This window comes from Streptomyces sp. NPDC056580, from assembly GCF_042793175.1.
GTDB lineage: Bacteria > Actinomycetota > Actinomycetes > Streptomycetales > Streptomycetaceae > Streptomyces.
Map to the genome: position 1 here is coordinate 167,470 of NZ_JBHTVE010000014.1, position 54,140 is coordinate 221,609.

Annotated in this window: 54 protein-coding genes (2 of these 54 only partly in view); 18 read left to right on the plus strand and 36 right to left on the minus strand. The window is 72.9% G+C overall.

The window, feature by feature from the left end; all coding sequences use genetic code 11:
• The 3 genes from msiK to ACFQ9Z_RS29230 form a co-directional block, all read left to right on the plus strand.
• Positions 1-263: the 3' end of a diacetylchitobiose ABC transporter ATP-binding protein MsiK gene (msiK, locus tag ACFQ9Z_RS29220; protein ID WP_383025360.1), read on the plus strand. It extends 877 nt beyond the left edge of the window; the window shows 263 of its 1,140 coding nt (coding positions 878-1,140); its start codon lies off the left edge, out of view; its stop codon occupies positions 261-263.
• Positions 264-492: 229 nt separating this feature from the next.
• Positions 493-954, plus strand: coding sequence for a hypothetical protein (locus tag ACFQ9Z_RS29225; RefSeq protein ID WP_383025363.1), 462 nt, complete (start codon positions 493-495; stop codon positions 952-954).
• 150 nt (positions 955-1,104) lie between these two features.
• Positions 1,105-1,836 carry an NDP-sugar synthase gene (locus ACFQ9Z_RS29230; protein ID WP_383025366.1) on the plus strand — a complete coding sequence of 244 codons (732 nt, stop codon included), beginning with the start codon at positions 1,105-1,107 and terminating at the stop codon, positions 1,834-1,836.
• A gap of 86 nt (positions 1,837-1,922) precedes the next feature.
• Here ACFQ9Z_RS29230 and ACFQ9Z_RS29235 read toward each other — a convergent pair whose 3' ends face one another.
• From ACFQ9Z_RS29235 to ACFQ9Z_RS29265, 7 genes are all read right to left on the minus strand, one after another.
• The gene (locus tag ACFQ9Z_RS29235; RefSeq protein WP_383025370.1) at positions 1,923-3,632 is read right to left on the minus strand and encodes a DoxX family protein; all 1,710 of its coding nucleotides are present in this window, start codon (positions 3,630-3,632) and stop codon (positions 1,923-1,925) included.
• 153 nt (positions 3,633-3,785) lie between these two features.
• Positions 3,786-4,727: a 23S rRNA (guanosine(2251)-2'-O)-methyltransferase RlmB gene (gene rlmB, locus ACFQ9Z_RS29240; RefSeq protein WP_383025374.1), complete on the minus strand. Its 942-nt coding sequence runs from the start codon at positions 4,725-4,727 to the stop codon at positions 3,786-3,788.
• Between the two features lie 96 nt (positions 4,728-4,823).
• Positions 4,824-6,224, minus strand: coding sequence for a cysteine--tRNA ligase (gene cysS / locus ACFQ9Z_RS29245; RefSeq protein WP_383025378.1), 1,401 nt, complete (start codon positions 6,222-6,224; stop codon positions 4,824-4,826).
• A gap of 44 nt (positions 6,225-6,268) precedes the next feature.
• Positions 6,269-6,673 (minus strand): PPOX class F420-dependent oxidoreductase, encoded by a 405-nt coding sequence (locus ACFQ9Z_RS29250; RefSeq protein WP_383025382.1) that lies wholly within the window; start codon positions 6,671-6,673, stop codon positions 6,269-6,271.
• A gap of 56 nt (positions 6,674-6,729) precedes the next feature.
• Positions 6,730-7,224 (minus strand): 2-C-methyl-D-erythritol 2,4-cyclodiphosphate synthase, encoded by a 495-nt coding sequence (ispF, locus tag ACFQ9Z_RS29255; protein ID WP_383025385.1) that lies wholly within the window; start codon positions 7,222-7,224, stop codon positions 6,730-6,732.
• Complete coding sequence (ispD, locus tag ACFQ9Z_RS29260; protein WP_383025389.1) at positions 7,214-7,966, minus strand: 2-C-methyl-D-erythritol 4-phosphate cytidylyltransferase; 753 nt, start codon at positions 7,964-7,966, stop codon at positions 7,214-7,216. Before ispD ends, ispF begins: the two co-directional genes overlap by 11 nt.
• 302 nt (positions 7,967-8,268) lie before the next feature.
• Positions 8,269-8,751 carry a CarD family transcriptional regulator gene (locus ACFQ9Z_RS29265; protein WP_003953493.1) on the minus strand — a complete coding sequence of 161 codons (483 nt, stop codon included), beginning with the start codon at positions 8,749-8,751 and terminating at the stop codon, positions 8,269-8,271.
• A 635-nt stretch (positions 8,752-9,386) separates the two neighbouring features.
• Here ACFQ9Z_RS29265 and ACFQ9Z_RS29270 point away from each other — a divergent pair.
• Positions 9,387-10,082, plus strand: a complete 696-nt coding sequence (locus ACFQ9Z_RS29270; RefSeq protein ID WP_383025392.1) for a DUF461 domain-containing protein — start codon at positions 9,387-9,389, stop codon at positions 10,080-10,082.
• 71 nt (positions 10,083-10,153) lie between these two features.
• Here ACFQ9Z_RS29270 and ACFQ9Z_RS29275 read toward each other — a convergent pair whose 3' ends face one another.
• Positions 10,154-10,834, minus strand: a complete 681-nt coding sequence (locus ACFQ9Z_RS29275; protein WP_010358452.1) for a response regulator transcription factor — start codon at positions 10,832-10,834, stop codon at positions 10,154-10,156.
• Entirely contained in the window at positions 10,831-12,084 is a 1,254-nt protein-coding gene (locus tag ACFQ9Z_RS29280; RefSeq protein ID WP_383025396.1) for a sensor histidine kinase, read from the minus strand. The genes ACFQ9Z_RS29275 and ACFQ9Z_RS29280 overlap by 4 nt, the downstream gene beginning before the upstream one ends.
• 234 nt (positions 12,085-12,318) lie before the next feature.
• Here ACFQ9Z_RS29280 and phoU point away from each other — a divergent pair, with 234 nt between their 5' ends.
• Positions 12,319-13,008, plus strand: coding sequence for a phosphate signaling complex protein PhoU (gene phoU, locus ACFQ9Z_RS29285; protein WP_383025400.1), 690 nt, complete (start codon positions 12,319-12,321; stop codon positions 13,006-13,008).
• 402 nt (positions 13,009-13,410) lie between these two features.
• Here phoU and ACFQ9Z_RS29290 read toward each other — a convergent pair whose 3' ends face one another.
• The 6 genes from ACFQ9Z_RS29290 to ACFQ9Z_RS29315 form a co-directional block, all read right to left on the minus strand.
• A complete protein-coding gene (locus tag ACFQ9Z_RS29290; RefSeq protein ID WP_383025405.1) occupies positions 13,411-14,604 on the minus strand; it encodes an ANTAR domain-containing protein in 1,194 nt (397 codons plus the stop codon).
• A gap of 128 nt (positions 14,605-14,732) precedes the next feature.
• Positions 14,733-15,464, minus strand: coding sequence for a GAF and ANTAR domain-containing protein (locus ACFQ9Z_RS29295; protein WP_383025408.1), 732 nt, complete (start codon positions 15,462-15,464; stop codon positions 14,733-14,735).
• Positions 15,461-16,288 carry a GAF and ANTAR domain-containing protein gene (locus tag ACFQ9Z_RS29300; protein WP_383025412.1) on the minus strand — a complete coding sequence of 276 codons (828 nt, stop codon included), beginning with the start codon at positions 16,286-16,288 and terminating at the stop codon, positions 15,461-15,463. Before ACFQ9Z_RS29300 ends, ACFQ9Z_RS29295 begins: the two co-directional genes overlap by 4 nt.
• A gap of 181 nt (positions 16,289-16,469) precedes the next feature.
• The gene (locus ACFQ9Z_RS29305; RefSeq protein WP_383025415.1) at positions 16,470-16,931 is read right to left on the minus strand and encodes a hypothetical protein; all 462 of its coding nucleotides are present in this window, start codon (positions 16,929-16,931) and stop codon (positions 16,470-16,472) included.
• A gap of 200 nt (positions 16,932-17,131) precedes the next feature.
• Positions 17,132-21,694, minus strand: a complete 4,563-nt coding sequence (locus ACFQ9Z_RS29310; protein ID WP_383025418.1) for a HEAT repeat domain-containing protein — start codon at positions 21,692-21,694, stop codon at positions 17,132-17,134.
• A gap of 94 nt (positions 21,695-21,788) precedes the next feature.
• Positions 21,789-22,226, minus strand: coding sequence for a hypothetical protein (locus ACFQ9Z_RS29315; RefSeq protein WP_383025422.1), 438 nt, complete (start codon positions 22,224-22,226; stop codon positions 21,789-21,791).
• Positions 22,227-22,297: 71 nt separating this feature from the next.
• On the opposite strand from ACFQ9Z_RS29315, the gene ACFQ9Z_RS29320 reads away from it, so the two are divergent.
• Complete coding sequence (locus tag ACFQ9Z_RS29320) at positions 22,298-22,894, plus strand: TetR/AcrR family transcriptional regulator (RefSeq protein WP_383025426.1); 597 nt, start codon at positions 22,298-22,300, stop codon at positions 22,892-22,894.
• Between the two features lie 480 nt (positions 22,895-23,374).
• Here ACFQ9Z_RS29320 and ACFQ9Z_RS29325 read toward each other — a convergent pair whose 3' ends face one another.
• A complete protein-coding gene (locus tag ACFQ9Z_RS29325; protein ID WP_383025429.1) occupies positions 23,375-23,596 on the minus strand; it encodes a hypothetical protein in 222 nt (73 codons plus the stop codon).
• A gap of 264 nt (positions 23,597-23,860) precedes the next feature.
• Between ACFQ9Z_RS29325 and ACFQ9Z_RS29330 the strand changes: the two genes are divergently transcribed.
• Complete coding sequence (locus ACFQ9Z_RS29330; protein WP_383025432.1) at positions 23,861-24,760, plus strand: sulfocyanin-like copper-binding protein; 900 nt, start codon at positions 23,861-23,863, stop codon at positions 24,758-24,760.
• A gap of 262 nt (positions 24,761-25,022) precedes the next feature.
• On the opposite strand, the gene ACFQ9Z_RS29335 is transcribed toward ACFQ9Z_RS29330, so the two are convergent.
• Positions 25,023-26,996, minus strand: coding sequence for a heavy metal translocating P-type ATPase (locus ACFQ9Z_RS29335; protein ID WP_383025435.1), 1,974 nt, complete (start codon positions 26,994-26,996; stop codon positions 25,023-25,025).
• A 120-nt stretch (positions 26,997-27,116) separates the two neighbouring features.
• On the opposite strand from ACFQ9Z_RS29335, the gene ACFQ9Z_RS29340 reads away from it, so the two are divergent.
• Together ACFQ9Z_RS29340 and ACFQ9Z_RS29345 are read left to right on the plus strand one after the other, a co-directional pair.
• Entirely contained in the window at positions 27,117-27,521 is a 405-nt protein-coding gene (locus ACFQ9Z_RS29340) for an ArsR/SmtB family transcription factor (protein WP_383025439.1), read from the plus strand.
• 173 nt (positions 27,522-27,694) lie between these two features.
• Positions 27,695-28,435, plus strand: a complete 741-nt coding sequence (locus ACFQ9Z_RS29345; protein ID WP_383025442.1) for a class I SAM-dependent methyltransferase — start codon at positions 27,695-27,697, stop codon at positions 28,433-28,435.
• A 154-nt stretch (positions 28,436-28,589) separates the two neighbouring features.
• On the opposite strand, the gene ACFQ9Z_RS29350 is transcribed toward ACFQ9Z_RS29345, so the two are convergent.
• On the minus strand, positions 28,590-29,351 hold the full coding sequence (locus ACFQ9Z_RS29350; RefSeq protein WP_383025445.1) for a phosphoglyceromutase: 762 nt from the start codon (positions 29,349-29,351) through the stop codon (positions 28,590-28,592).
• Positions 29,352-29,551: 200 nt separating this feature from the next.
• Between ACFQ9Z_RS29350 and ACFQ9Z_RS29355 the strand changes: the two genes are divergently transcribed.
• Complete coding sequence (locus tag ACFQ9Z_RS29355; protein WP_383025449.1) at positions 29,552-30,835, plus strand: MDR family MFS transporter; 1,284 nt, start codon at positions 29,552-29,554, stop codon at positions 30,833-30,835.
• Between the two features lie 94 nt (positions 30,836-30,929).
• Here the strand turns inward: ACFQ9Z_RS29355 and ACFQ9Z_RS29360 are convergent, their stop codons facing one another.
• Both ACFQ9Z_RS29360 and ACFQ9Z_RS29365 read right to left on the minus strand, forming a co-directional pair.
• On the minus strand, positions 30,930-31,160 hold the full coding sequence (locus ACFQ9Z_RS29360) for a hypothetical protein (protein WP_383025452.1): 231 nt from the start codon (positions 31,158-31,160) through the stop codon (positions 30,930-30,932).
• Between the two features lie 370 nt (positions 31,161-31,530).
• Positions 31,531-31,980, minus strand: a complete 450-nt coding sequence (locus ACFQ9Z_RS29365) for a DUF2000 family protein (protein WP_383025455.1) — start codon at positions 31,978-31,980, stop codon at positions 31,531-31,533.
• Positions 31,981-32,029: 49 nt separating this feature from the next.
• Here ACFQ9Z_RS29365 and ACFQ9Z_RS29370 point away from each other — a divergent pair, with 49 nt between their 5' ends.
• Positions 32,030-32,848 (plus strand): AraC family transcriptional regulator, encoded by an 819-nt coding sequence (locus tag ACFQ9Z_RS29370; protein WP_383025458.1) that lies wholly within the window; start codon positions 32,030-32,032, stop codon positions 32,846-32,848.
• On the opposite strand, the gene ACFQ9Z_RS29375 is transcribed toward ACFQ9Z_RS29370, so the two are convergent.
• The 3 genes from ACFQ9Z_RS29375 to mshA all read right to left on the minus strand — a co-directional run bounded on the left by ACFQ9Z_RS29375 (position 32,841) and on the right by mshA (position 35,634).
• Entirely contained in the window at positions 32,841-33,644 is an 804-nt protein-coding gene (locus ACFQ9Z_RS29375; protein ID WP_383025462.1) for a hypothetical protein, read from the minus strand. The genes ACFQ9Z_RS29370 and ACFQ9Z_RS29375 overlap by 8 nt on opposite strands.
• Before the next feature lie 159 nt (positions 33,645-33,803).
• Positions 33,804-34,304 carry a YbjN domain-containing protein gene (locus ACFQ9Z_RS29380; RefSeq protein ID WP_383025465.1) on the minus strand — a complete coding sequence of 167 codons (501 nt, stop codon included), beginning with the start codon at positions 34,302-34,304 and terminating at the stop codon, positions 33,804-33,806.
• Positions 34,297-35,634 carry a D-inositol-3-phosphate glycosyltransferase gene (mshA, locus tag ACFQ9Z_RS29385; RefSeq protein WP_383025469.1) on the minus strand — a complete coding sequence of 446 codons (1,338 nt, stop codon included), beginning with the start codon at positions 35,632-35,634 and terminating at the stop codon, positions 34,297-34,299. The genes ACFQ9Z_RS29380 and mshA overlap by 8 nt, the downstream gene beginning before the upstream one ends.
• Before the next feature lie 372 nt (positions 35,635-36,006).
• On the opposite strand from mshA, the gene ACFQ9Z_RS29390 reads away from it, so the two are divergent.
• The 3 genes from ACFQ9Z_RS29390 to ACFQ9Z_RS29400 all read left to right on the plus strand — a co-directional run bounded on the left by ACFQ9Z_RS29390 (position 36,007) and on the right by ACFQ9Z_RS29400 (position 39,781).
• Positions 36,007-36,747: a class I SAM-dependent methyltransferase gene (locus tag ACFQ9Z_RS29390; RefSeq protein WP_383025687.1), complete on the plus strand. Its 741-nt coding sequence runs from the start codon at positions 36,007-36,009 to the stop codon at positions 36,745-36,747.
• Between the two features lie 308 nt (positions 36,748-37,055).
• A complete protein-coding gene (locus ACFQ9Z_RS29395) occupies positions 37,056-38,159 on the plus strand; it encodes an NlpC/P60 family protein (protein ID WP_383025472.1) in 1,104 nt (367 codons plus the stop codon).
• A 320-nt stretch (positions 38,160-38,479) separates the two neighbouring features.
• On the plus strand, positions 38,480-39,781 hold the full coding sequence (locus ACFQ9Z_RS29400) for a PP2C family protein-serine/threonine phosphatase (protein WP_383025475.1): 1,302 nt from the start codon (positions 38,480-38,482) through the stop codon (positions 39,779-39,781).
• Positions 39,782-39,800: 19 nt separating this feature from the next.
• Here the strand turns inward: ACFQ9Z_RS29400 and ACFQ9Z_RS29405 are convergent, their stop codons facing one another.
• The 3 genes from ACFQ9Z_RS29405 to ACFQ9Z_RS29415 all read right to left on the minus strand — a co-directional run bounded on the left by ACFQ9Z_RS29405 (position 39,801) and on the right by ACFQ9Z_RS29415 (position 41,459).
• Positions 39,801-40,148: a DUF2516 family protein gene (locus ACFQ9Z_RS29405; protein WP_383025478.1), complete on the minus strand. Its 348-nt coding sequence runs from the start codon at positions 40,146-40,148 to the stop codon at positions 39,801-39,803.
• Between the two features lie 106 nt (positions 40,149-40,254).
• Entirely contained in the window at positions 40,255-40,899 is a 645-nt protein-coding gene (locus tag ACFQ9Z_RS29410) for a hypothetical protein (RefSeq protein ID WP_383025481.1), read from the minus strand.
• Positions 40,900-40,973: 74 nt separating this feature from the next.
• Positions 40,974-41,459 carry a helix-turn-helix domain-containing protein gene (locus tag ACFQ9Z_RS29415; protein WP_383025485.1) on the minus strand — a complete coding sequence of 162 codons (486 nt, stop codon included), beginning with the start codon at positions 41,457-41,459 and terminating at the stop codon, positions 40,974-40,976.
• Positions 41,460-41,638: 179 nt separating this feature from the next.
• On the opposite strand from ACFQ9Z_RS29415, the gene ACFQ9Z_RS29420 reads away from it, so the two are divergent.
• On the plus strand, positions 41,639-42,586 hold the full coding sequence (locus ACFQ9Z_RS29420; protein ID WP_383025488.1) for an aminoglycoside phosphotransferase family protein: 948 nt from the start codon (positions 41,639-41,641) through the stop codon (positions 42,584-42,586).
• Here ACFQ9Z_RS29420 and ACFQ9Z_RS29425 read toward each other — a convergent pair.
• The 4 genes from ACFQ9Z_RS29425 to ACFQ9Z_RS29440 form a co-directional block, all read right to left on the minus strand.
• Positions 42,522-43,037, minus strand: a complete 516-nt coding sequence (locus ACFQ9Z_RS29425) for an HAD domain-containing protein (protein WP_383025492.1) — start codon at positions 43,035-43,037, stop codon at positions 42,522-42,524. The two genes, ACFQ9Z_RS29420 and ACFQ9Z_RS29425, sit on opposite strands and share 65 nt — an antisense overlap.
• A gap of 104 nt (positions 43,038-43,141) precedes the next feature.
• Complete coding sequence (locus ACFQ9Z_RS29430; RefSeq protein WP_383025496.1) at positions 43,142-45,319, minus strand: phosphotransferase; 2,178 nt, start codon at positions 45,317-45,319, stop codon at positions 43,142-43,144.
• 364 nt (positions 45,320-45,683) lie between these two features.
• A complete protein-coding gene (locus ACFQ9Z_RS29435) occupies positions 45,684-46,403 on the minus strand; it encodes an HAD family hydrolase (RefSeq protein WP_383025499.1) in 720 nt (239 codons plus the stop codon).
• A 29-nt stretch (positions 46,404-46,432) separates the two neighbouring features.
• Entirely contained in the window at positions 46,433-47,311 is an 879-nt protein-coding gene (locus ACFQ9Z_RS29440; protein ID WP_383025504.1) for a GntR family transcriptional regulator, read from the minus strand.
• Between the two features lie 130 nt (positions 47,312-47,441).
• Between ACFQ9Z_RS29440 and ACFQ9Z_RS29445 the strand changes: the two genes are divergently transcribed.
• Complete coding sequence (locus ACFQ9Z_RS29445; protein ID WP_383025507.1) at positions 47,442-47,630, plus strand: hypothetical protein; 189 nt, start codon at positions 47,442-47,444, stop codon at positions 47,628-47,630.
• Between the two features lie 21 nt (positions 47,631-47,651).
• Here ACFQ9Z_RS29445 and ACFQ9Z_RS29450 read toward each other — a convergent pair whose 3' ends face one another.
• The 3 genes from ACFQ9Z_RS29450 to ACFQ9Z_RS29460 form a co-directional block, all read right to left on the minus strand.
• A complete protein-coding gene (locus ACFQ9Z_RS29450; protein WP_383025691.1) occupies positions 47,652-48,569 on the minus strand; it encodes a winged helix-turn-helix domain-containing protein in 918 nt (305 codons plus the stop codon).
• 346 nt (positions 48,570-48,915) lie between these two features.
• Entirely contained in the window at positions 48,916-50,157 is a 1,242-nt protein-coding gene (locus ACFQ9Z_RS29455) for a GNAT family N-acetyltransferase (RefSeq protein WP_383025511.1), read from the minus strand.
• Between the two features lie 72 nt (positions 50,158-50,229).
• Complete coding sequence (locus tag ACFQ9Z_RS29460) at positions 50,230-50,820, minus strand: aerial mycelium formation protein (protein WP_383025513.1); 591 nt, start codon at positions 50,818-50,820, stop codon at positions 50,230-50,232.
• Positions 50,821-50,980: 160 nt separating this feature from the next.
• On the opposite strand from ACFQ9Z_RS29460, the gene dtd reads away from it, so the two are divergent.
• Positions 50,981-51,406, plus strand: a complete 426-nt coding sequence (gene dtd, locus ACFQ9Z_RS29465; RefSeq protein WP_143630903.1) for a D-aminoacyl-tRNA deacylase — start codon at positions 50,981-50,983, stop codon at positions 51,404-51,406.
• A 105-nt stretch (positions 51,407-51,511) separates the two neighbouring features.
• On the opposite strand, the gene ACFQ9Z_RS29470 is transcribed toward dtd, so the two are convergent.
• From ACFQ9Z_RS29470 to ACFQ9Z_RS29480, 3 genes are all read right to left on the minus strand, one after another.
• Positions 51,512-52,477 carry a YgfZ/GcvT domain-containing protein gene (locus tag ACFQ9Z_RS29470; protein WP_383025517.1) on the minus strand — a complete coding sequence of 322 codons (966 nt, stop codon included), beginning with the start codon at positions 52,475-52,477 and terminating at the stop codon, positions 51,512-51,514.
• A gap of 10 nt (positions 52,478-52,487) precedes the next feature.
• Positions 52,488-52,925 carry a Fur family transcriptional regulator gene (locus ACFQ9Z_RS29475; RefSeq protein ID WP_383025523.1) on the minus strand — a complete coding sequence of 146 codons (438 nt, stop codon included), beginning with the start codon at positions 52,923-52,925 and terminating at the stop codon, positions 52,488-52,490.
• A 78-nt stretch (positions 52,926-53,003) separates the two neighbouring features.
• Positions 53,004-53,579 carry an FABP family protein gene (locus ACFQ9Z_RS29480; protein WP_383025526.1) on the minus strand — a complete coding sequence of 192 codons (576 nt, stop codon included), beginning with the start codon at positions 53,577-53,579 and terminating at the stop codon, positions 53,004-53,006.
• A gap of 286 nt (positions 53,580-53,865) precedes the next feature.
• Between ACFQ9Z_RS29480 and ACFQ9Z_RS29485 the strand changes: the two genes are divergently transcribed.
• On the plus strand, positions 53,866-54,140 hold the 5' portion of the coding sequence (locus tag ACFQ9Z_RS29485; RefSeq protein ID WP_383025529.1) for a DsrE family protein. Its footprint extends 88 nt past the window's final position; 275 of the gene's 363 nt are visible here — the first part of the coding sequence; the start codon lies at positions 53,866-53,868; its stop codon lies off the right edge, out of view.

The window sequence follows — 54,140 nt, forward strand, 5'->3', positions numbered from 1 at the left end:
GCGGCGGCGCTTCGGCCGCCTCCCTGACCAAGGACAGCGCCGACGCCCCGGCCGGCCTCGCCGTCTCGGTGAACGTGGTCGAGGAGACCGGCGCCGACGGCTACATCTACGGCACCGTCGAGGTCGGCGGCGAGCAGAAGGACCTGGTCGTCCGCGTCAGCAGCCGTGCGGTGCCGGAGAAGGGCGCCACCGTGCACGTCGTGCCGCGTCCGGGCGAGACCCACGTGTTCTCGACCTCCACGGGCGAGCGTCTCTCCGACTGAGCCGCACCCCGGTCGCCGAATCCCGGCGAATCCGGGACGAACCGGCCACGTTGACGCCAGAGGCCCCGCGAACCGCCGCGGGGCCTCTTCGTTCGCGCGGACATACCCCGGCGAAGCGACCGTTGGGGACGGCCGGCGTCAACCCCTTACCCAGAAATCAACGTCACTTCATCCCCCATAGGGGTGACTAAATGTCGCCAAATCATTACTGCGCGCTACCCTCACACGCGTGAAGCACTCCACCATCCCTCAGACGCGACGCGGCCACCGGGGCGGCCCTGCCCGCCGGATCGGCCGCACTCTCGCCCTCGTCCTGCCCGTCGTCCTGGTGCTCTCCGGGACCCTCGCGGTCACCCGGGTCAACTGGACGGGGAGCTCATCCAGCTCGGTGCTCATGGCCTCGGACGTCTCCTCGGCGTCCGTCTCCTCCAAGGCCGCCCCCCGCGCCCCGCAGGACGTGCTCCGCGACCGGCTCATGACCGAGCTGCAGGACAAGGACCCGGGCGTGGCCCTGACCCACCTCCAGCAGGCGGTGAACGGGCACCCGGCACTGGCCAGGCACTGCGGTTCGATCGCCCGCGCCCTGGGCCAGGCCGCCGTGCGCATCTACGGCCCCTCGCGCGCGCAGTCGTACGCCCGCCCGGTCTGCGACACGGCCTTCGCCGCCGGAGTACTGAGCGCGCACGGCTGAGCGGCGACCACGAAACGGGCACCGGCTCCCCCGTGAGCCGGTGCCCCTCAGGCGCCCGCGCTCCGCCACGGGGCCTTCCGCGCGGCGGGGCCGCCCCCACGAACCGGTCGCGGTCCGGGCCCCCGCCGGGGCCCACGTACAGTTCGGGGCATGACCCATCCGAACGCGGCGACGCGCCCCACTCAAGCCGTCGTCCTGGCCGGTGGCCAGGGCTCACGGCTGCGTCCCTACACCGACGACCGGCCCAAGCCGATGGTCGAGATCCCCGGGACGGGCACTCCGATCATCGGCCACCAGCTCGCCTGGCTCGCGGAGGAGGGCGTGACGGACGTCGTGGTCTCCTGCGGCCACCTCGCCGACGTCCTGCAGAAGTGGCTGGACTCGGCCGATCTGCCCGTGTCCGTCACCACCGTCGTGGAGACCGAGCCCCTCGGCCGCGGCGGCGGCCTGAAGTACGCGGCCGCGCACCTCCCCCACCCCGACCGGCCCTGGTACGCCACCAACGGCGACATCTGGACCCGCTTCTCCCTGCGGGACATGGCCGACTTCCACACCGAGCGGGACGCCGTCGCCACCCTGGCGCTGGCCCGGCCGCGGATCCCCTGGGGCGCGGTCCGGACCGACGGCTTCGGGCACATCACCGACTTCATCGAGGCCCCGCCGTCGACGTTCGAGATCAACGCGGGCGTCTACGTGTTCTCGCCCGAGTTCGCCGGTCTGCTGCCCGAGCGTGGCGACCACGAGCGGACCACGTTCCCGCGGCTGGCCCGGGAGCGCAGCCTCGCGGGCTTCACGATCCCGCAGGGCGCCTACTGGCGGGCCATCGACACCGCGAAGGACCTCTCTGAGGCGGCCAGGGAACTGGCGGCCCTGGGGCGGTAGGCACGCTGACGCCGCCGCGCCCGCACCGGGCAGGCCGAAGGGCCCGTACCGCGGTGGTACGGGCCCTTCGGCGTGTGTACGGCGGGTCAGCCGAGCAGGCCGCCCACCAGACCGGGCCGGCCGGAGGAGGTGCTGCCGCCCGAGTCGCCGCCCGAGCCGGTGCCGCCGGTCGTGCCGCCGCCGCCCGTCGAGCCGCCACCGGTGCTGGTCGGGCCCGCCGTGGTGCTCGGGGCGCCGCCGCCGGCCGGGGAGGACGGGCGGGGCGGAATCCGGCCCGTGGTGCCCTGGGTCTGGCTCGGCGTCGTCGTGGTGGCGCCGGTGCCGCCGCGGCTCGCGCCGGGTGTCTTCGCCGCGCCGGACGGGCCGGTGGTGGCGCCGCTGGCGCCGCCGGGTGCCCTGGAGGCCGGCGGTGACGTCCGCCGGTCCTGGACCGGCTTCCGCGGGAGCGGGGAGCCGGGCAGGTTGTTGCGGGGGGCCTCGCCGGGTCGGGGGACGACCACCCGGCTGGAGTCGCGCACCGCGCCGCCCAGCAGGGAGCCGACGAGCAGGGTGAGGCCCACGGTGACGGCGGTGACCAGGGCGCCGCGGCGCAGGACGTAGCGGCGCAGCTCCCAGATGTCGGAGCGGGGCCCGAGCCGGCGCCAGGCGCTGCCCGCGAGGCGGCCGTCGACGGAGTACACCGGGGCGCCGGCGATGATCAGCGGGGACCAGGCGGCCAGGCAGATGATGTCGGGCGCGTCGTAGGCCGGGACCGTCTTCCAGCTCACGGTGACGATCAGCGCGGCGGAGAGCAGGGCGCCGACGACGGCGGCGACGCGCTGCCAGCAGCCGGCGATGGTCAGGACACCGACGACCACCTGGAGGAAGGCGATGACCAGACCGGAGCCGATGGGGTGGTGCAGCGCGAACTGGCGCAGCGGCTCGGCGACTTCCCACGGGTGCAGGGTGTTGAGCCAGGTGACCATGGAGCCGCGCTTGCCGCCGTCGAAGTACACGGGGTCGCACAGCTTGCCCATGCCGGCGTAGATGGAGATGAAGCCGAGGAAGACGCGCAGCGGGAGCAGGACCACGCCGAGGTTCATGCGGCGGCCCGGGAAGTAGGCGTGCCGGGCCGGGTCGTCGCCGTGCCGCCTGCCGCGGCGGCGGTGTCCGCCGGCCCCCTCGGCGTACTCCTCGTGGTCGTCGGACTCGTCGTCTCCGTAGGCCGGTTCGTCGTAGCCGTGGCCGCCGTATGCCGACTCGGCGTAGCCCGGTTCGTCGTAGGCGCTGCCGCCGCCGCGCAGGGGCGGCAGCAGCCGGGTGCCGCTGTCCGGGGAGGTGCGCTGGTGGCCGACGACGGGGGTCTCCACGGTTCCGTCGAGGCCGTCGTAGGCGCCCGGGTACCCGCTGCCGACGCGCGGGATGACCTGGGTGGCGCCGGCCTCCAGGCCGGTCTCCTCGGCGTGGCGGACGCTGCTGCCCCGCACGGCCTGGAGCAGCCGGTGGGCGCCGGTGTCGTCGGGGGCGGACCTGCCGCTCCACACGACGGGCCGGCGGCGGCCGGCCGCCCCGGCCCGGGCCGCCGCGCCCATGGACGGCACGTGGGCGGTGTCCTGGGCGGCACTCAGGTGCCGGGCGATCCGCGGGGATTGGCTGCGCCTCGACGACGCGCCCAGCTGCACGCGGAAGCTGGCGTGGGTGACGATGACCTGCGCCGGATCACTCGGCACCTTCACCATGCTCAGCGCGGGAGCGTCGTCGAATCCCGACGAGCGGTCCCCCGTGGGTGTGCGGGGTGTTCTGGTGTCCACACTCATCTAACCGAGTGACGTGGAGTTAGGACACTGCCGTGACGGGGCGGATGTGTCCGGACTCCGTCAAAGGTGTCCCGAACGCCCCGTGGGTACCGGAATCCCCCCGTGCGGGTGAAGTCGCGGACGGGTGTTCAGTCCCGTCCGCGCGACGTCACGTCAGCTCCGGCGGCGTGCGGCCTCGTACAGCACGATGCCCGCCGCCACACCGGCGTTCAGCGACTCGGCGCCGCCCGGCATCGGGATGCGCACCCGGAAGTCGCAGGTCTCGCCGACCAGGCGGGACAGGCCCTTGCCCTCGGAGCCGACCACGATGGCCACCGGGCCCGCCAGCGCCTCCAGGTCACCGAGCGCCACCTCGCCGTCGGCGGCGAGGCCGACGACCGTGATGCCGGCCTTCTTGTAGGCCTCAAGGGCGCGGGTGAGGTTGGTGGCGCGGGCGACCGGGGTGCGGGCGGCCGTGCCGGCGGAGGTCTTCCAGGCGCCGGCGGTCATGCCGGCCGAGCGGCGCTCGGGGACGACCACGCCGTGACCGCCGAAGGCGGAGACGGACCGGACGACGGCGCCGAGGTTGCGCGGGTCGGTGACGCCGTCGAGGGCGACGATCAGCGGGTCCTCGCCCTCGTCGTAGGCCGCCTCGGTGAGGTCCTCGGGGTGCGCGTACTCGTACGGCGGGACCTGCAGGACCAGGCCCTGGTGGTTCAGGCCGTTGGTCATCCGGTCCAGTTCCGGGCGCGGGGCCTCCATGAGGTTGATCCCGCCGCGCTCGCCGGCGAGCTGGAGGGCCTCGCGGACACGCTCGTCGTTGTCGATGAACTGCTGCACGTAGAGCGTGGACGCGGGCACGCCCTCGCGCAGCGCCTCGACGACCGGGTTGCGGCCGACGACCAGCTCGGAGGCGGACTTGCCGCCGCGGCCGCGGGCCACGGGGCGGCGCACGGCCTGCTTCGCCTTGGCGTTGGCGATGCGGTTCTTCTTGTGGCCCTTGCGCATCTCGGCGGGCGGGGTCGGGCCCCTGCCTTCGAGGCCCTTGCGCCGCTGGCCGCCACTGCCGACCTGCGCGCCCTTCTTGCCGGACATGCGGCGGTTGTTCGCGGCCATGACCTACCTGTTCTCTGACGGAAGTGTTCGTACGTCTATGCAGTGTGCCGCCCGGAGGCCCGGACGGCACAATCGATCACCGGATCGCCCGCGGGATCAGCGCGGGCCGAGGCTCCAGCGCGGGCCCTGCGGACTGTCCTCGATGACCAGCCCGGCCTGGCCGAGCTGGTCGCGGATGGCGTCGGCGGTGGCCCAGTCCTTGCGGGCGCGGGCGGACTCGCGCTGCCCGAGGACCAGGCGCACGAGACTGTCGACGACACCGTGCAGGTCCTGGCCCCGGTCGCTCTCGCCGGCCCAGTGCGCATCGAGCGGGTCGAGGCCGAGCACGCCGAGCATGGCCCGCACCTCGGCGAGCCGGGCGACGGCGGCCTCCTTGTCGTCGGCGGCCAGCGCGCTGTTGCCCTGCCGGACGGTGGTGTGCACCACGGCGAGCGCCTGCGGGACGCCCAGGTCGTCGTCCATGGCGTCGGCGAACGCGGGCGGGACCTCGGCGGCGGGCTCGACCACTCCCCCGGCAAGCTCCACAACGCGCTGCACGAAGCCCTCGATGCGCGCGAACGCCGACTCGGCCTCGCGCAGCGCCTCCTCGCTGTACTCGATCATCGACCGGTAGTGCGGGGTGCCGAGGTAGTAGCGCAGGACGACCGGGCGCCACTGCCTGACCATCTCGGAGACCAGGACGCTGTTGCCGAGCGACTTGGACATCTTGTCGCCGGCCATGGTGACCCAGGCGTTGTGCACCCAGTACTGGGCGAAGTCGTCGCCGTAGGCCTTGGCCTGGGCGATCTCGTTCTCGTGGTGCGGGAAGATCAGGTCCAGGCCGCCGCCGTGGATGTCGAAGGCGCTGCCCAGGTACTTGTGGGCCATGGCGGAGCACTCCAGGTGCCAGCCGGGCCGGCCGGGGCCCCACGGGGTGGGCCAGGTGGGCTCGCCCGGCTTGGCCGCCTTCCACATGGCGAAGTCGCGCGGGTCGCGCTTGCCGGTCTCTCCCTCGCCGGACGGCTGGAGCAGGTTGTCCAGCTCCTGCCGGGACAGCTCCAGGTAGCGCGGGAAGGACCGTACGTCGAAGTAGACGTTGCCGTCGGACGCGTAGGCGTGGCCGCGCTCGATGAGGCCCTGCATCATCTCGATCATCTCGGTGACGTGGCCGGTCGCACGGGGCTCGTAGGTGGGCGGCAGGCAGCCGAGGGCGGAGTAGCCGTCGTTGAAGGCGCGCTCGTTCTCGTAGCCGATCGACCACCAGGGCCGGTTCTGCTCCTTGGCCTTGGCGATGATCTTGTCGTCGATGTCGGTGACGTTGCGGATGAACGTCACCTCGTAGCCGCGGTACTCGAACCAGCGGCGCATGATGTCGAAGTTCAGGCCGGAGCGGATGTGCCCGATGTGCGGGGCCGCCTGCACGGTGGCGCCACAGAGGTAGATCGAGACGCAACCCGGCTTGAGCGGGGTGAAGTCACGGATCTGCCGGGCGCTGGTGTCGTACAGGCGAATGGTCACCACTCCAGGGTAGTGGCCCCGGAGTGGTGCCTCGTGCCGGTTGGCTAGAACATGCCCACGACCTTCTCGGGCGTGATCCGCACGACCACCCGATCGGCGTCGTCCACGGAGGCCGGGTTGAACTCGGCGTACTTCTTGCCGGTGTACTTCACCGACAGCTCGTCGATGAGGTCGTCGGCGCCGTCGGCGGTGAGCTCGGCGGTGCCCCGGATCTCCCCGTAGACGTAGGGCATCTCGGGGTCCTGGACGACCACGCTCACCCGGGCGTCGCGGTCCAGGTTCTTCTTCTTGCGGCGGTCGACGGTGGTGGAGAACAGGATCTGGTCGCCGTCCCGCTTCACCCATACCGGGGACAGCTGGGGGCTGCCGTCGGGCTGGATCGTGCCGACCACGATGAAGACGGGGCCGTCGAGCAGGGACTTGAGCCGGTCGGACAGGGCGGCGGGCATGGATACCTCCGGGAACGTCGAGTCAGCGGTGGCCCTGCGGGTACCCTCGCACGCCCTCAGCGCACCCGCACCACGAGCGCGGTCGCGACCGCCATCAGCCCCTCCTCGCGCCCGGGGAAGCCGAGCCCGTCCGTCGTCGCGCCGGACACCGACACCGGCGCACCGGCCGCCTCGGAGAGGATCTTCTGCGCCTCTTCCCGCCGCTTTCCGATCTTGGGGCGGGGCCCGACGACCTGGACGGCGACGTTGCCGATGGTGAACCCGGCCTCCCGGACGATGCGGGCGGCCTCGGTGAGCAGGGTGACGCCGGAGGCGCCGGACCACTCGGGGCGGCCGGTGCCGAAGTGCTGTCCGAGGTCGCCGAGGCCGGCCGCGGAGAACAGCGCGTTGCAGGCGGCGTGGGCGACGACGTCGGCGTCGGAGTGCCCGGCCAGGCCCGGCCCCGCGCCCTCCCACTTCAGGCCGGCGCACCACAGCTCGCGGCCGTCCTCGAAGGCGTGGATGTCGGTGCCGATGCCCACCTGGGGCAGTACCGGGGTGTCAGAAGCCATCGTTGAGCCTCCTGCGGGCCAGGACCGCCTCGGCGAGGACGAGGTCGAGCGGGCGGGTGACCTTGAAGGCCTCCTCGTGACCGGGGACGGTGACGACCCGCAGGCCGAGCTGCTCGACCATGGACGCGTCGTCCGTGACGTCCTCGGTGACCGTCTCGTGGGCGCGGACCAGCGTGCCCCGGTCGAAGCCCTGGGGCGTCTGCACGGCGCGCAGCCGGGACCGCTCGGGCGTGGCCACGACCGGCTCCGGGTCGCCGGGGACGCCGGCCGGCTCGACCTCCTTGACGGTGTCGGCCAGCGGCAGCGCGGGGACGACGGCGGGCGCGCCCTCGCGCACGGCCTCGATGACCGCGTCCACGGTGTCGACGGGGACGAGCGGGCGGGCCGCGTCGTGGACGAGCACCACGCCGTACTCGGGCGGCAGGGCGTCCAGGCCGAGCCGGACCGACTCCTGGCGGCTGTCCCCGCCCGGCACGACGAGGAAGTCGGTGCCCCCGGGCAGGGCGTGCGCGTCGAGCAGGGACTTGGCCTCGGCGGCGCCGTCCGGGGGCGCGACGACGATCACCAGGGAGACGTGGCGGGACGCGGCGAGGGCGCGCACCGCGTGGATCAGCATGGGCGTGCCGTTCAACGTGCGGAGCGCCTTGGGGGCGCCCGGGCCGAGGCGTACGCCGCGGCCGGCGGCGGGAATCACGGCGGCGACGGGGCTCTGCGCGGGCGCGGGGCGCGAATCGTCAGACATCGGTTCCTGTCAGGTTTGTGTGCTCGACCTAGGTGGGTATGGCCTGGAGGAGTGCCGGGCACGACGCTCGACCGGACCCTTCCGTGACCCTGGTCGAGCCTTCTGCCCGGGCCCGGCACACCAAGTATCGGGGGCTTCCCCCGAGTCGAACGGCAGGCCGCTCACGACGGCCCGGCACCGCGGCCGGGACGGCCGGGGACGAACATGCCGCAGCGCCCGGCGACAGGGTGAGTGTCATCGGGCACCGCGGCATTTTCACTGTTCTGAGCGTGCCGAGGGCAGCGGATGCCGCCGGCCGCGCGTCAGGAGGCGAGCACCTCGTCGAGCAGTGCCTCGGCCTTGTCCTCGTTGGTGTTCTCCGCGAGGGCGAGCTCGCTCACCAGGATCTGGCGGGCCTTGGCGAGCATGCGCTTCTCACCGGCGGAGAGTCCGCGCTCGCGCTCGCGACGCCACAGGTCACGCACGACTTCCGCGACCTTGATGACATCGCCGGAGGCGAGCTTCTCCAGGTTTGCCTTGTAGCGACGGGACCAGTTCGTGGGCTCTTCCGCGTACGGCGCGCGCAGTACCTCGAAGACCCGGTCCAGCCCGTCCTGACCGACCACATCACGCACGCCGACGAACTCCGCATTGTCCGCTGGCACACGCACCGTGAGGTCACCCTGGGCGACCTTCAGCACCAAGTAGGTCTTGTCCACGCCTTTGATCTGACGAGTTTCGATGGCCTCGATCAGCGCGGCCCCATGATGGGGATAGACCACGGTGTCGCCAACCTTGAACGTCATGTGACAGGTACCCCTTCCGTGGCTATCCAGGGTAACACGGATACGGCGTGTTCTGAATGGCGTTTTCGCAGGTCAGGGCATATCTCGGGGCTTGACAACAGCAACGCGGACGTGCTGCGAGGGGGCGGGCCGAGCCGGAAGGCGGCGGGAATTCGCAGGTCGGAGGCACTCTCCGGGCGAGGCGAAACACATACGCCACACTCCCGCCGAGCCGCCCCCAGAAGGTGGAACATCCCGATATGTCCACTCCCAAGCGTACGACTTCCGCTACTCCGTTCGGCGACGGAGGCCGGGTCCGGGACGATTCCGGAATTGATCACAAGGGCCGGGAAGGGCGGCGGATGATCAATATCCGGGGTGGTCGCGCATTCCTTCACGTAAATTTCGCGTGCCGTGTCGCCGGCATGCGGACCACGCTGCCGCGGGCGCGTTATGCGAATGCGCGGACCGATCCGGCAATGTGACCGGCGAGTCACTCGTGCCCCCGGGGTACCCCCACCCGGAGGCAAGCCGGGCGCTTGGGGGAGGGTCGGGTGCGGTCCCGCCGGAACGGCTCGGTAACCTAAGGCCGCTGACAGACACTTAGGGTGGCTTTATACGGGAGCCGCCCGCGCGTTCAAGGAGATGCCGCCGCCGTGAGCAGCAGCCTTCGACGCGGCGCCCTCGGCGCCGCCGCCATCGCCTTCTCGGTCGCCTCGCTCGCCGCGTGCGGCTCCGGCAACGACGCCCAGACCCTGCAGATCAAGCCGGACAACGCGGCCACCAGCGTCGGCAGCATCAAGGTCCAGAACGCCACGGTCATCACCCAGCCCGACCTGACGTCGACCGGGCCGGCCGTCGTGTCCGCGACCATCTTCAACACCGGCAAGACCGCCCAGACCCTGCAGTCGATCGCCCTTCCCGGCACCGGCAAGACCGCCACGCTGCACCCCGCCAAGGGCCAGAGCCTGACCATCCCGCCGATGGGCTCGCTGATCCTCGGCGGCAAGGACAACGCCTCCGCGGTGCTGGAGAGCAGCCGCGGGGCGGTCCGGGACGGCAACGCCCAGAAGATCACCTTCACCTTCGACAAGACCGGTGACGTGAGCCTGCGCGCCTTCGTGGTACCGGCCACCAGCTACTTCAGCGGCTGGGGCCCGAGCGAGGTCCCGTCCGCCTCGGCCTCGGCGGCCCCGGGCCCGGAGGCCTCCGGCAAGGGCAAGCCGGGCAAGGGGAGCGCCTCCGCGAGCGCCTCGGACGCCGCGGACGTCTCGGGCGGTGACGCCTCCGGCGCCGACGCCGCCGGCGCCACCCCGAGCGACTCCGCCTCGCAGTCGGCCGCCGGCCACTGAGCGGGCAGGCATGACGGAGGGCGGCACCCCGTGCGGGGCGCCGCCCTCCTTCGTACTGCCGCGCGTAAGGCCTACGGCTCGAACTTGTAGCCCAGGCCCCGCACCGTCACCAGGTACCGCGGCGCGCCCGGGTCGGGCTCGATCTTGGCGCGCAGGCGCTTGACGTGGACGTCGAGGGTCTTGGTGTCGCCCACGTAGTCGGCGCCCCACACGCGGTCGATGAGCTGCATGCGGGTCAGGACCCGGCCCGCGTTGCGCAGCAGCATCTCCAGCAGGTCGAACTCCTTCAGCGGGAGGTCCACCTTGGAGCCGGAGACCGTCACCACGTGCCGGTCGACGTCCATGCGGACCGGTCCCGCCTCCAGGGCGGCCGGGGTGACCTCCTCCGGCTCGCCGCGGCGGCGCAGCACCGCGCGGATGCGGGCGACCAGCTCGCGGGAGGAGAAGGGCTTGGTGACGTAGTCGTCGGCTCCTATCTCGAGCCCCACGACCTTGTCGATCTCGCTGTCCTTGGCGGTCACCATGATCACGGGGACGTTGGAGCGGCCGCGCAGCTGACGGCACACCTCCGTGCCGGGCAGGCCCGGCAGCATCAGGTCGAGGAGCACGAGGTCGGCGCCGTTGCGCTCGAACTCGTCGAGTCCGTCGGGGCCGGTGGCCGCGACGGCGACCTCGAAGCCCTCCTTGCGGAGCATGTACGACAGGGCGTCGGAGAAGGACTCCTCGTCCTCGACGACGAGCACTCGGGTCACGGAAGGACCTCCGGGGCGGGAAGCGGTTCGTAAGGAGATGAGTCGGGGGCGCCGCCGTCCTCGTCGTCGAGGTCGGGGTGCTGCTGTGCGCGGTCGCGGGCCGCGCCCGCCTCCGGCAGTCTGAGGGTGAAAGTGGAGCCCTGGCCTTCGGCGCTCCACACCGTGACCTCCCCGCCGTGCGAGGCGACCACGTGCTTGACGATCGCGAGACCCAGACCGGTGCCTCCGGTGGCCCGGGAGCGGGCCGGGTCGACGCGGTAGAAGCGCTCGAAGATGCGCTCCTTGTCCCGGTCGGAGATGCCGATGCCCTGGTCGGTGACGGCCAGTTCGATCAGGTCGCCGCCCGGGACGGTGATCCGGCGGGCGGCGATGCCGACGCGGGTGCGGGCCGGTGAGTAGTTCACGGCGTTCTCGACCAGGTTGCCGAGGGCGGCGGCGAGCTGGCCCCGGTTGCCCCACACGTGCAGGTCCGCGGTGCCCCCGGCGGCCATCGTGATCTGCTTGGCGCCCGCCTGGTGGCGGCAGCGGTCGACGGCCTCGGCGACCAGCTCGTCCACCCGCACCGGCTCGGCGTCCTCGAGGGGGTCGTCGTTCTGGACCCGGGACAGGTCGATGAGCTCCTGGACCAGGTTGGTCAGCCGGGTCGCCTCGATCTGCATGCGGCCGGCGAAGCGCTCGACGGCCTCGGGGTCGTCGGAGGCGTCCATGACGGCCTCGGAGAGCAGCGAGAGCGCGCCGACAGGGGTCTTCAGCTCATGGCTCACGTTGGCCACGAAGTCACGCCGTACGGCCTCGATCCTGCGGGCCTCGGTCAGGTCCTCGACCAGCAGCAGGACCAGCCGGGAGCCGAGCGGGGCCACGCGCGCGGAGACGGCGAGCGCCTCGCCGCGTCCGGTGCCCCGCCGGGGCAGGTCCAGTTCGACCTGGCGTATCTCGCCGTCGCGTCTGGTGTCCCGGGCCATCTGCAGCATCGGCTCGACCGAGAGCTTGCCGCCGCGGACCAGCCCGAGGGCGTACGCGGCGGAGCTGGCCTTGACGACGGCGTCGCCCTCGTCGAGGACGACGGCCGAGGAGCTGAGCACGGACAGCACGGTGTCCACGCCGGGCGGGAGTACGGCATCGGTGTGCAAGGAAGTCCTGGTGGGTCGCTTCTGGTCGCGTTCGCTCCAGCGGAACGCCAGCATGGCGATGACGCCGGTCAGCACCCCGGCGATCGCTGCCGCTGCGGCGACCGCCGCGTTCACGTCCATGCCACAAGGTTAGGCACGCGCGACGACCTGACCACAGCCGTCGCAGTGCGACCTCGAACACTCGTCGCCCAGAGTTCACCTTGGAGCCAGTGGTGGTTCATTTGGGGTGGCGGAAACGGACGCGTACGGGGCAGAACGTGGGAGCGTGGGGTTCACACCGCCGGTCACGCCACGGGGCGCCTGGTGTCACGGCCCCCGGAACCCCGAAGGAAGCACGTACGAGAGGGAATCCTGATGCGGGACGCGTACCACGAGGAACTTGACTCGATCGGCGACAGCCTGGTGGAGATGGCCCGGCTGGTCGGGTCGGCGATCGGGCGCGCCACGACCGCCATCCTCGACACCGACCTGAAGCTGGCCGAGAACGTGATCGAGGCCGACCAGAAGGTCGACGAACTCCAGCACGACCTGGAGGCCCGGGCCATAGCCCTGCTCGCCCGCCAGCAGCCGGTCGCGACCGACCTGCGGATCGTCGTCACGTCGCTGCGCATGTCGGCCGACCTGGAGCGCTCCGGCGACCTCGCCCAGCACGTGGCGAAGCTGGCCCGGCTGCGCTTCCCCGAGCGCGCGGTCCCGCACGACCTGCACGCCACGATCCTGGAGATGGGCCAGCTCGCCCAGCGCCTGATGGCGAAGGCGGCCGAGGTGCTCGTCACCAAGGACGTCGACCTCGCGCTGCAACTGGAGCAGGACGACGACGACATGGACCTGCTGCACCGCACCCTGTTCCAGCACCTGATCGACGACCGCTGGAAGCACGGCATCGAGACGGCCGTCGACGTCACCCTGCTGGGCCGGTACTACGAGCGGTACGCCGACCACGCGGTGGCCGTCGCCAAGCGGGTCGTCTATCTGGTGACGGGCGAGCACGCCGACCTCCTCCAGCAGGACATCAAGCCGGTGACCGGGATCGAGGGGGCTTAAGGCCCCCGCGGCCCGGCCCCGGGGCGTGCGCGGCCTGCCGTCCGGGTCGTGCCGGGCTCGCGGGGAGGCGGAGCCGAGCGGGCGGACGCCTCGATGCGCCGTTGATGCGCCCGGCGGAACGGGCATGAAATGGGCGAAGGCATCTCGCCGAGCCTCTGAGGAGGGGACCCATGGCCGAATCCCCCGGCACCACGCCCGACCCCACGCAAGCGCGCGAGTCGGACCAGCCCACCGAGAGCAGGCACCTCCCGCTCGTCGCCGCGTGCGGCTGCGGGTCGGGCTGTGGCTGCGGGTGCCAGTCGGGCGCTCCCTGCCAGTGCGGCTGACCCGGAACGAAGTCCGAAGGCCGGTGCGAACCCGTTTCGCACCGGCCTTCGGCGTCCCCGGCCCCGCGCGCAGGGCTCAGGGACCGCGTGCCCTGCGGTGCAGGTCCTCCAGCGCGTCCAGGACGGTGGTCGTCCGGTACCAGTCCAGCCAGGCGCCGGCCTCCCGGGCGACGGTGTCCAGGGCGACGAACTCGGCGCCGGTGAAGGCGTGGCCGGGCTGGGCGTGATGGGTGGAGAGCATGCCCTGGGCGCGGCCGGCGGGGCCGGGGATGGGCGTGCACTGCACCGAGCGGCTGTGCGCGGCGAGCGTCGCGGCACGTGAGGGCTCGTCGAACTCCGGGGCGCTGGCCACGTCGTCCACCACGATCCGCTCGCTCTTGCGGACCGCGTGGCCGCACGGGGTGGCGGTGCCGTCGACCAGCGCGAAGAAGTGCACGAACTCGGCGGGGAAGCCGCAGTGGGACTCCATCCGCAGCGTGTTGTCGCTGGGGTCGAGGAGCTGCACGTTGGCCATGTCGGTACGGGTGATCGCGCAGACGGTGTCCCGGAGCGCGTCGAGGAACGCGGACAGCCGCCGCGCCCGGCCGGCGGACGGCAGCAGGAAACCGACGGCGGGCTCGGCGGGGTGCTCCCGGCCGGGGAACCACGCCTCGCCGAGCCCTGGCGCCGCGGCCCGCGCCAGGACCCCGGCCAGCCAGACCGTCCGCATCCCGTGCCGTCGGGCCACCGTGCGCAGCAGCGCGCCGGCGGTGTCCGCGCCAGGGAGGCCGTAGCGCTCCATGAGCAGGCCCTGCGCGCGGGCGACCAGGGCGTGCGCCAGCAGGCGGTGCCGCAGTTCCACCGCGTCGGTGCGCGCGAACGGCGACCCGGGCAGCGGCGCCGCCGCGGCCGCGGAGATCACCGCGGCGAGCGCATCGGACACCGACGCGTACAGCTCGGGCCCGGCACGGCCGGCCGGCTCGCGGGCCGCCCGGGTCCGGGCGAGCACGGCGGCGGCCTGCGCGGTGCATCCGGTCAGGCGCAGCGGGCGGCCCTGGGCGGCCGCCTCCTCGGCGAACCGGTACAGGATCTCGGCACCGGCGGGCTCCAGCCGGTACAGGCCGGTCAGGTCGACGACGAGCTGGGCGGGGCCCGGCGCGGCGAGAGCGGAGGCGAGAGCGGCACCGGTCGTGGTGTCGGCGACACCGTGCACGGCGATCACCGTCAGCCTGCCGTGGACCAGTCCGGGGACCGCCAGGTCCGCCACGGTCTCGCAGGAGAACTGCTGCATGGCCGCTCCCTCGCTGGGGGGCCACGGGACCTGCGGGTCTCGCTGCCGGGTTCCTCCCGGCACCTATCAGCGTAGTCGTGTGCGGGTGGGACGGCAGGTCCGAGCCGTCCGTCTCTCGCGCCGGGGTGTCAGCTCCGGGTCGCGAGCACGTCGTCCGGGGTGAGGGTGCGCCGGATCAGCGCGTGCGCGGTGTCGACCAGGCGCCGGCGCCGGCCCGCCGAGTAGGCGCGCAGCACGCCGTGGGCCTCCGCCAGGGGGAGGCCGGACACCTCGGCGATCATCCCGGTGGCCATGCTGACCGCCGCGCGGCCGGCCAGCGCGGCCTGGACGCTGCCGGCGACGTCGGCGGAGCGCAGCGGCTCCGGGGACCAGTTGACCAGCGCGACGGCCGACACGTCCGCGAGCGCCTGGGCCAGGTCAAGGTCGACCGGGGCCAGCCCGCCCGGCTCGCGCAGCAGCAGGTTGACTGCGCCGACGGTCTGACCGTGGACGCGCAACGGCAGCGCGTGCGCCGCGCGAAAACCGATCTCCAGGGCGAACGGGACGACCTGGGGCCAGCGGCCGGCGTCGGCGGCCATGTCACGGACGTCGACGCGGTGGCCCTCTCGGTAGCAGTCCAGGCAGGGACCCTGGTCCGTCTGGAGCTGGAACAGCTCGAGGAAGCCGGCCTGGTCGTCGGTGACCGCGAGCGTGCGCAGGTCGCCTCGGGCGGAGACGACCATGATGCCGACCGCGTCGGCGCCGGTGATCTCGACGCAGCGCTGTGCCAGCCGGTCCACGAGCACGACGGGGTCGATGTCGTCGGCGAAGGAGTCGGCCAGCCCGACGAGCGCCTGGGCGAGCTGCTGTTCCCGGCTCATGAGCGGTCACCGTCCCTTCCCTGGTCGTCGTCACGGCCATCCCGCTCCGCTCGGAAGCGGAGCCTGCGGGCCAGGACGTCCCGGGCCACCTGGCTGACCGTACGGCCCTCGGCGAAGGCGCGGGCGCGCATCCGGTCCAGGGCCTGCTCGGGGTCCGCGTCGATCTGCACCATCACCATGCCGACGGCCTGGTAGACCTCGGTGTGGTCGGCTTCCGAGGCCTCCACCCAGGACGCTACCGCTTCCTGCGCCTCGTCCTCGGCGCCGTCGTAGGCGGGCTGCACGCTCATCAGGGCGTACGTGACCGCGTCGCGCACCCACAGCGCGGTCCGCAGGTCGGGTTCGGCGAGGCCGCCCACCCGGTCGCAGTACAGATCGAGGGTGCCGACCGCGGCTCCGCCGACCCCCAGGGGCAGCGAGAACACGGCGAGCACACCCATCTCGGCCGCCTCGTGCGCGAAGACCGGCCAGCGCCGGGCGTCACGCCCCGCGGTCAGATCGGCGGCGATCACCGGGGCGCCCTGCTCGAGGGCGGTCTGGCAGGGCCCGTCGCCCAGGGTGTACTGCAGCTCGGCGAGCCGCGCCGCGACCCGGTCGCTGGCGCACCAGGTCATCTGCACCCCGCGCCCCCCGGAGATCGACACGGAGGCGCCGGTCACCGGCAGCAGCCGTACGCACGCCGCGCACAGCGCCTCCGGCATCCGCTCCGGGTCGTCGCGCACCCCGCGAGCGGCGGCGGCCAGCGCGTCGGTGACCCGCAGCCGGTCCCGGACGTCGGGCGGCACACCACCGCCGTCCGGCTGGTCGGGCTGCTCGGGCGGCATGGTCATCACCCCCGTCGGGCCAGGCGGTCAGCAGACATGATCCCTCAGTATCCCGTCCCCGGGCCGCGGTCCGGGGGCGCTACGGGAGCCGGGTTCCCTTCTGGCGAGAAGTAGCCCGGATGAGGGGAAGCGGTACGGGAAATCGCCCCGCCCGCCTCCGGAGCCGCCCGGCCCGCCGGGTTCACCGGTTCGCGGACGCCGCCACGACCCCGTAGGTGACCAGCCCGTAGGCGAGGTGCGGGACCACGTCCGAGGCCCAGTCCACCGCGGACCACGTCCGGGGGTCGCTCACTCCGAGCGCGGCGATCGGCGCGTCGGCCGCCGCCATCGCCAGGGCCCCGGTGAGCGGCCCGCCCAGCCACACCGGCAGGCGCGCTCCCGCCCGGTGGGCCAGTGCCACGGCCACGCCGGCCGCGACGCCCACGGCGATGCCCGACAGCGCTCCGAGCCCGGTGAGCCGGTTCTCCCGCCCCTCCGACTCCGGGACCGGGTGCCCGAGTCCCGAGCTGACCTTCTCCACCACGGCCTCGGGTGTCCCGCTGGAGGGCCGTCCCCGCAGCGCCATGTCCGCGTACGAAACGGCGTTCAGCGCGGTGGTGCCGGCGGCCCCCGCGGCACACCCCCACAGGATGCTTCGGATCATGCGGCTACGGGTTTCCAGAACCCGCGCGGCCGAACCGCCGCCGGCCGCACGGTCACCGGAGCGGACCAAGGACGGACCGGGCGCAGGACCGGGCGGCGGTGGTGGCGTACGGACCGAGCGGCGGGGGTGGCGTCCCGACCGGGCGGCGGGAGTGGCGTCCCGACCGGGCGGCGGGAATGGCGTCCCGACCGGGCGGCGGGTCAGGTGTCCGCGCGCCGGAACGCCGCCGCCACGTCCAGCGCGACCCGGGCCGCCCGCCGCGCGGCTTCCGTCTGCTTGGCCTTCTTATCGACGGACATCTCCTCGTCACCGAGGTCGCTGACGCACTTGAGCATCGCCCCGCCCACGAAGTCCTTCGCCTTGAACGCCTCCCAGATCGCGTGCAGCACGCCGTGCCCCTCGGTCTCCACCCCGGCGATGTCCGGGGACATGGCGAGCAGTTCGGCGCGGAGCGCGGAGTCGCGCCAGGCGATCACCTTCTCGCCGCTCGCGAAGTCCTTCACGTGCAGCTCGCCGCCGCCCAGCGACGCCTCCAGCCGGCCCAGGTTGTCCAGCCGCGTGACGAGCCGCAGCACCTGAGGGTCCGTCCGGTAGACCTGCGGCCGCAGGCCGCCGCCCTCCGGGCGCACCTTCTCCGGGCCGTAGTCGAAGACCTCCCGCGCCAGGAGCACGTCGTGGATCGACACCCCGCGTTCGCCGAAGCCGCCGCACACCCCGACCAGGAGCACCAGGTCCGGCCGGAACGCGGACAGCAGCTCGCGGGTCACCGCCGCCGCCGACTGGCCGCCCTGGTCGGTGGCCTGCGTGGTGACCACCCGGACGGGGGGCTGCCCTTCGGGCCCCAGCTCGAAGACGTCGTAGTACCGCCCGTCGCGCTGCACGTCGGTCGGGGTGATGCCGCGCTCGCCGAGCACGCGGAAGAGCGCCTTGGTCTCCACGGGCACCGCCGTCAGCAGGGCGACGTGGTACTCGTCGCCGCCGGCGTCACTGGGCACGGTCACTTCGAACCTCGACTTCTGTCGGTCGCGGAACCCGGCGAGCACCGCCGCGGGGTCGCGGTTGAACGACTCGACGCAGGCCTGTACGCGCCTGCGCTCGGCCAGGTGCTCCCGCTCGACGTCCAGTCCCGTCGCCAGGTACGGGTTCTCCGGCGGCTCGTCGCCCACCAGCTCCACGATGCGGGCGAAGACCCGCTCCGCGACGGGCAGCGGAAGCAGGCGGAGCTGGATGAGCGGGGGGATGACCGTCGGCCGGTAGGTGGTCTTGGCCACGAGCAGCCGGACGAGGCTCGGGAGCAGGGCCTCGGTGTATTCGGGGCGGTCGGCGGCGGCCCGTACGACGGCGGCCGCCGCGACGCCCAGCACACCCGCGTCGCTGTCCCGGGGCCGCTTGTCCGGCCGTGGGATCTCGGGCGCGATGGTGAACTTGATCAGGTCCGGATCCGCCTGCCCGGCCCGGGCCAGCCCTTCGAGGGCCGTCGTGCGGTTCAGCGGGTCCTTGTCCCGATGGATCACGCCGGTCAGCCAGCTCTTCGTCTCCGGGGTGATCTCCCGGTGGGCCACCAGGCCGATGATGGCCCCGCGCAGCGCGCGCCGGTCCCGGTCACGGGCCTTGAACCGAAGCCGGTCGGCGACCTTGGTGATCCACGCCTCGTCCCCGGTGTCCAGGTGGCTGAGCGAGCCCACGGCGGCGCGCCGGGTCAGAGGGGTCTCCTCGGGGTTGTCGATGGTGGCCCGCAGGGCGTCCGCCGCCGCCGGGTCGCCCAGGTGCCCCAGCGCGTTCGCGGCCGAGCCGCGCGCCTTGCCGACGGGGTCGCGGACGAGCGTCTCGATGAGCGGGGCCAGGGCGCCGGGGTCCCCGATGTGGCCGAGGGCGTTGGCGGCCGCCCCCCTGGTCTGGCCGTCGGTGTCCTCGGCGAGGGCGGTGACGAGCGCGTCCAGGGCGCCGGGGTCCCCGATACGGCCGAGGGCGGTGGCGGCCGCCCCCCTGGTGTAGCTGTCGGTGTCCTCGGCGAGCGCGGTGGTCAGCGCCTCCAGGGCGGCCGGGTGGCCGATGAGACCGAGGGCGTTGGCGGCCGAACCCCGGACCTTGGCGCCGCTGTCGTTGAGGGCGGCGGTGAGCGCGTCGACGGCGCGGGGGTCCCCGATCCGGCCGAGTGCGGTGGCGGCCGTTCCCCTGGTGTAGCCGTCGGTGTCCTCGGCGAGCGCGGTGGTCAGCGCCTCCACCGCGGCCGGGTGGCCGATGAAGCCCAGGGCGTTGGCGGCCGAACCCCGGATGATGGGGTACGGGTCGTTGAGGGTGGCGGTGAGCGCGTCGATGGCGCCGGGGTCCCCGATCCGGCCGAGCGCGTCGGCGGCCGCACCCCTGGTGTAGCCGTCGGTGTCCTCGGCGAGCGCGGTGGTCAGCGCCTCCACCGCGGCCGGGTGGCCGATGAGACCGAGGGCCTTGGCGGCCGAACCCCGGACGTTGGGGGTCGAGTCGGTGGCGAGGGCGCCGGTCAGCGCGGGCACCGCCCCGGGGTCCCCGATACGGCCGAGGGCGTCGGCGGCCGACCCCCGGACCCCGGCGTCCTCCTCGTCGGCGAGGGCGGTGCTCAGCGCGGGCAGCGCCTGGGGACTGCCGATCTGGCCGAGGGCGTTGGCGGCCGAACCCCGGACACCGACCTCGGCGTCGCCGGCGAGGGCGATGCTCAGCGCGGGCACCGCCTGGAAGTCGCCGATGTGCCCGAGGGCGTTCGCGGCCGAACCCCGGACACTGACCTCCTCGTCGCCGGCGAGGGCGTCGATCAGCACGGGCACCGCCTGCGGGTTACCGATGTGACCCAGGGCGTACGCGGCCGAACCCCGGACACCGCCCACGTCGTCGCCGGCGAGGGCTTCGACCAGCACGGGCACCGCCTGCGGATGCCCGATCTCACCGAGCGCCTTGGCCGCCGAACCGCGGACGGCGCCGTCCGGGTCGGTCCCGGCGGTCCCCAGGAGCGCGGGGACGGCCCGGTGCGAGCCGATGCGTCCGAGCGCGGTGGCGCAGGCGCCGCGGACCCAGGCGTCCGAGTCCATCAGCATGGTCGTGCACAGGTCGTCGACGTCCGGCTCACCGCCGTTGCTGCCCAGCCAGTTGGCGCTGCGGCGGCGCGCGGCCGGATCGGACTCCGCGCGCAGCCAGGCCCGCCGCTTCGCGGCCGCGTCCTTGTCGCGGTCCCGTCCGTCCTGGGCCGGCACCTTCTTGTTGCGCTCGTGCCTGCGGCGCAGCCGCTGCAGCGTCAGGGCGTCCAGCGCGCCGTTGCGCAGGGTGTCCAGGACGCTGTCGGCGAGCTGCGGGGCCCTGGCGTTGAGCGCCCGCAGCAGGCCGCGCTGGAGCCCGTCGCGCAGCACGGTCGGAGGCAGACCGGCCAGCGCACCGGCCAGGCGGTCGCGTATCTGGCGTCCCTGTTCGAAGCAGCTGCCGAGCTGTCGCCACAACGCCCCGCGCACCTCGTCGCCCAGGACACCCCGGTTGGCCACGAGGACGTCCACGAGCAGTTCGGGCGGCAACGGCCTGGCGTCGGGTGCGAGCAGGCCGAGCACGGCGCTGTCCGGATCGGTCTGGAGACCGACCCAGTCGCCCAGGCACTGGTCGAGGAAGGCGGGGTCCAGCACGAAGGGCGGCGGGTCGGTGCGCTGCCAGGCGAGGGCCAGTCCGAAGTCCACGAAGGCCGGGTGGACGAGGCTGTACTGGCCGCCCGGCGCGTCGGCGACCGGCTCCACCATCTGCGTCTGCAGGAAGGCCTGCACCGCCTGGGCCGTCTCACGCTCGTCGTCCCAGACCTGGCCGAGCAGCGCCTTCACGTCCCGGTCGACGAAGTCCGCGTTGCCCTTGCCGGAGGTGATCGCGGCCAGCGCCGCCGCGCACAGCGTCGCCTCCATGCCGGGCCCGCGTTCCGCCTCGCCCTCGTCCGCCGTGCCGGACCCGATGCCGCCGCCGGGCCGGACCATGGTCTCCCGGAGCAGGTCCGCCCGGCTGCGCGGGATCCTGCGGCCCTTGACGGACCGTGTGCCGAGCAGCCAGTCGGTCAGCAGCGACAGCATGAACGGGTTGGACGCCACGCCCAGCATGTCGCCCGACCTGATCTCGTCCAGGGTCTCGGTGGCCGATTCGTCGCGCATCCGCAGGTAGCGCTCGATGTCCTGCTCGTCCAGCGGTTCGATCGACACGGTCTCGACGTCGCGCAGCAGCGTCGAGTCCAGGTCCTCCGAGTCGCTGCGGGAGGTCGCCAGCACCGTGAAGTCGTGCGAACCCGTCAACAGCCGGCGTACGAAGCTCCACTTGGGGGTGCCGGCGAACTCACGCTTCAGCTCGTTCAGGGCGTCGACCAGGAAGACCACGCGGTGCTTCTTGACGTGGGCCTTCCACAGAACCGGGTCGAGGCCCGTCGGGCGGAACTCCCCCGCGAACGCCTCGACGGTGAGGCCGGTCACCTCGAGGTCCCTGAGCATGCGGTTGTCGACGACGGCGCAGGGGGTCTCCCGGTCCAGCAGCGCCATCGCGTACTGCTGGACGGCGGTGCTCTTGCCGCTGCCGGCACCGCCCGTGATCAGCCATGTCTTGGCGATCGGATCGTACTTGGGCCGGTACGAGGGCAGTTGGTCGAGAAGCGCGTCGAACCCCAGGCGCTCGGGGGACTCGTCGGCGGAGTCACGGACCCGGAAAGTGGGGCGGAGATAGTGCCGGACGGTCTTGCTCGCCAGCCTCGCGCGCATCGCGCTGTACGGCGAACCACTCATCCGTCCCTCGCGCCCGCTCCACGCCACCCCGACAAATGTGCTTCAAGTTACCACGCAGAGCGTCTGGTTGAGCCGGGATTCCGGCTGCGCCCGGTCAGCGCGCGGAGTCGTTCGCGCGGGCGCCGGAAGCCTCCGGCACCGACGCGGACCCCAGCAGCAGCGCGGCGAACACGAGGGGCGCGACCGCCTGGTACCCCATCCACACCTCGCCGCCGGCGTCGCCTCCCCGCCACGCCATCAGCAGGCCGGTCAGCGCCGTCAGCGTCCAGCCGCTGTCGTAAGCGATCATGAGCAGCGTGTAGGTGCGCAGCCGGCGCCGGCGCACGTACCTCATCTCGACCCCGCCCGCGGCGAGCAGCACCACACCGGACGTGATCATCAACCAGGCGGGCACGCCGAGCAGATCGCCCAGCCGGGTCGCGCCGATGAGTAAGGCCGCGCCGAGCAGGACCTTCACGGCTCCGTCGGCGACGATCCCCACCACCCGGTAGGTAGCTGCCGGCGTGGTGGCCTGGGTCTGGGCCTGGGTCACGAGCGTTCCCTTCGCTGCCTGTCCTGAGCTCGGTCGCGTAACTCGATTACTAGGATAATGAAATTATGAGAATGACGAGAGCGGAAACGAAGGAACGGAACCGCCGCGCTCTGCTGGAAGCCGCCTTCGAGGTCGTCTCCCGGGACGGGCACCGCGCCCGGCTCGACGAGATCGCCGAACTGGCCGGTCTGACAACGGGCGCCGTCTACTCCCTGTTCGGCAGCAAGAACGGCCTGGTGGTCGCACTGGTCACGGACCACCTGCGGCCGCACTACGAGGAGATCGAACGGGCTGTTCCCGCTGGGCTCGACCTGCTGGAAGCGGTCGACGCCTTCGCCCGCCACTACCGGCGCTCCTGTGACGCCTCCGGCGCGTCGTCCGGCCTGTCGCTGCAGATCACCCTGCTGGACATGGCCCTGCACGACCCGGAGCTGGCGACCCGGCTCGCCGAGTCCGTCCGGACACAGGAGAGCCATCTGGCGGAGCTGTTCGCCGGCAGGCCCCACGGGAACGGCATCGTGACGCCGCATCAGGCGCGCCGTCTGGCCCTCGGCCTCAGGGCGCTGTTCGTCGGCCTCACCCAGGGCGTCACTCTCGGCCTCGCCCCCGGCGCCGACGAACAGTACTTCGCCGACGCCGCCCGCGCGCTGGCATCCGGTATGGCGTGAGCTCCTCCGGCCGGAAGGGAGCCTTCGCGCCGGACGGCCGGCGCCGGGCGCCGTCGTCCCACGGCGCCGTCGCCCTGGGCTGCGTCCCGGCCAGGGCCGTCGTCACCGCGTGACCGGGAACGCCGGCCACCTGTGAGCCGGTGCGCGTGCCGCGGGGCAGGGCGGGCTGCCGCCGCGATCGGCGGGGGCCCGGCCGTGCGGCAGGGCGGGCTGCCGCCGCGTTCCGTGGGGCTAAGCCGCGCGGCCCCGCGTCGCGTGGGCGCCCGGGGCGGGCTCCTGCGCGTCGTCGAACGGCCAGGTTTCGTCTTCCCCGAAGTCGGGGGCCTGGAAGGGGTTGGTCGCCGGAGGCGGCGATGCCGCCGCGGAGCGGCTGGGTTGCCCTTCCGGGGCGGAGAACAGCGACGTCATGTCGATGGGAGGACTCTCTTTCGTTGCAGGTCCCGCGAGGGACCTGGGTGTGCCTGACCGGGCACAGCGGTCCTACAGCTTGGTCATCTTGGCGTACGGGCTCAGGATCCGCATCTGCGACGAGCCGAAATCCACGAGCGCAGCGACCCCGTCCTCGACGCCGACCACGCGGCCGAGGCCGTACATGTCGTGCGTGACCTGGTCCCCCACTGCGAAGTGCTTGGGAGCCGGTGCGACGGGGGCCTTGAACGGGCTGGTGGGGAGATGGCGCTTCGGCGCGGCAGGCTTTGTCATGGCTCAGTATGCGCCTTTGCGTGCCCCGTTCGCTGTGGCCGTCGGCACAGATCCACAAGACCGCAACCGCTTCACGTCGCTGACCAGCGAATCCCTTGATCGGCTGGAGCGAAACCGGAGCAGAATCCGGGCTCTGCCAGACAGCGCCCGCCGACCGGGGTCGGACGACGGGCCGTCCGGTCCCACGGCCGGGAACCAACGGCCCAAGGCCGCGCGGGTCCCACCGGTCCATGCTGGCATTGACGTGGCGATCAGCCGAGGGAAGTGATCGGCGTGATGTGGTACGGCGACGGATGGGGCTGGGCCGGCCGGTTCCTCATGACGGTGTCGACGCTGCTGGTCTGGGCCGTGCTGATCGCGGGGCTCGTCGCCCTGGTGCGTCACCTCACGGCTGCGCGCCACCAGCGGCCGGGGCCGCCTCCACCGTCCGGCGACGGCGGCGGCGGGTGGCAGACGCCAGGAGCCGGGAACTCGCCGGCCGAGCGGTTCGCGCGCGGGGAGATCGAGGAGGACGAGTACGGAACGTCGGCCCGCGCCGCTTCCGGAGCGACGGCGAGTCCACGTCCCCGCCGAGGGGTCTGGCCGGCGATCGCCGTCTCCGCCGCGGCTCTGGTGCTGGGCCTCGCCTCGACGGGCCTGATGGCCGCGTCCGGAGCCTTCCACCGGCCGGCACCGGCGTCCTGGCGGGCACAGAGCGCGCGATGCGGCGCACCGGCCGCGAGAGGCAGTGCGGTCGACGTGACCGTGTGGGACGCGGGGCGCATGATGAGGGGCCCGAACCGGCTCGCCCCCGACGGCACCCGCCCCGGCCCGCGGGGCACGGGCATGATGCGCCTGGTGACCCACCCCACGACCGTGCCGGCCGGGAGGACGACGGTGCGGGTGGTCAACGCGGGCACCGTCACGCACGAGGTGGTCGTGTTGCCGCTGGCGCCGGGCCGGGCGGCGGGGGAACGTGCCGTCGGCTCCGACGGCCAGGTGTCGGAGGCGGGCAGCCGGGGCGAGGCGTCGCGCACCTGCGGCAGCGGCGCCGGAGAAGGCATCGCCCCGGGTGCGGCGGCCTGGACCACGGTGACGCTGCGGCCGGGCCGCTACGAGCTGGTGTGCAACATCCCGGGACACTACGCGGCCGGAATGCACGCGGAACTGGACGTCACCGGGTGAGCGGAGGCCGTTTCGGCCGGGGAGGCAGGCCTCCGGGCCGGTGAGGGCCGGGAGACAGGCTTCCGGGCCGGTGAGGGCTGCCGGGGCCTCCCAGCGGCTTCACGGACCGCCTGCGGCCTCACCGACCATCTGCGGCCTCAGCGACCATCTGCGGCACGACCATCTGCGGCCTCACAGCCACCCGGCCTCACGGACCGCCCGCAGCTCACCGGCCACCCGCGGCCTCACCGACCACCCGCAGCCTCATCGACCACCCGCGGCCTCACCGGCCCAGCCCTGCCCGGGCGCGGCTCCACGCTCCGTCGGCGAGCAGCCGCAGGCCGTTGAGGCCGACGATCACCGTGGAGCCCTCGTGCCCGGCGACGCCCAGCGGCAGCGGCAGCCGGCCTGCCAGGTCCCAGACGACCAGGCCGGTGATGAACACGGCGGCGATCACCAGGTTCTGCACGACCAGGCGGCGGGCACGGCGGGAGAGCCCGATCAGGGTGGGGATGGTGGCGAGCTCGTCGCGCACGACGACCGCGTCGGCGGTCTCCAGGGCGAGGTCCGACCCGGCCCGCCCCATGGCCACGCCGGTGTGGGCGGCCGCCAGCGCGGGGGCGTCGTTGACACCGTCCCCGACCACCAGCACCTTCCGGCCGGCCCGCTCCAGCTCCTTGACCGCAGTGACCTTGTCCTGCGGAAGCAGACCGGCGCGCACGTCCGCGATCCCGACCTCGTCGGCGAGACGCGCCGCAGCGCGCGGGTTGTCCCCGGTCACCAGCACCGGCGCCGTGCCGGTCAGACGCGCCAGCGCGGCGGTGGCGGCCGCCGCCTCCTCGCGGAGCCGGTCGGCGATGCCCAGTACACCCACCGGGGTGCCGTCGGCCACGACCAGGACCGCGGTGCGGCCGTCCTCCTCGAGAGCGGTGGCGACGGCGACCGCCCGGTGCGGGCCGGCCGTCAGCAGCCGGGCGGGGCTGCCGACCGCGACCGTACGGCCGGCCACGGTCGCGCTGACGCCCGTACCGGGGGCGGACGTGAAGTCCTCCGCCAGGGGAATGTCCAGGTCGCGGGCGCGGGCTGCGTCCACGACGGCGCGGGCCAGCGGATGTTCGCTGGGGTGCTCGACGGCCGCCGCCAGTCGCAGGAGTTCCCCCTCGCCGAGGCCGGACCCCGGCAGTGGGCGGACGTCCGTCACCTTCGGGATGCCCTCGGTCAGGGTGCCGGTCTTGTCCAGCGCCACCGCGTCCACCTGGCCGAGCCGTTCCATGACCACGGCCGACTTCACCAGCACGCCGTGGCGTCCGGCGTTGGCGATCGCCGACAGCAGCGGCGGCATGGTGGCGAGCACGACGGCGCACGGGGAGGCGACGATCATGAAGGTCATCGCCCGCAGCAGTGTGGGCTGCAGCGCGGCGCCGAACAGCAGCGGCAGGGTGAAGAGGGCGACCGTGGCCGCGACCATGCCGAGCGAGTAGCGCTGCTCGACCTTCTCGATGAACAGCTGCGTCGGGGCCTTGGTCTCGGAGGCCTCCTCGACCATGCTCACGATCCGGGCGATCACCGAGTCGGACGGGTCACGCTCGACCTTCACCCGCAGGGCGCCGGTGCCGTTCAGGGTGCCGGCGAACACTTCGTCCCCGGCCTCCTTGACCACGGGCAGCGGTTCACCCGTGATGGTGGCCTGGTCGACCTCACCGGCTCCGTCCAGGACCCGGCCGTCGGCGCCGATCCGCTCGCCGGGGCGCACGAGGATCGTGTCGCCGGCGCGCAGCTCCCCGGTGGGCACACTCTCCTCGCCACCGTCGTCGCTCAGCCGGGTGGCGGTGGTGGGGGCCAGGTCGAGCAGGCCGCGCACCGAGTCCGCGGTGCGGGCGGTGGCGATCGCCTCCAGTGCGCCTGAGGTGGCGAAGATGACGATCAGCAGCGCACCGTCCAGCACCTGTCCGATCGCCGCCGCCCCGAGCGCGGCGACGACCATGAGCAGGTCCACGTCGAGGGTCCTGTCCCTCAGCGCCCGCAGGCCCGCCCAGCCGGGCTCCCAGCCTCCGGCGACGTAGACCGCCGCGAACAGCGGCCCCCACGACCACGCGGGCGCACCGCCCAGGTACAGCGGCAGCGCGACCAGGAACAGCACCAGGGCGGACGCCGCCCACCGGGCCTCGGGCAGCGCGAAGATCCGCGTGCGCCGCCGGGGCGCGACCTCCTCGCGGGCGGCGCCGGTCCCGGCCGGGCGGGTGAGGGTGGAAGACATGGGGACGGGGTCCTTCGCACGAGTTCGGACGCGCGGACGCGACGGGTCGGTCCCACCACCGTAACAGGAACGAATGAAGAGTCATTCATGTGTTCATGTGAGGTGCCGTAGCATGGGCGCATGGGTCATGGAGCCGCACCGCCGACCGGAGGCGTCCCGCGCGGACGCCTGGACGCTGCCAGTGCCGCCAAGGTCGCCACCACCCTCCAGGCGCTGGCCACCCCCTCCCGGCTGCTCATCCTCGCGCGGCTGCGCGAAGGCCCCCTGCCGGCGACCGAACTGGCCGCGGAGGTCGAGATGGAGCAGTCCGCCTGCTCCCACCAGCTGCGCCTGCTCCGCAACCTCGGCCTGGTCGTCGGCACCCGCAAAGGCCGGTCGGTGGTGTACTCCCTCTACGACAACCACGTCGCCGAACTCCTCGACCAGGCCCTCTACCACGTCGAACACCTCCGCCTCGGCCTGAGCGACATCCCCGCGGCCACGGGCGAGCGGGAGACGGAACCTCTGACCGGCCCTCGTTCCTGACGGGGACGGCACCAGGCCCGGTGCCGGCGATCACTCCGCGGATCGGACGGTCGTGGCGGCGATGTCACCGTGGCTAACGGATCACGGGCCGAGCCGGGGCTGGGCCGGGGGGAGGGCCGGCCAGTGCCCCAATCGTGTTGACCGCCCCCGGCAGGCAGTGCTGGAGTCGGCACGTGGACAGCATCCCCGCCAACCGGCGGCTCTGGAACCGGATCAGCGGCGCCTACCAGCACGAGCACGACCCGCGAATCGGCGCCGCGCCCCGGCTGTGGGGCATGTACTCCATCCCCGACGCCCACCTGCGCGCCCTGGGCGACGTCACCGGCAAGCGCGTCCTCGAACTCGGCTGCGGCGCGGGCCAGTGGTCCAGGGCGCTCGCCGCCGAGGGCGCCACCGTGGTCGGGCTCGACCTGTCCGAAGCCCAACTCGCCGCGGCGACCCGCGCGATGGGGGCGGCCCGCTACCCGCTGGTGCAAGGCGCCGCCGAACGCCTCCCCTTCGCCGCCGACAGCTTCGACCTGGTGTTCTGCGACTTCGGTGGGCTCAGCTGGGCGCCCCCGCACCTGGCCGTCCCGCAGGCCGCGCGCATCCTGCGCAGCGGTGGGCGCCTGGTGTTCAACGTCGCCAGCCCGTGGTTCGAAGCCTGCTACGACGAAGCCGCCGGCCGCGTGACCACGACGCTGCGGCAGGACTACTTCGGGCTGGACACCATCGCCGAAGGCGACGGCGCGACCAGCTATCAGCTCACCTACGGCGACTGGGTCAAGGTCCTGCGCGGCGCGGGTCTCGTCATCGACGACCTCATCGAGCCGCGGCCCGAACCCGCAACACCCAACGGCTACAACGAAACCGACCCGCCCGACTGGGCACACCGCTGGCCGGCGGAACTGCTCTGGGTAACCCACAAGCCGTGAGTCCCGCCGCACCGGGACGCGACGGCGTCCCCTCACCGGACAGGCCGTGAGGGCACCGCGGGACCCGGGGGCCTGAGGGCCCAGCAAGTGCCCAGACCGTGAAAATGCCCCTGAGCCGCGCCGTCCGCGCAGCTCAGGGGCATGTTCGCAGGGGTTACTTCTTCTTGCCCTGGTTCTTGACCGCCTCGATGGCCGCTACCGCTGCCTCCGGGTCGAGGTACTTGCCGCCGGGGGTGACCGGGTGGAAGTCGGCGTCGAGTTCGTAGTAGAGGGGGATGCCGGTCGGGATGTTCAGGCCCGCGATGTCGGCGTCCGAGATGCCGTCCAGGTGCTTGACCAGGGCGCGCAGGGAGTTGCCGTGGGCGGCGACGAGGACCGTGCGGCCGGTCAGGAGGTCGGGGACGATGTCGTCGAACCAGTACGGCAGCATCCGGTGGACCACGTCCTTCAGGCACTCCGTCCTCGGGCGCAGTTCCGGCGGCAGCGTGGCGTAGCGCGCGTCGTTGAACTGGGAGAACTCGGAGTCGTCCGGGAGCGGGGGCGGCGGGGTGTCGTAGGAGCGGCGCCAGAGCATGAACTGCTCCTCGCCGAACTCGGCCAGCGTCGCCGCCTTGTCCTTGCCCTGCAGCGCGCCGTAGTGGCGCTCGTTCAGGCGCCAGCTCCGGTGGACCGGGATCCAGTGGCGGTCCGCAGCCTCGAGGGCGAGCTGGGCCGTGCGGATCGCGCGCTTCTGGAGGGACGTGTGGACCACGTCGGGGAGAAGGTCGGCGTCCTTCAGGAGCTCGCCACCGCGGACTGCCTCCTTCTCGCCCTTCTCGTTCAGGTTGACGTCCACCCAGCCGGTGAACAGGTTCTTCGCGTTCCACTCGCTCTCGCCGTGGCGGAGGAGGATCAGCTTGTACGGTGCGTCGGCCATGCCTCAGAGCGTAATCCACGTGTTCGGCCCGCCGCCCGGCCCGCCCGAGGGACGGACGGTCCGCGGGGGACCAGCAGGTCAGGCAGGGGTTCACCACCGCCGCCGCCGTTTAATCGGGTAGCCGCCGCCCACCCTGAGCCGGTAAGTTGCGCATACCTGTTGAGCCGCTTACATCTCCGTACCCGTGGGGGGTCCCGTCCGTGTCTGCCGCGTCCGTCGCGTCCGTCGCCCGTCTCAGACGTGCCGCCCGGGAGACCGTCTCCGGGCTGCCCCGCGAGTTCTGGTGGCTGTGGACGAGCACCCTGGTCAACCGGCTCGGCGCGTTCGTCGCCACCTTCATGGCCCTGTACCTCACGCTCGACCGCGGCTACTCGGCCTCGTACGCCGGTCTCGTCGCCTCGCTGCACGGGCTGGGCGGGGTCGTCTCCTCGCTCGGCGGCGGGGTGATGGCCGACCGGCTCGGCAGGCGGCCCACGCTGCTGATCGCCCAGACCGCCACCGCCGTGTGCGTCGCGGTGCTCGGGTTCATGCAGGACCCGGTCGCCATCGCCGGCGTCGCCTTCCTCGTGGGCATGGCCTCGAACGCCTCGCGGCCCGCCGTGCAGGCGATGATGGCCGACATCGTGCGGCCGGAGGACCGGGTGCGGGCGTTCTCGCTGAACTACTGGGCGATCAACCTCGGCTTCGCCGTCTCCTCGATGGCGGCCGGGTTCATCGCCGAGTTCAGCTATCTCGCCGGGTTCCTGATCGAGGCCGGGATGACCCTGGCGTGTGCGGTGGTCGTCTTCCTCAAGCTGCCCGAGTCGCGGCCCGTGGCCGCGGCCAGGCGGGCGGACGGCGACGTGGGCCTCGGCACGGTGCTGCGCGACGGGCGGTACATGGCCGTCGTCGGGCTGTCCTTCCTCGTCGCCCTCGTCTTCCAGCAGGGGTCCGTCGGACTGCCGGTGGCCATGGGCCGGGCCGGGTTCACAGCCGCCGACTACGGCTTCGCGGTCGCCGTCAACGGCGTCCTGATCGTCGCGCTGCAGATCCCCGTCACCCGCTTCATCGAGCACCGCGATCCGCGCACGCTCCTCGTCGTCTCCTCCGTGCTCGCCGGGTACGGCTTCGGGCTGACCGCCTTCGCCGGGTCGGTCGGGGTCTTCGCGCTCACCGTGTGCGTGTGGACGCTCGCCGAGATCGTCAACGCCCCGACCCAGACCGGGCTCGTGGTACGGCTGTCGCCGGTGCACGGGCGCGGGCGGTACCAGGGGGTGTACACACTGTCGTGGTCCCTGGCCGCGCTGGTGGCGCCGCTGATGTCCGGCGCGGTCATCGACCGGTACGGGGCCCAGTGGCTGTGGGCCATGTGCGCCGTCGTGGGCACCGTGGCCGGGATCGGGTACGGAGTGCTGATGCGGCGGCTGCCCGCCGAGCGGCGGCCGGCGGAGAACGCACCGGCCAACACGGACGCGGACGCGGGGGCCGAGCTCAGCAAGGCCTGAGCGCGGGCCCGCCGAAAGGGCGAGCCCCCTGCCCGCGGTGCTCCGCGAGCGGGGGGCTCGTCGCCGTGGGCGCCGGGCGGACCGGCGCGCGCGGTCAGAAGGAGGCGTAGACGCCGACCTGGTGGAACTGGGCTGCGGTGCCCTGGAGCTGCCCGACGGCGCCCTGGACGGTGTCCGTGACGGTGTCGAGCTGGGACAGCAGGTCCGCGCTGTTGACCGCGGCGGGACCGGCGACGATGCCGGCCTGCGGGTTCAGGCCGCCGGAGACGCCGTCCAGCTCGGCGTCGGAGATCTCGGAGGTCAGGACCTGGGGAGCGGAGGTCATGTCGGTACGCCCTTCATCGGAGGTGCCACAAGGGGGAAGCGGCCCGCTGGGGACAGAGGCGCGGCCGCGGCCGCGGGCTGATGGCATCCGTTTCCGGACGCCCTGGCTCGAACCCGGCGGCGCGATGGATCAAACCACGGGGCGTGGCCGCCATCCACTCGACCGGCTTGCGGGACGGGGCGGTTGGGGAGGGCGGCTCCTCATTCGTGACGGCGCGGCCATCGGTTCGGGCCCGCTTCTCCACATGTGATCCGGCGCGGACGGGCCGTCGCTCTTGCCAGGTCCGCCCCGATCCGGACAACTGCACACCAATCGCGCTCGTGCGCGCGAGCTTGCGCATGGGCTGTGCAGATTCGGTCGCCGCCGCCGATCACCGGTGCATACGGGCGCCCTTGAGCACCTTGTCCACCCCGTTCCGCGGCCCGTACACGGCGAGTCCGACGAGGTCCAGATCGGCGGTGCCCACCGCCCGCACGGCGGCGCGGTTGTCGCGGTCGTTGCCGGTGGCGAACAGGTCGGAGGTGAAAACGGACCGGGGCAGACCGCGGGACAGGGCCCGGGCGTGGGCCGCGGTGAGCGTCTCCTTCGTGCCCTCGAAGACCAGCACCGGCTGGCGGAACATCGGCAGGTAGGCGACGTCGTCGGCGTCCTCGTACGGCTCGCCGATCACCTCGGGGACCTGGCTGCCCAGTCCGCTGACCAGGAACGCCGTCACGTTCAGGCGCTGCCAGGGCGCCAGGTCCTCGCGGAGCAGTACGGCGATCTTGGTGTCGAAGCGGACGGGGGCTGCGGCCGGCTCGGCCTGCGGTTCGGTGTTCATGGAGTGAGACTGCCGACCGCGGCGCGCCGCCGTCTTGTACGTTTTTTGCGTGGCCGCCGACCAGTCCGACGTCTCCGCCTGGCGCCCGCGGGTCCCGGGTGTCGTGGAGGTCTTCCACGCCCACTTCACCGAGTACGCGTACCCGATGCACGTCCACGACGCCTGGACGCTCCTGATCGTCGACGACGGCGCGGTGCGCTACGACCTCGACCGGCACGAGCACGGCACCCCGCACGACACCGTCTCGCTGCTGCCGCCGCACGTGCCGCACAACGGCTCCCCCGCCACCCCGCACGGTTTCCGCAAACGGGTGCTGTACCTCGACGGCAGCCACCTCGGCGACGAGCTGATCGGCCCGGCCGTGGACGGCCCCGATCTGCGGGATCCCGCGCTGCGGCGGCGGGTCGGGCAGTTGCACTCCGCCCTGGGCCGGCCCGGCGACGAGCTGGAGGCGGAGAGCCGGCTGGCCCTGGTCGGCGAGCGGCTGCGGGCGCACCTGCGGCGGCGGGCGGACGGCGAGGGCCGCTCCGGCCGCGGACCCGGGCTCGCCCGGTCGCTGCGCGAGCTGCTCGACGAGCACGTCACCGAGGGGCTGGTGCTCGCCGACGCGGCACGGCTGCTGCACGCCCACCCCGCCCACCTGGTGCGGGCGTTCAGCGGCGCCTACGGCATCCCGCCGCACCAGTACCTGATGTCCCGGCGGGTCGGCCGGGCCCGGCGGCTGCTGCTGGACGGGCTGCCGCCGGGCGAGGTCGCGGTGGCGACCGGGTTCTGCGACCAGGCGCACCTCACCCGGCACTTCAAGAGGCTGGTGGGCGTGCCGCCGGGGCGTTACCGGCTCAGCGCCGGGCCGCGCCGGGTCACTTGACGTCGACGTAGTCGCCGGTGGCCGTGGCGCCGCCGGTCGTGGACGTCTCGCTGAAGGTCCAGCGCCAGTAGCCGTCGGAGGCCGCGGTGACCGTGGTCCTCAGGTAGCCGGCGGAGTCGGCCTGCACGATCTTGACGGTGGAGTAGGCGCTGGTGCCCGCCTTGCGGAACTGGAGCTTGGCCGACTTGCCGCCGAAGCCGGTGTAGGCGTGCTTCACCCAGTCCGCGCGGGTGAGCCGGCCGGTCACGGTGAGCCTCTTGCCCTTGACGACGGGCTCGGGCGAGGCGTTGACGGTGGCCTTCCCGGCCCGCTTGACGGCCACCGGGGCGAAGCCGGTCAGGTACTCCTCGCTCTTCAGCTTGTCGTTCGAGTCCCAGACGCGCACCCAGACGGCCGTCTTCCAGGTCGTCGCGTCGTTGTTGGAGTCGAGCCGCCAGCGGGGATCGATGTACAGCTTCCCCTCGCAGTCGGCGGCCCGCGGGCCGGACGGGTTGCAGGTGACGAGACCCGTGTAGAGGCCGCCTGAGTCGGCGCCCTTGGCGGCCGTGGTGTCGTGGTACAGGTACGGGAACGGGGTCACGTCGTCGGCGCTGACACCGGACGGCAGGGACATGTGGAAGGTGAAGCCGGGCTCCACCTCGGCGGTGGTGCCGACGATGACGGGCTTGCCCTTGCTGACGACCAGGTTCGACACCGTGACGCCCGTGCCCGCCGCCGCCGCGGACGGAGCGGCGTACGCCCCCAGGGCGAGTGCTCCCGCGAGCGCGACCGCGGAGCCGGATCTGCCTGCGCGCATGCACAACCTCTTGCTGGTGAGAGAACGTTGAGGACCCGGTAAGGATTCGGGTCGCTGCAGGCTAACAGCAGGCGTCCGCACACCGGTTCCGGGCCTGGGAACCCCGGTTGCGGGGACGGGACTTCGGCGGTTCCGGCGGGCGGGCTCCGGTCCGGGTCGTCAGTCGGCCGGGCGCTCGATCAGATGGCTGAACGCGTCCAGGTTCCGGGTCGACTCGCCGCGCGAGACCCGCCAGGCGTACTCCTTGCGGATCGCGGAGGCGAAGCCCAGCTCCAGCAGGGTGTTGAAGGCGCCGTCGGCGGCTTCGAGGACCTGGCCGAGGAGGCGGTCGGTCTCCTCGGGCGTGACGGCGGCCAGCGGGAGGCGGGCGGTGACGTAGATGTCGCCGAGCCGGTCCACGGCGTAACTCACGCCGAACAGCTTGAGGTTGCGCTCCAGCAGCCAGCGGTGGACACCCGCCTCGTTCTCGTCCGGATGCCGGATGACGAAGGCGTTGAGGGACAGGGTGTGGCGTCCGACGATGAGGCTGAGCGTGGTGGAGAGCTTGCGGGTGCCGGGGAGCTTGACGACGTACGTCCCGGGCTCGGGGCTCTCCCACTCCAGCTCGGCGTCCTTCAGGACGTCCTCGACGACCTGCGCGGTCTTCTCGACATCACCCATGCTGGGAGCGTACGCGACGACGGTGCGACTGGGCCGCGGCCGTGTAGACGTCGGCGGTCGCGGCCGCCGCGGTGTCCCAGCCGAAGCCCAGCGCGTGCCGGGCGGCGGCCGCGCCCATGCTGTCCGCCAGCGAGGGCTCGTCGGCGAATCGGGCCAGCACGCGCGCGTACTCGGCCGGACGGTGGCCCTTGACGAGGTAGCCGGTGACGCCGTCGCGCACGGCCACCGGCAGACCGCCGACCGAGGCGGCGAGCACCGGGGTCCCGGCCGCCTGCGCCTCTATGGCGACCAGCCCGAAGGACTCGCTGTAGGAGGGCATCACCAGGAGCGAGGCGGCCCGGAACCAGTCCGCGAGCTGCTCCTGGCCGACCGGCGGGCGGAACCGCACGACGTCGGCGATGCCGAGGCGCGCGGCGAGCTTCTGCAGGCCCTCGGGCTTGGCGAGCCCGCTGCCGCTGGGGCCGCCGACGACCGGCACGACGATCCGGGAGCGCAGCTCGGGGCGCTCGTCCAGCAGGGCGGCGACCGCCCTGAGCAGCACGTCCGGCGCCTTCAGTGGCTGTATGCGGCCCGCGAAGAGGGGGATCAGGGCGTCCTGCGGAAGACCGAGGCGGGCACGGGCGGCGGCGCGGCCGTCGCCGGGGCGGAAGCGGTCGAGGTTCACGCCGGGGTGGACGACGGCGACCTTGGCGGGGTCGGCCGCGTAGTGCCGGGCGAGTTCGCCGGCCTCCTCGGCGGTGTTGGCGATGAGGCGGTCGGCGGCGGCGACGACTTGCGTCTCGCCGATGACGCGGGCGGCGGGCTCGGGGGTGTCGCCGTCGGCCAGGCTGGCGTTCTTGACCTTGGCCATGGTGTGCATGGCGTGCACCAGCGGCACGCCCCAGCGCTGGGCTGCGAGCCAGCCGACATGGCCGGAGAGCCAGTAGTGGGAGTGGACGAGGTCGTAGTGGCCCGGGCGGTGGCCGGCCCACGCCTGCATCACGCCGTGCGTGAAGGCGCAGAGCTGGGCGGGCAGGTCCTCCTTGGCCAGGCCCTCGTAGGGACCGGCGTCGACGTGCCGGACGAGTACACCGGGGGCGAGCTCGACGCGGGGCGGGAGGCCGCCCTCGGTGGCCCGGGTGAAGATCTCGACCTCGATGTTGATCGCGGCGAGCCGCTGGGCCAGCTCCACGATGTAGACGTTCATGCCGCCGGCGTCACCGGTTCCGGGCTGGTGGAGCGGCGAGGTGTGCACGGAGAGCATGGCGACGCGGCGGGGTCTGCGGTGCAGCCTGAGCCGCGGGGGTGCCGCCGGTGAACGACGCCCGAGCCTGCCGGCGTACTGGCTCACGTGGCGTTCCTCCTAGGTCCGGGCATGCCTGCCGGAGGACCGACCGCGCCCTCCAGGGAGTGCAACAGCCGACGAGTACCCGCCATTTCCCGATCACGCGCCTTTACCGAATCATGACCTGTCCTCGCTCAACCGTTCGACGGAGCGACATATGGCCGCGGGTGCGCGGTGCGCGGGCGGGGACGGGTGCGCGGCCCGGCGGGCGGTGAGCGGGCCGAGCGGGGAGCCGGGTGGTGCGGGAGGCCGCTTACTCTCGTAGGCATGACTGCCCGCGCCGTGCCCGTCCCCCACGCTCGGCTTCGCCCGAGTGCGCGCACGCCCGTCGTGGGCAATGTGACGCGCGGGACCACGAACCCCAACCGGCTGCGCCGCATGGACCGCTGGATCGCCGCCACGCACGGCGCCGCGCTGCGCCGCGCGGCCGACCCGGTGGCCGTCGACCTCGGGTACGGGGCCGCGCCCTGGACCGCCGTGGAACTGCTCGGCCGGCTGCGCACCGTCGCGCCCCGCGCGCGCGTGGTCGGGGTCGAGATCGAGCCGGAGCGGGTGGCGGCCGCCAGGCCCTACGAGCGGGACGGGCTGGTCTTCCGGCACGGCGGCTTCGAGGTCCCGGTGGCCGGGCGCCCGGTGCTGGTGCGGGCCGCCAACGTGCTGCGGCAGTACGACGAGGAGCAGGTGGCCGCCGTGTGGCAGCGGCTGTGCGCGCGGCTCGCGCCGGCGGACGACGGTTCGCGCGGCGGACTGCTGGTGGAGGGGACCTGCGACGAGATCGGGCGGCGGCACGTCTGGGTGGCGCTGGGCCCGGAGGGGCCGCGGACGGTGACCTTCGCCACCCGGCTCGGTTCGCTCCAGCGGCCCTCCGACCTCGCCGAGCGGCTGCCGAAGGCGCTGATCCACCGGAACGTCCCCGGTGAGCCGGTGCACGCCTTCCTGCGCGACTTCGACCGTGCCTGGGCCGCCGCCGCGCCCTACGCCTCCTACGGCGCCCGCCAGCGCTGGATCCGCGCGGTGCGGGACCTCACCGCCGACTGGCCCGTGACCGACTCCGCCGCCCGCTGGCGGCAGGGGGAAGTGACCGTCGCCTGGAGCGCGTTGGCGCCAAGCGCGCACTGACGGACCGGGCCGGCCCGGCCCGGTCGACCGGCCCGCCGGCCGGCCGGCGGGAACGATCCCGGTGCGTCGTTCGTCACATCGGCCAGAAGATCGTCGTGCGCGAGCCCGGCCAGGGGAAACGCGCGGAGGGGGCGGTGAGCCGCCAGAGCGCGCGCGAGGGCGTGGCGGCGGAGCGCGGACGGGCGCGCCGGGCGGAAGAGGCGGACGGAAACCCGACTTCCGGTGACCTCTGTCGTTTTGCGCGCCGCCGTGGCACCATCCCTCAGACGACCACAAGTTACTGACGGTTAATCAGCTTGGGGGACTGTATGGGTACGGGCAAGCGCGGCCTGCTCACCGCCGCCGTGACCGTGGCCTGCGCGGTGACCGTGCTGGCGGTGCCCGGCACCGCGTTCGCCGCTCCGACGCCCACGCCGGGCGCGAGCGCGACACCGGGCGCGACACCCGGCGCGACCCCGAGCCCGGCGCCCCCGCCCAACAAGGACCTGGAGAAGGTCCGCGCCCGACTGGACCGGCTCTACCACGACGCGGCCGTGGCCACCGACGCCTACAACGCGGCGGAGGAGAAGACCGAGAAGCAGTCCGCCCGCATCGAAGTGCTGACCCAGAAGATCACCGAGGGCCAGGAGAAGCTCGAGCGACTCAAGGACCAGGCCGGCGCCTCGGCCCGGGCCCAGTACCGCACCGGCGGACTGCCGCCCACGGCGCAGTTCCTGCTCAGCGACGACCCGCAGCGTGTCATCGACGGCGCCGGCACGGTGCTCAACGGCCAGCGGGCCGCCAACAAGCTGATCGGCGAAATGACCCGCACCCAGCGGGACTTGCGCGACTACGCCGACGACGCCTCCGCCCAGTGGAGGAAGCTCGAGGTCAACCGCAAGGCCAAGGCCGCCGCGAAGAAGCGGATCAAGCGGCAGATCTCCGAGGCCGAGCGGCTCGAGGACCGGCTGGAGAAGAAGGAGAAGGAGCGGCTCGCCCAGCTCGAGGCGCAGGCCGCCCACAAGGCGCAGACGGAGTGGCTGGACACCGGCGTCCTGGACGACGTCAAGGGCAAGGCGTCCGAGCAGGGCCGCAAGGCGGTCGAGTTCGCCACCGCCCAGCTCGGCAAGCCGTACGTGTGGGGCGCCGAGGGACCGGACTCCTATGACTGCTCGGGCCTGACCTCCCAGGCCTGGGCCGACGCCGGCCGGCCCATCCCGCGCACCTCGCAGGAGCAGTGGAAGCAGCTCGAACACGTCGACGTCGAGGACATGCGCCCCGGCGACCTCATCATCTACTTCCCCGACGCCAGCCATGTCGCGATGTACGCCGGCGACGGGCAGATCATCCACGCCCCGCGGCCGGGGCGGACGGTGACGGTCGCCGGCGCGGGCACGATGCCGATCCTGGGCGTCGTACGGCCGGACGCGTGACCCAGCTCATGTGACGGCCCCCACGTCCGATGCCCCGCGCCCGCCCGCACGCCCCGCCGGACCCCGCCGCGCCCCGGCCGTGTGACCCACCGCACGGCCAACCCCTGCACAAACCGGGGCGATACGTGAGCTTCGTCATCCCCGCCACTCGTGCCCACTGTCCAACTGCGTTGCGAATCGCGGCATATGACGGCGGTCCGCGCGCGAGCGACGCGGCTCACACCATTCCGCCGGGGCGGGCGGTACCGCTATGGTCACCCGACGGTGGGTCGAGGTCCCTCGCCCCGCCCGCCCTCGGGGGGAGGGAAGGAAACCAGACGATGCCCGTACCCGTACCGCGGCAGAGAGCGATCCCGGCCGTGGAGAGTGGTCAGGCGCCGGCCGTCGTCCAAGGCGGCCCCCTCAAGGAAGAGGCTCACCGCAACGCCACGGCCGGCGCGACGAGCGCCACTCTCACCCTGCTGCTGATCGAGGACGATCCGGCAGGCCTGCCGATCGTGCCCGACGTGCTGGACTCCTCCGGCAAGCCGGTCCGTGTCCGCACCGCCCGCAACCTCACCGAGGCCGAGCGGCTGCTCACCGACGACGTCCACTGCATCCTGCTGGACCTCGCCCTGCCCGCGCCCGGCCGCGCGCAGGGCGAGGACGCCGACGAGCTGGCCGTGCTCCGGCACGTGCTCCAGCTCGCGCCCCGGCACGCCGTGCTCGCGCTGACCGCGTCCGGCGACGCCGAGCGCGGCGCCGAGGCCGTGCGCGTGGGCGCCCAGGACTACCTGTTCCGCGACGAGCTGGACGGCCGGCTGCTCAGCCGCGCCATCCGCTACGCGGTGGAGCGCAAGCGCTCCGACACCGCCGAGCGGCGGCTCGCCGAGGGCAAGCTGCGCGCGCAGGAGAACCGCCGGCTGGAGCGGGGCCTGCTGCCCACGCCCCTGCTGGAGGGCTCCTCGCTGCGCTTCGCCGCCCGCTACCGGCCGGGCCGCTCCCGCGCCCTGCTCGGCGGCGACTTCTACGACGCCGTGCGCACCCCCGACGGCACGGTGCACGCCATGATCGGCGACGTCTGCGGCCACGGCCCGGACGAGGCCGCGCTCGGCGTGGAGCTGCGCATCGCCTGGCGCGCGCTGACGCTCGCCGGGCTGTGCGGGGACGAGCTGCTGGGCACGCTCCAGGAGGTGCTGGAGCACGAGCGCGCGGACGAGGAGATCTTCGCGACGCTGTGCACGGTGGACATCGCGCCCGACGGCCGCCGGGCGGGCCTGTGCCTGGCCGGTCATCCGTCGCCGCTGATCGCCCGCCCCGGCCGCGCCCCGAAGCTGCTGCCGTACGAGAACAACGGCCCCGCCCTCGGCCTGCTGCCCGGCGCCCGCTGGCCCCGGATGCAGGTGGAGCTGGGCGCCGAGTGGAGCCTGATGCTCTACACCGACGGCCTGATCGAGGGCCGCGTCGGCACGGACGGGGAGCGGCTCGGCCAGGACGGCATGGTGGACATGATCCGCCGCCAGCTCGCCGAGGGGCTGCGCGGCGAGGATCTGCTGCGGGCCGCCGTGAGCGAGGTCCGCGACCTCAACGGCGGCGAGCTGACCGACGACGTGGCGGTGGTCCTGCTGGACCGCACCTCCTGAGCGCCCGGACGCCGGGCGTTCAGCGGCCGCCGTTGTACGGCCCGTAGGGGCCGTCGCTGCTGCTTCCGCCGCGGCGGCGGCCCCAGCCGCTGCCGCCGGAGACCTGCTTGAGCGCGGGGCGCACGTCGACGATGTAGACGATGCTCGCGATCACACCCGCGATCGGCAGGATGGACAGGAGCGAGAACAGGTAGCTGACCACGAGCGCGATGCCGAGGATGATCAGCCAGAAGACCTTGTTCTGCTTGTCGGCCGCGCGGAAGGCGTCCTCGCGCCGGAAGGCGGCGTCGAACAGCCCGAACGCGGCGAGGGCCATCATGACGATCTTCAAGATCCCCATGAGTCCCGCGAAGCCCAACATCAGCATGCTGCCCACCGCCCGTTGTCTCCCGATCCGTACGCGGTCACCGTACCCGGAGAACGGTCCGGGCACCCCGAGGGTGCCCGGACCGTTCAGATCCTTCCCGACGTGCTCACTTGGCCGGCGGGGTCGGCTTCTTCCCGGTCGGCGTCACCTTGCGCGGCGCCGGGGTCTTCTTCGCGGCGGAGTCCTTGGCCGCGGCCTCCTTGACGATGGACTCCTTCACCGTGGGCTTGTGCACCTCGGCGGGCTCGGTCCTGACCGGGGCCGGCTTCGGCTCCATGCGGATCTCGCCGGGCTCGGGCTTGCCCTCGACGGCGATGGCCAGGTCCTCGATCTCCTCGGCGGCCTCACCGCGCCAGTTCCGCACGGTCTGCTCACCGTGCTCGGCGACCTTCTCGTAGGCCTCGCGGGCCTTGACCGCGTACTCGGCGGCGACGCCGACCCCGCGCAGCGCGAGGTCCTGGGCGTTCTCGCCGAGCTTCTTCAGGTCGACGTCGAGGGTGCCGATGAACTCGTTCACCTTGGTCTGCAGGGTGGTCTGGGCCTGCTTGGCCCGGCTGGCGGCCCTCTCCTGCACGGCCTTCGGGTCGGTGTTGCGCACCGCCTCGATACGGGCCGGCGCCTCGGCGCGCAGCTGCTCGACCAGGGCGGGCACCTTCTTGGCCTGCTGGAACGCGAGGTCGGCGGTGCCGGCGGCGAAGTAGAGCGGCTTCGGGTCGCTGAGGGTCTTGCGCAGGTCGTCGGTGATGGCCATGGTGATGGTCCTCCCGGATTCGCGTTCGGCTGAGGTTGAGTGTCCGCGGTCTGGGCGGCCGGGCCCTGGTCCGGCTATCCGGCCGTCCGCCGCGGACCGGCATCACTTCCGCCGGCCGTGCGGGTGCCGCGTACGGCGGTGTCGCCCGGGACGTCGGTGCCTTCGGTCCGCTCCGTCGCCTCCCCGTCCTCCGCCGCCGGCTCGCCGACCCCGAATCCGTTCTCCTTGCGGAACGACTCGTAGATCTGGAGCAGCACCTGCTTCTGCCGCTCGTTGAGCGAGGGATCGGCGAGGATGACGGCGCGCGTCTCCACCTCGTCCCGGTCCCGTTCGGCGTCGAGGATGCCGGCGCGGACGTACAGCGTCTCGGCGGAGATGCGCAGCGCCTTGGCGACCTGCTGCAGCACCTCCGCGCTGGGCTTGCGCAGCCCGCGCTCGATCTGGCTCAGGTACGGATTGGACACCCCGGCGGCGTCGGCGAGCTGCCGCAGCGAGAGCTGGGCGTTGCGCCGCTGCTCGCGCAGGTACTCACCGAGATTGCCGACGTTGAGCGATGCCATGCCTCCACCTTGCACCACTACCGCTAACAATTGCAAGCATCCGCTTGCAGGAGTGCGCCCCGCCACCCGCGGACTTCACCCGCTCGCCCCAGCGCCCGCCCCGCGAGCCCCCTGTCCGGAGCGCGGCCCCGGCGGAAACTCAGTGGCCGCCCGCTCCCGCCGACCGGGAGACTGCCGCCGTGACGCTTCACGACGACGAGATCGCGGTCGACGAGGGGCTCGTCCGCTCGCTGCTGCGCGCCCAGCGCCCGGAGTGGGCCGGCCTGCCGCTCTCCCCCGCCGGCGCCGGCTCGGACAACACCATGTACCGGCTGGGCGAGGACCTGCTCGTACGGCTGCCGCGGACCGCCGGCGGCCGGGCCGTCCGCAAGGAGCAGCAGTGGCTCCCCCGCCTGGCGCCCCTCCTCTCCTGCCCGGTGCCCGAGCCCGTGCACGCCGGGACGCCCACCGAGGACTATCCCGCCGCCTGGTCGGTGCACCGCTGGATCGACGGTGACGAGGCCGGCCCGGACACCGTCCGGGACTGGGCCGCGTTCGGCGCCGACCTGGCGGCGGTGGTCCGGGAACTGCACGGCATCGGTCTCATGGGCGCGACCCGCACGGGGGACCTCAGCTGGTACCGCGGCGGCACCCTGCGCTCCTGCGACGAGTGGGTCGGCGCGGCCCTCACGGACTGCCGGGCCACCGTCGGCCCCGGTCTGGACGTGGACGCCCTGGAACGGCTGTGGCGGGCCGCGCTCGCCCTGCCCGACCCCTGCGGACCCCACGTATGGCTGCACGGCGACCTCAAGCCGAGCAACCTCCTGGTCCGGGACGGCAGGCTGCACGCGGTCATCGACTTCGGTGCGCTCTCGGTCGGCTTCCCCGACGCCGAGCACGCGCCCGTGTGGGACCTGCCGCCGCGGGCGCGGCAGGCCTACCGGAACGCGCTCGACCTGGACGACACGACCTGGGCGCGCGCCCGCGCCTGGGCGATCGCGGTGGGGGTCAGCGGCATCTCCTACTACTGGCACACCTGGCCCGCGTTCGTCGCCGAGTGCCGGGCCCGGCTGGAGGCGATCCTCAGCGACGCCGCCGGCCGTCGACCGGCCGGTCCGGCCGGCGCAGCCACTCCGCCACGGCCGTGAAGTCGGCGCCGGTGAGGCCGTACCTGTGGTCGACCCGGTGCAGGAGGGCGGGCGCGGGATGGTGGGCGGCGACCCAACCACGGTCGGTCCCGGTCAGCTCGTCGTCGATCCAGACGAAGGGACGGCCCGCCGCCCAGGCGACCAGCGGGCGGGTCTTCCAGTGCAGCCGGCCCGGCGGCTCGTCCTGGTCCGGCCAGCACACCACCGGCAGCGCGGGCAGTCCCAGCCAGGGCGCGAGACAGTCGTTGGCGTCGTCCATCCAGGTCGTCGCCCACACCAGTTCGCAGCCCAGGCGGCTGAGCCGGGCGCCGAGCTCAGGGTCGACACGGCTCAGCAGCGGGTGCGCGTGCGCCCCCGGTGGCCCGGAGAGGCCCCGGTCGTAGCGCGCATAGGTCCGGTCCGCCGCCCCGAACGGGATGAGCGGCCCGTCGACGTCGAGGAAGAGCAGCATCACCGTCCAGAGTGCCCCCTCCGCCCGCCCCCCGAAAGGGCGCCCGGCAGAACGGCGGCCGGGCGTGCACGACGTCCGGCCCTGTTCGACGGGCCATGGTCCCCTCAGGCCAGCGCGCGGGCCAGATAGGGGTTCACGATCGGGCGGCGGACCGGCAGGCCGAGGGAGGCGGTCGCGGCGGCCAGCGTCATGGCGTACGAGTCGACGGCGCGGCGGACGTTGGGGGCGTCCAGGCTCGCACCGGTCACCAGGCGGTCCAGGTCCACGTAGGCCGAGCGGACGATCTCGATCCAGCGGTAGACGCGCCAGTCCTTCAGCCAGTCGACGGTGTGCCCGGGTGCCAGCAGCTTCTGCCAGCGCCGGAACATGCGGTCCCGGATCTCCGGGCGGGTCGGGGTGAGGTGCATGTGCCTGACCAGGTCGTAGAGCGGGTCGCCGACCACCGCCATCTCCCAGTCGATGATCGTCAGCGCCACCTGGTCCGTGCGGCGCACGAGGTTCCAGGGGTTCAGGTCGCCGTGCAGCAGGGCGGGCTGCCGGCGGCTCACGGTGTGCCGGGCCAGGATCTGGCGGAGCCGGGGGCCGTCGGGCAGACCGAACAGCCGCGCCAGCTGCTGGGACTCCTTGGGCAGCTCCTCCACCAGCAGGACGAGCTGCTCGCTCAGCCAGCCGTAGAAGTGCCCCTCGCCGGCCGCCGGGTCGAGCCCCTCGTAGCCCACCCGCGTCAGGGCGTGGAGCTGGTCCACCAGCCGGTCCGCCTCGTGCGGCAGCAGACCGTGCACCGGGTGGTCGGGGGGGTGCTCACCGTCCCGCGGTCCCTCGTAGGTGTGGATGGCGAACTGCTCCCCCTGGTAACTGGTCCCCAGCGCCAGCAGCTTCGGGGCCGCCACGCCCACGCGTGCGAGTTCGATGGCCCGGAGCACGGCGTGCTCGCTCAGGAAGCCGCGCTCCCTGCGGCAGACGTTGGCCACCTTGCGCCGGACCACGACGGGGAAGCCGACGTCGGGGACCCGGACCACCGAGTTGAGGTGGCCGGTGCCCTTGAAGACCCGGCTGGCGGGCGTGGCTCCCTCCGCGAGGAGGGCCTGGCGCACCGCGGAGTGCGGGAAGTCGGGGCGCTCGGGGACACGCTGGTCCTGGTGCCAGTACCTGATCTCGGCGGACAGGCCGCGGCCGCCGTTCCTCGCGGCACGCCAGCGGAAGAGGATGCGCTCGATCTCGCGCACGTCCGGGAGATTGCTCAGGCGGAGCGGGTCCGCCGCCGCTTCCAGGGCGCGCCGCACCGCCGAGGTCGCGTCGTCCAGGCTCTTCTGGTCGGGCGACCCGTGCAGGGAGTCGGCCGCCCGCATCACGTCCGGGTAGACCGACTGCGCCCGCTCGAAGGCGATGTAGTGCCGCAGGTCCTTGGCGAGTCCGTTGACGGCCGCCGGACGGATCAGGCGCATGGCGTCCGCCCAGGCGTCGATCACCTCGTTCCACTGGTGCCGCGGGTACCGCATGCGGACCAGGTGGGTGGCCAGGTCGTGCAGCGGATCGCCGTAGGTCGCCAGCTCGAAGTCGACGCAGATCAGCGGCGGGTCACCGTCGTACGACATGATCAGGTTGTCGCGGTGCAGATCGGCGTGGAGCAGGCTGTAGGGCCGCCGGGCCATGGCCGGCACCCGCTCGGCGAACCGGGTCAGGGCGTCCTCGGGGATGCCGAGCGAGGCGAACAGTCCGCCGAAGCCCGGCCAGTTCGCCCGCCTGATCTGGTGGTCCGCCAGGTGGGCGAGGGTCTGCAGGAAGCCCTGGCTGTCCTTGTCGTTGCGGGGCCAGGCGGCCGGCAGGGGCGGCAGCGCCTCCCTGCGCACCTGGGCCATCTGCGCGAGCAGCCCGGCCAGGGCCCTGACCAGCAGGGCGTCGACCGGCTTGCCGTCCTCGCACACGCTGGACAGCGGCACGCCCTCGACATAGCTGTGGATCGCGTACCCGTCGCCCTTGGCCAGGCACTGCGGGACGTGCGGCAGGATGCCCTTGACCGCGTCCAGGATCGCGGACTCGTCCTGCCACGTCCTGATCACGACCGGCAGCACGTCACGCCGGCGCACCCGCACCGTGACGGAGGTCCCGGTGTCACGTCCCAGCAGGTGCCGCACGTCCTCGGTGACCGGCAGCACGTAGTTCTGGTTGTGGTGCCCCCTGCTCGCCACGCCCCGTTCGGCGGCTGTGCGTACGAATGCGCTGACGGCGCCGGGCCAGGTGCCTTCCCCGGGGTGCCGACGGGGAAGAGAGGGTGCGCCCACTGGCCGCTCCGGATGATTCGCGCGAGAGAGACGGAAGATACGACAAACGTTAGGTGCAGATGATGCCAGGGACGACCAGAGCCGGCCTCTGATAATCACAACGGGTGGTCTGCCGGGCTTCGAAGCCGGTCGCCGGGACGTGCTGGTTCGCCGTCTCCGTGCGCGGGGAACAGACCGACCGGTTCAGCGGTGCGGGAATGCTAACGCACGCGGGTCGCCCGCCGGGCCGCCCCGCGCCATTCGGCGAGGCGGTCCCAGACCGGCGCCGTCGGTGTGCTGCTCCTGACGGCCGTCGCGGTGGGCATACGGGCACGAAGGGCCGGCCTGGCCGTCAGGGCGCCGTGGTGTTCACGCTGCTGATGGCTCAGGACTGAGCCCGCACCTGCCTGAGCACCGACCGCAGCGAACGCACGGTGTGCGCGGCGCCGGCCTCGCGCAGCAGCTTCTCCTTGCGCTCGTTGCGCGCGTAGCCGAGGAATGGCACGCCGGCGCTGTTCGCTGCGTACAGGTCGGAGGGGGTGTCACCGATCATCAGGGCGGCCCCGGGAGCCGCGCCCATCGCGCTCAGGGCGCGGTTGAGGCAGTGCGGGTCCGGCTTGAGGTGCTGGAGGTCCTCGCTGCGGCCGTAGATGTGCGGGGTGAAGCAGCCCACGAGGCCGCGGCCCGCCAGGTACTCGCGGACCACGCGCGGCGAGTTGTTGGTGGTGATGGCGAGCCGCGAGCCGACCGCCGTCCAGGTGCGGATCAGCGGGTCGGCGTAGGCGGTGGGCATCGCCGACCCGGTGGCCCGCAGCTCCTCCTGGGTCAGGCGCTCCTCCAGCTCGCCGACCAGGTCGCTGCCCGGGTGCCTGCGGTCCACGGCCCGCAGGACCACGTGCGGGTCCAGGGACTCCCGCTCCCGCTGGGTGAGCAGGCCGTGCAGCCCCCGGCCCTCCAGCCAGCGGGCCAGGTCGGCCGCCACCCGCTCCGCCGAGTGCCCGGCGAAGAGCCGGCAGATCGGCCCGTCGAAGTCCCACAGCACGACACGTGCGCGTCTGATCAGATTCCGCAGTTCCTCGGTCTCGCTTTCGGTCTCTTCCGTCACCGGTTCGGTCCGCGTCGCATCAGAAGTCACTAGGAGAGTGTCAGGTCCGTCGTGATGGTTTCCCAGAGGGCGTCGAACCACTTCTGCGACTGCTCCACGAACGCCGCGTCCCGCTGACCGGCCCGCTTCTCGAAGGAGAAGAGCAGGGACTCGGAGCCGAGCGTGTCGTACATCTCCAGGACGCCGGAGTCGGTGGGCTCCTCACGGCGGGTGACCATGTAGTGCGCGAAGAGCGCCTCGGCGCCGTTGAGCAGGTACAGCTTGACCGGCGGGGTGAACGGCAGGGCCCGGAAGGTGACCTTGACGTCGATGTCGTGGGTGGAGCGCAGCGCCCGCAGGTTGTACTGCAGGACCTGGCCCTGGGCGTTGCGCATCTCCAGCCAGCGCCGGTGCACGGGGTCGTCGTCGCCGCGCGCCTCGACCGAGACCGGGAAGGCGAGGTTGATGTCCCGGGACGGCAGCAGGACGCGTACGTCGATCCGCCCCGGGCGGATACGGCCCTCGTGGATCAGCCGCAGCGGTTCGCCGAGGGCCGGGATCAGGCTCTGCGCGGTCAGGCACACGGCGTCGATGCGGACGTGCGGGGCCGCGAACGCCTCGGTCAGCCGGGGGGCGAGGCCCACCATCGTCGGCTGGGGCTCGTCGTGGGCGGGGGCGGGCTCGGCGATGCGCGGGGGGCTGCCCTTGCTGACGTTGCTGAGCAGGCCGTCGTCCGCCAGTGCCCGCAGGGCCTGCCGCACGGCGCCGCGCTCCACGCCGAACTCCTCGGCCAGCTCGGCCTGTGTGGGCAGGCGCTCCCCCGCCCGCAGGGCACCGGTGCGGATGCGTTCCCGCAGGACGTCGGCGATCTCCTGGGACGTGAGCCGCCCGCTGCCGTTCACTGCCACGTTCTCCTGAGCCACAACCAAACGCTACAACCCTGTTCCACTTGCCGGGAGTTGTTGCGAAGTTGTTTGCGAGTAGCTGCCAAGTGGGGACAACTTAATCATAGTTGGTTGCCAACTTTGTCAAGTTGGCAGTCCGAAAGGGGGAACGTCCATGCCTGTCCTCGCGCTCCTCTGCGCCGTCTTCGTCGTCGGCTTCGAACAGCTCGTGGAATGGAAGTACGGCGCCGCCGGCCTGGTCGGCCTGCTGCTGCTCTCCGTGGGCACCAAGGCCAAGAGCCCGGCGGTCAGCTCCGCCGGCGCCGTGCTGCTCGCCCTGCTGCTCGCCGGCCCGGCCCTGTGACCGGGTCCGGCCGACCCGCCCCTAGGGCGTGAGCAGCAGCTCCGAACTGATCGTCTCCCACAGCGCGTTGAACCACAGATGGGACTGCTCCACGAACGTGGTGTCGCGCAGGCCGGCGCCCTGCGCGAAGGGGAACAGCATCGACCGCGTGCCCTCGGCGTCGTAGAGCTGCAGGTGCTCCTGGCCGATCTCCCGCTCGCGGCGGGTCAGCGTGTAGTAGGCGAACAGCGCCTCGGCGCCGTTGAGCAGGTACAGCTTGACAGGCGGGGTGAACGGCAGGGCCCGGAAGGAGACGCGCACCTCGATGCCGTGCGTGGTGCGCAGCGCCAGCAGGTTGTCGCGCAGCACCTGCCCCTGGGCGTTGCGCATCTCCAGCCAGCGCCGGTGCAGCAGCCCGCCGTCGGAGGCGTCGTCCACCGGTGCCGGGAAGGCGAGGTCGATGTCGCGGGAGGGCAGCAGGACGCGTACGTCGATCTTGGCCGGTTTCAGTCGGCCTGCGTGGATCTGCCGCAGCGGCTCCCCGATGGCCAGGGTGAGCGAGACGGACGTCAGGCACAGGGCGTCGATCTCGACGTGCGGCGCGGCGAAGGCCGCCGCGATGCGCGGGGTGAGGCCCACCATGGTGGGCAGCGGTCCCGCCCCGGGCCCGGCGGCGGGCCTGGCCTGCTGGGCGAGGGCGGCCACGATGGCCGGGGCGCCCTTGGACACGCCGGTGAGCAGGTGCTCCGACTGCAGGATGCGCAGGGCCTGGCGCACGGCGCCGCGCTCCACGCCGAACTCGTCGGCCAGCTTGGCCTGGGTGGGCATGCGCTCGCCCGGCCGCAGTTCCCCGGACCTGATCCGGGCGCGCAGTTCGTCGGCCACCTCGCGGTGTGACGTGCGTGACCGCTGTGGCCTCTTCCGCCCACTGGCGGAGGCGTGTTCCGGGTCCACGAACAAACAGTACAACTTCGCGCCATCTTGCGGCAGTTCACGGGAAGGTGGTTATGAGCCGCTTCCAAACGGAGATAAGTACAGTGAAGTTGGTCGCCAACTTGGGCAACATGGTCAGGCTTCTCAGTGGTTGGCCGACCGGGTTCCCTTCCGGAGGGGAGCCGGGAGCCCGGGCAGGGGACGGCCACCGGAGCGCACAGTCACAACTGAACAGCCCGTACGGCCCGCACAGTCACAACTGAACACGGCATCGCACAGCCACAACAGAACACTGTGACAACCGAACACCGTGACAACCGAACAGCTCGCTACGGATGAAGAGCACGCGTCACCGGCAGAAGGGACTCGACGGTCAGAAGACGTCCGGGCACCACGGTCGCCCGGATGTGCGCAGCAGGGCGTCGGCCTTCCGGGCGGCGCCCTCTCGCTCTTCCCGGACCCGCCCGAGGGCCGCGAGCCGCACCAGCGACTCGTCCCCCAGCCAGACCTTGCCCAACTCCGCCACCGGCAGCGTGAGATCGGCGTCCGCCCCGCCGGCCGGCACGCAGGACGCGCCCTGCGGCGAGGCCTCCAACCGGAACTTCCCCCCGGCCAGGCCGTCCGCGTCCACGACCTCCAGCACCAGCGAGCCCGCCCCCTCGTACGTGCGCGCCTCCAGGGCCCGTACGACGTCCAGGATCCGCACCCAGAGCCAGTCCGCGTGCACCGTCACCCGGGCCGCGCGGGGGTCGGGCAGGTAGAACGGCAGCAGGTCGTCCGGGCCGCGCCAGCCGCTCTTGACCTTCGTGATCCAGTCGATCGAGCACAGGAACCGCCACAGCGCCCGCTCGGCCGCCGAGGTGGCGCCGAGCAGCCACCTGACGTCTGCGGTGTTGTGCGGCTGCTTGTCGTGCCAGTGGTCGTCGGACCCGTACGACACCAGGCCCTCGATCTCGCCGGAGGCCGCCCGGTAGACGGCGTAGAACGGCTCGGTCCAGCTCCCGTCGAGGCGGACGGCACCGGTCTTCAGCTGCCACCACAGCTCGTCCCTGCTGACCGCCCCGGGCTGGGCGCGTCGGATCCGCTCGTGCAGCTCGGGGCCGAGCTTGCGCACGTCCTCGCCGTCCACGAGGTCGATCCGGCCGCCGTCCTCCGGGCCCGACCAGCGCGGGTCGAGGCCGCTACGGGGCACCTCGACCGTCCACTGGGTGGTCCAGGTCGCCGGGCCGAAGCCGTAGCGGCCGTAGATCGGGTACTCGGCCGCGATCAGCGTGGCGACGACGTCACCGCGCTCCTTCGCCGCCCGCAGGTCCCGCGCCATCATGCGGCTGAGCAGGCCGCGCCGGCGATGGGTGGGGCTGACGCTGACGTTGGTGATGGCGTCCGCGGGGACGGCGGCGCCGCCCACGGCGGTGACCTCCTGGGGGAAGGAGCGGAAGGTCGCCACACAGCGGCCGTCCTCGAAGGCGCCGAGCGGCCTGCCCGCCCCGAAGCGCCTGCGGTGCGCCTCGAGCAGCTCGGGCGCCGTCACCGGCTCCATCAGGAAACCGGTGTTCAGCGCGCGGAGCCAGTCCTCGAAGTCGGCTTCGGTGACCGTGCGGACGTCGTTCGTCATGGGGATCACCGTAGGGGGCGGCGCGGGCGCTGTCGCGCGGATTTCCCGCGGCCCGCCCGGGCCCTTACGGGGTCAGCTCAGCAGGTCGTCGACCTGTGCCTCGCCCACCCGGTACCGGCGGGCGATCTCCCCGCTGCAGTCGTCCATGACGTGCTGCAGGTGCTGGCGGCGCCGGGAGACCTCCTGCTCGTAGCCGATCAGGCGGCCGAGGGCGGCGGTCAGCTCCCGGTCGGTGCGGGCCGCGAGGTCCGACAGCTCGACCTCGCCGAGCATCTCGGCGGCCAGCAGCCGGTACTCCTCGTTGAGCGGGGTGCAGAGCGTGACGTGCCGGGCCGAGGAGCGCTGCCGGGCCGGGGCGTCGGTGAGGATCTCCGGGAGCCGCTCCACCACGGAGGCGTCCGCGGGGGCCGGCACGGAGGCCCGGCCGCGGCGGGCGAGTTCGGCGCGCAGGATGTCGATCCGGCCCTGCAGCAGCCGCCGCACGTAGCTGAGGTCCGCCTCGTCGCGCTGGGCGTCGCGGCGCACGGTGCGCAGCTCGGGCAGGGTCAGCCGGGTCAGGTCCTGATCGTCGGGTTCCGCGGGCAGCGAAGGGCCGGGCCGGCCCTCGCCGCGCTGCGCGGGCGGCCGGTGCGTCTCCAGCCACCCGGTGCTCGGTGTGCTCATGTGCGTGTGACCGTCCCCTCGACCGGCGTGTGGGAAGCATCGTGCCACCCCAAGTCGCCGCGATGTGACCGAGTGCCCCCGAACGGCCCCACATGGGGGCGTAAGGATCAATAATGGGCCGACCGTGTCCGGGGACCGGCCACCCGGCATGATGGTGCGCATGCGTGCGGTGGTGCAGAGGGTGGACGGCGCGAGCGTCGTCGTGGACGGCGAGACGGTGGGCGCGATCGAGGGCGAGGGCCTGTGCGTCCTGGTCGGCGTCACCCACGAGGACACCAAGGAGAAGGCGGCCCAACTGGCCCGCAAGCTCTGGTCGGTCCGGATGCTGCAGGACGAGCGGTCCTGCAGCGACATCGACGCCCCGCTGCTCGTCGTCAGCCAGTTCACCCTCTACGGCGACGCCCGCAAGGGGCGCCGCCCCACCTGGAACGCGGCCGCGCCCGGCGATGTCGCCGAGCCGCTGGTGGACGAGGTGGTCGCCCAGCTCCGCGCGCTGGGCGCGACGGTGGCGACGGGGCGGTTCGGGGCGCGGATGCGGGTGTCCCTGACGAACGACGGGCCGTTCACCGTGCTGCTGGAGATCTGAGGCCTCTCCGTCCGGATCGTGCCGGGCTCGCGGGCCCCGGCGCCGCGCCCTGATCCGGCCTGATCCAGCCGGAGGCCCCTGAACCCGCGCCCCGCGCGAAGACGCCTACGGCTCGACGATCACTTCCTGGGCGGCGGCCGTCTCCCCGGCCACCAGCCGGGCGTCGAGCGGCACGTTGCGCTTGACCAGGGCCAGCGCCACCGGGCCCAGTTCGTGGTGGCGCGCGGACGTGGTCACGAAGCCGATCCGGCGGCCGTCCGGGCCCTCGTCCGCGAGCCGGATGTCGGTGCCGTGCACCGGCAGGTGGACGTCGCTGCCGTCGAGGTGCAGGAACACCAGCCGCCGGGGCGGCTTGCCCAGGTTCTGCACCCGGGCCACCGTCTCCTGGCCGCGGTAGCAGCCCTTCTGGAGGTGGACGGCGGTGCCGATCCAGCCCAGCTCGTGCGGGATGGTGCGGTGGTCGGTCTCGAAGCCGAGGCGGGGGCGGTGGTGCTCCACGCGCAGCGCCTCGTAGGCGAGCAGACCGGCGGCGGGGCCGGACTTCCCGGCGAAGGACTCCAGCTCGGTGCGGGGCAGGAAGAGATCACGGCCGTACGCCGTCTCGCGTACGACGACGCCCTCGGGCACCTCGGCGATGGAGCCGGCGGGCAGGTGGACCACCGCGATGTCGGCGGTGCGGTCGGCGACCTCGACCCGGTAGAAGAACTTCATCGACTCCAGGTAGGCGATCAGCGCCTGCTCGGTGCCGGGCTCCACGTGGGCCCAGACCGTCGTTCCGTCGTCCACCAGGTAGAGCGCGTGCTCGATGTGACCGTTGGCGGAGAGGACCAGGGCCTCGGTGGCCTGGCCCGCCGGCAGGTCGCTGACGTGCTGGGTGAGCAGCAGGTGCAGCCAGCTCAGCCGGTCCTCGCCGGTGACGGTGACCACGCCGCGGTGGGACAGGTCGACGAAACCGGCGCCGTCGGCGAGTGCGCGCTGCTCGCGGAACAGGTCGCCGTAGTGGGCGGCGACGCCTTCGTCCGCGCCCTCGCCGGGGACGGCGCCGGGCAGGGACAGCAGAGGGCTCTTCATACGAACAAGCCTACGTCGTGGTAGTTGAACTCTTCAGGGAACAGTCCTTGCAGCGCCCGAAGATCGCGAAGTGCTTCATGTCGGTGTCGAAGCCGAACTGGTCGCGCAGCTTGGCCGTGAAGTCCGCGGCCACGTCCACGTCCGCCTCGATGACGTTCTCGCAGTCCCGGCACACCAGGTGCAGATGGTGGTGGCGGTCGGCGAGGTGGTAGGTGGGCGCACCGTGGCCGAGGTGGGCGTGGCTGACCAGGCCGAGCTCCTCGAGCAGCTCCAGCGTGCGGTAGACGGTGGAGATGTTGACCCCGGAGGCGGTCTTGCGCACTTCGCCGAGGATGGCGTCGGGCGTCGCGTGCTCCAGGGTGTCCACGGCTTCGAGCACGAGTTGCCGCTGCGGCGTGAGCCGGTAGCCGCGCTGCCTGAGGTCGCTCTTCCAGTCGGTGCTCACCACACCGGAAAGTCTAGAGCCACCGGCCGGCCCGGCTCACTGGCCGGCAGGCCCGGAGCGGGCCTGCCGGACGGCCGGGGCCTACTTGAAGAACGCGATGCCGTCGTCCGGCATGTCGTCGGGCAGGGCCTTGGCCCAGCGCTCGACGTCCTCCGGGGTGACGACCTTCTTCAGGTGCGCCGACATGTAGGGGCGCAGCTCGACCTCGGGGGTCTGCTTCTCGCCGACCCACATCAGGTCGCTCTTCACGTAGCCGTAAAGCCGCTTGCCGCCGCTGTAGGGCGGGGCGTCGGGGGTGCGGGCGACGGTGTCGGAGACCAGGTCGATCTGCGGCTTCTTGTCGGCCATCCGGCCGTACCAGATCTCGACGACGCCGTCGTCGCGGGTCATCGTCACCTCTACCCGGCGCTCGGCGTCGATCCGCCAGAAGCCGGACTCCGACTCCAGCGGGCGGACCTTGTTGCCGTCGTTGTCCAGCACCCAGGTGCGGGAGTGGTACTCCAGGAAGTCCCGGCCGTCGTGGCTGAAGGTGACCTCCTGACCGAAGTTGCACTTCTCCGAGCCGGGGAAGTCGTGCACGCCCGCGCCGGCCCAGTTGCCGAGCAGGAAGGCGAGCGGGACGAGGTCCTTGTGCAGGTCGGACGGGATCTCGATCATGATCGGCAGAGTTCCTGGGTGGGAGTGGTCAGCGCTGGCCCTGGTACAGCTTCTTCACGGTCAGACCGGCGAAGGCGAGAACGCCGACGCAGACCAGGACCAGCAGGGTTTCGAAGAAGATCTCCACGGGTGCTCCTTGAGCGAGGGTGGGCGTACGACAGAGCCGGGGCCCAGCTTACGCGGCCGGGCCCCGGCCCTCCTTCCGAGGTGGGCCCTCGGAAGGCACTCCGGCGTCCGGCCGGGCGGCCGGCTCCGCGCCGGCACCGGTGTTGTCTACGATTCGGCCATGGCGAAGAAGCTCGTGATCAAGGTGACTGCCGGGGCCGACGCCCCCGAGCGCTGCTCGCAGGCGTTCACGGTGGCGGCGGTCGCCGTCGCCAGCGGGGTCGAGGTCTCGCTGTGGCTGACCGGGGAGTCGTCCTGGTTCGCGCTGCCCGGGCGGGCCGCGGAGTTCGAACTGCCGCACGCCGCGCCGCTGCCGGACCTGATCGAGTCGATCCTCGCCGCGGGCCGCATCACGCTGTGCACGCAGTGCGCGGCCCGGCGCGAGATCACCGAGAA

Coding starts and splice junctions, on each gene's coding strand:
- ACFQ9Z_RS29230 (WP_383025366.1), top strand. CDS start 1,105: ATGACCCATCCGAACGCGGCGACGCGCCCCACTCAAGCCGTCGTCCTG.
- ACFQ9Z_RS29235 (WP_383025370.1), bottom strand. CDS start 3,632: ATGAGTGTGGACACCAGAACACCCCGCACACCCACGGGGGACCGCTCG.
- rlmB (WP_383025374.1), bottom strand. CDS start 4,727: ATGGCCGCGAACAACCGCCGCATGTCCGGCAAGAAGGGCGCGCAGGTC.
- ACFQ9Z_RS29250 (WP_383025382.1), bottom strand. CDS start 6,673: ATGCCCGCCGCCCTGTCCGACCGGCTCAAGTCCCTGCTCGACGGCCCC.
- ispF (WP_383025385.1), bottom strand. CDS start 7,224: ATGGCTTCTGACACCCCGGTACTGCCCCAGGTGGGCATCGGCACCGAC.
- ispD (WP_383025389.1), bottom strand. CDS start 7,966: ATGTCTGACGATTCGCGCCCCGCGCCCGCGCAGAGCCCCGTCGCCGCC.
- ACFQ9Z_RS29265 (WP_003953493.1), bottom strand. CDS start 8,751: ATGACGTTCAAGGTTGGCGACACCGTGGTCTATCCCCATCATGGGGCC.
- ACFQ9Z_RS29280 (WP_383025396.1), bottom strand. CDS start 12,084: ATGGACGTGAACGCGGCGGTCGCCGCAGCGGCAGCGATCGCCGGGGTG.
- phoU (WP_383025400.1), top strand. CDS start 12,319: ATGCGGGACGCGTACCACGAGGAACTTGACTCGATCGGCGACAGCCTG.
- ACFQ9Z_RS29290 (WP_383025405.1), bottom strand. CDS start 14,604: ATGCAGCAGTTCTCCTGCGAGACCGTGGCGGACCTGGCGGTCCCCGGA.
- ACFQ9Z_RS29295 (WP_383025408.1), bottom strand. CDS start 15,464: ATGAGCCGGGAACAGCAGCTCGCCCAGGCGCTCGTCGGGCTGGCCGAC.
- ACFQ9Z_RS29300 (WP_383025412.1), bottom strand. CDS start 16,288: ATGCCGCCCGAGCAGCCCGACCAGCCGGACGGCGGTGGTGTGCCGCCC.
- ACFQ9Z_RS29305 (WP_383025415.1), bottom strand. CDS start 16,931: ATGATCCGAAGCATCCTGTGGGGGTGTGCCGCGGGGGCCGCCGGCACC.
- ACFQ9Z_RS29310 (WP_383025418.1), bottom strand. CDS start 21,694: ATGAGTGGTTCGCCGTACAGCGCGATGCGCGCGAGGCTGGCGAGCAAG.
- ACFQ9Z_RS29320 (WP_383025426.1), top strand. CDS start 22,298: ATGACGAGAGCGGAAACGAAGGAACGGAACCGCCGCGCTCTGCTGGAA.
- ACFQ9Z_RS29325 (WP_383025429.1), bottom strand. CDS start 23,596: ATGACAAAGCCTGCCGCGCCGAAGCGCCATCTCCCCACCAGCCCGTTC.
- ACFQ9Z_RS29335 (WP_383025435.1), bottom strand. CDS start 26,996: ATGTCTTCCACCCTCACCCGCCCGGCCGGGACCGGCGCCGCCCGCGAG.
- ACFQ9Z_RS29340 (WP_383025439.1), top strand. CDS start 27,117: ATGGGTCATGGAGCCGCACCGCCGACCGGAGGCGTCCCGCGCGGACGC.
- ACFQ9Z_RS29350 (WP_383025445.1), bottom strand. CDS start 29,351: ATGGCCGACGCACCGTACAAGCTGATCCTCCTCCGCCACGGCGAGAGC.
- ACFQ9Z_RS29360 (WP_383025452.1), bottom strand. CDS start 31,160: ATGACCTCCGCTCCCCAGGTCCTGACCTCCGAGATCTCCGACGCCGAG.
- ACFQ9Z_RS29365 (WP_383025455.1), bottom strand. CDS start 31,980: ATGAACACCGAACCGCAGGCCGAGCCGGCCGCAGCCCCCGTCCGCTTC.
- ACFQ9Z_RS29375 (WP_383025462.1), bottom strand. CDS start 33,644: ATGCGCGCAGGCAGATCCGGCTCCGCGGTCGCGCTCGCGGGAGCACTC.
- ACFQ9Z_RS29380 (WP_383025465.1), bottom strand. CDS start 34,304: ATGGGTGATGTCGAGAAGACCGCGCAGGTCGTCGAGGACGTCCTGAAG.
- ACFQ9Z_RS29390 (WP_383025687.1), top strand. CDS start 36,007: ATGGACCGCTGGATCGCCGCCACGCACGGCGCCGCGCTGCGCCGCGCG.
- ACFQ9Z_RS29395 (WP_383025472.1), top strand. CDS start 37,056: ATGGGTACGGGCAAGCGCGGCCTGCTCACCGCCGCCGTGACCGTGGCC.
- ACFQ9Z_RS29400 (WP_383025475.1), top strand. CDS start 38,480: ATGCCCGTACCCGTACCGCGGCAGAGAGCGATCCCGGCCGTGGAGAGT.
- ACFQ9Z_RS29405 (WP_383025478.1), bottom strand. CDS start 40,148: ATGCTGATGTTGGGCTTCGCGGGACTCATGGGGATCTTGAAGATCGTC.
- ACFQ9Z_RS29410 (WP_383025481.1), bottom strand. CDS start 40,899: ATGGCCATCACCGACGACCTGCGCAAGACCCTCAGCGACCCGAAGCCG.
- ACFQ9Z_RS29415 (WP_383025485.1), bottom strand. CDS start 41,459: ATGGCATCGCTCAACGTCGGCAATCTCGGTGAGTACCTGCGCGAGCAG.
- ACFQ9Z_RS29425 (WP_383025492.1), bottom strand. CDS start 43,037: ATGCTGCTCTTCCTCGACGTCGACGGGCCGCTCATCCCGTTCGGGGCG.
- ACFQ9Z_RS29445 (WP_383025507.1), top strand. CDS start 47,442: ATGCCTGTCCTCGCGCTCCTCTGCGCCGTCTTCGTCGTCGGCTTCGAA.
- ACFQ9Z_RS29455 (WP_383025511.1), bottom strand. CDS start 50,157: ATGACGAACGACGTCCGCACGGTCACCGAAGCCGACTTCGAGGACTGG.
- ACFQ9Z_RS29460 (WP_383025513.1), bottom strand. CDS start 50,820: ATGAGCACACCGAGCACCGGGTGGCTGGAGACGCACCGGCCGCCCGCG.
- dtd (WP_143630903.1), top strand. CDS start 50,981: ATGCGTGCGGTGGTGCAGAGGGTGGACGGCGCGAGCGTCGTCGTGGAC.
- ACFQ9Z_RS29470 (WP_383025517.1), bottom strand. CDS start 52,477: ATGAAGAGCCCTCTGCTGTCCCTGCCCGGCGCCGTCCCCGGCGAGGGC.
- ACFQ9Z_RS29480 (WP_383025526.1), bottom strand. CDS start 53,579: ATGATCGAGATCCCGTCCGACCTGCACAAGGACCTCGTCCCGCTCGCC.